Below are 43422 nucleotides of genomic sequence, written 5' to 3'. Positions count from 1 at the left end.
GGGTATGGGGCGGAGCCCCGCCAGGGGTGCAGGGGACGGAGTCCCCGCCGGGGTCTGGGGCGGAGCCCCAGGTGGGGGACTTCTCAGCCGACCGTCACGGGTGGGTGGGTGGGAAACGCCGGGGTCCAGGGGCGCAGCCCCTGGCGGGGTCTGGGGCGAGTCCCAGCTACGGCCAGGGCCCCGGCCCGTCCTACAGGAACGCCAGGTTCACGACCCCGTAGGCCGCGGCGGCGACCAGTGCGGCTGCCGGCATGGTGATGAACCAGCCGAGGACGATGTTCTTGGCGACGCCCCAGCGGACGGCGTTGACGCGCTTGGTGGCGCCCACACCCATGATCGCGGAGGTGATCACATGGGTCGTGGAGATCGGCGCCTTGAAGAGGAACGCGGTGACGAACATGATCGACGCGCCGGTGGTCTCCGCGGCGAAGCCCTGCGGCGGGTCGAGTTCGATGATCTTCCGGCCGAGCGTGCGCATGATGCGCCAGCCGCCGGCGTAGGTGCCGAGGGAGAGCATCACCGCGCAGACGAGCTTCACCCACACCGGAATGGGGTCCGCGAAGGACTGGTGTCCGGCGATGACCAGGGCCAGTACGACGACACCCATGGTCTTCTGGGCGTCCTGGAGGCCGTGGCCGAGGGCCATGCCGGCCGCCGACACCGTCTGCGCTATACGGAAGCCGCGCTTCGCCTTGTGGGGGTTCGAGCGGCGGAACAGCCAGAGGATCACGGTCATCACCAGGTAACCGACGATCAGGCCCACCACCGGGGACAGGAACATCGGCGTGATGATCTTGTCAAGCACGCCGTTCCAGTGGACCGCCGTGCCGCCCGCGAGTGCCGCGCCGACCATGCCGCCGAACAGGGCGTGCGAGGACGACGAGGGCAGGCCGAAGTACCAGGTGACCAGGTTCCAGACGATCGCGCCGACCAGCGCCGCGAAGAGGATGGCCATGCCCGAGGAGCCGGTGGGCGTCTCGATCAGGCCCTCACTGACGGTCTTGGCGACCCCGGAGCCCAGGAAGGCGCCGGCCAGGTTCATCACCGCGGCCATGGCGAGAGCCGCCCGCGGGGTCAGGGCCCGGGTCGACACCGACGTCGCGATGGCGTTCGCCGAGTCGTGGAATCCGTTCGTGTACGTGAAGAGGAGCGCGACCAGGATGGTCACGAGAAGCGCGAAGGTGTCCATGGACGGGTCAGGACTCCTTGACGGCGATGGTCTCCACCGTGTTCGCCACGTGCTCGAACGCGTCCGCCGCCTCCTCCAGCACATCCACGATCTGCTTGAGCTTCAGCACCTCGATCGCGTCGTACTTGCCGTTGAAGAGGTGTGCGAGAAGCTTTCTGTGGATCTGGTCCGCCTGGTTCTCGAGGCGGTTGACCTCGATCCAGTACTCGGTGAGGTTGTCCATGGTGCGCAGGCTCGGCATCGCCTCCGCCGTCAGCTCCGCCGCTCGTGCCAGGACCTCGATCTGCTGCTCGACACCCTTTGGCAGTTCTTCGACGTTGTAGAGGACGACCAGGTCGACGGCCTCCTCCATGAAGTCCATGATGTCGTCGAGGGACGAGGCGAGGGAGTAGATGTCCTCGCGGTCGAACGGCGTGATGAACGAGGAGTTCAACTGGTGGAAGATCGCGTGCGTGGCGTCGTCACCTGCATGTTCCGCGGCCCGCATACGCTCTGCGATCTCGGCCCGGGCGGATGCGTCCGCCCCGAGCAGTTCCATCAGGAGTTTCGAGCCGGTGACGATGTTGTCCGCGGAGGCGGCGAACATGTCGTAGAAGCTCGTCTCCCTGGGGGTCAGACGAAAGCGCACTTGGGGTCCTCGGGGTGCTTCGGTTTCGGTCAGGGTGATGCTAGGCGCATCATCCGGCCACGGCTAATGGGCCGTCCCCCAGTGTCACCCATCGGTCAAACCGATCATCAGGGGGGCGTACCAAGACCCCTCTACCCACGGAAGTTGGTTACCATATACCCACCAGGGGTATGTGTCCGGAGCTCTGCTACGACTGGAGGGGCGCGATGACGACGACCGAGGCCGGTGCCACGGCGCCCTCCGAGACGGGTGGCGGCACCACTCACGGATACCACAAGCAGAAGGACGAGCACCTCAAGCGGCTGCGCCGGATCGAGGGCCAGATCCGCGGCCTGCAGCGCATGGTCGACGAGGACACCTACTGCATCGACATACTCACGCAGGTCTCCGCCTCCACCAAGGCCCTGCAGTCCTTCGCCCTCCAACTGCTGGAGGAGCACCTGCGCCACTGCGTCGCGGACGCGGCCGTCAAGGGCGGCTCGGAGATCGACGCGAAGGTGGAGGAGGCCACGCGGGCGATCGGCCGTCTGCTGCGTACCTGAGGGACGATCCCCGCAGGTCAGCCGTGGGCCGGGGTCCTTTCCTCGGCCACGCGCAGCACTTCGTCGATGCTCTCCAGGCTGAGCCGTTCCTCGGCGGCCGACGCCGCGATGATCAGCTCTCCGCACAGTTCGATCTCGGCGAGGGCCACGTGGTCCTGAACTGCCGTACCGCCGACCGGAGCCACGTGCGTCACCTCTTCTCTGCCGTTACCGGCTTCCTAGAGTAGGCAGGGCCCAACACACCGCGCATGGCACGGACGGGCTAGTTCGCGGCCAGCCGCTCTGACTAGTGCTACCGTCCGCTGTTCCGTTCCTCGGATGGCTGGTTTTCGGCGATCCGCCCCGCGTAGATGTCCTTCGAGGGCGGCAGCCGGACGTCCGCCGGGGTCCCGAAGTCGTACAGCAGTGTGGTCGAGGCCACGGCCACCGTACCCTTCTGCCGGCCGTTGACGAACGAGAAGCTCTGCCGGATCTTGCGGATGCGGCCCTCGTCGTCCAGATAGGCGTCGAACGGGACCTCGGCGGTGGCGAACCCTTTCGCCGCCGCCGCCAGTGCCTCCCGGTTGCCCGCCGAGGCGCTGCGTGCCGCCCGGGCCAGGTCGGCGGTGCCGCGGAAGTGCCGCACCCCGATGCCGTCGAGTTCGCTCCGCCCCACGTACCTCGCCGTCCGTGTGCCGCGCAGCAGCTCCGCGGCGGCGTACGGATCGGTCGCCCCGCCCGTGACCAGGTTGCCGTCGGAGAGGGTCGCGATGTCCACCCGGACCCATTTGTCCGGGGGTACTCCGGCGCCGCGGTTCTTCATGAACAGGGCGCCGGGGGCGAGGAGTTCCGTGATCGGACGGTGCTCGGCCTTCCCCGCGGGGTCCTGCGGGAGTTGCACGGTCAGCCTGCCGAGCTGTCTGCGGTAGTCGTAGACGCCCTTGCCGCGGATGGTGACGCGGGTGCCGCCGGTGGCCATCTCCATCGACGTGACGGCCTGGGAGCTGCCCGCCTCGCGCAGGGTTCCGGCGGCGCGGTGCAGTGCGGTGACCGGGTCGCCCGCGCCGCGCGCGTCCTCGGCGGCGGCCCCGCTGAAGGAACAGCCCGTGGTGCCGAGGCCGAGACCGGCGGTGATCCCCACCGCGAATCCCACCATGCCGGCCGTCCCGCCCGCCCGCCTGTGCTGCCGCCGATCCATAGCCTGCCTACCCCCAGCCGGTACGTCCCTCACACGCCCCCTGTCGACCCGGTTAACGACGAGTAGGGGGCGGCCGTCACGCGTGCGTCCGGCGTGTGGGGGCAGAGCTCGGCAGGCACCTGACGAGTCGTTTACCGCGGCGTGGGTAACGTTGTCGGAGTGGCACAGCAGGACGGCTCCGAGCGGAGCCGACAGGGGCAGGACCATCTCACGACGACGACCGAACAGGGCCGGTTCTGCGTGGCCCGCTGTTCCTGCGGCTGGCGCGGTCCCGCCCGCCGGGCCCGCAGTCAGGCGAGGGCGGACGCGGAGGGGCACACGGGCTGCTGACGGGCGCCCGGGTCACACGGGGGAGTGGCAGACCAACTCGTCGACGAGGTCCCGGTCCCGTGGCTGGGTGAGGCGGTCACGGGCGGCGGCGGGGGTCAGCCAGAGGATGCGGTCCACCTCGTCGTTCGGGGTGAAGCCGCCGGCGACGGCCTCGGCCGCCCAGTAGCGGACCTCCTTGGCCCGGCCGCCCGTCGAGTAGCACACCGTGGACAGCCCGGCGCCGGGCTCGGCGGTGTACCCGGTCTCCTCCGCCACCTCCCGCACGGCGCCCGCCAGTGCCTCCTCGCCGCGCTTGAGCTTGCCCTTGGGGTGGGACCAGTCGTCGTACTTCGGCCGGTGGACGAGGCAGACCTCCAGCCGGCCGTCCACCGGTGAGCGGCGCCACAGTACGCAGCCCGCTGCCTGCACGGGGGTGTCCCTCGGGGTCGTCACCGGTGCTTCACCGCCTCGTCTCGGAACGCGAAGGGGGTCAGGGGGTGGTGGCCGTCCGCTTCTGCCAGCACTGCTGGAACGCGAACCGCGCCGCCTCGACCTCGTGGCGCTGGTCGGCGTGGAGCACACCGAGGGCGTACGCCGTCGCCGGGGCGATGCGCGGGGTGCGGGCCGCCTGCGCCGCCGCCGCGGAGGCCTCCGAGGCGTCCCGGTGCCGGTTGAGGGACTGGCCGGCCGTCAGCAGCCGCATGTCGACGGGGGTGCCCGGGCCGTGCAGCACCTCGCGGGCGTAGCGGTGCAGGCGCAGCAGCAGGCGGACCTGGTGCCACGGGCCGTCCTGGGGGTGGAGGGACGGGTCCGGGGACAGGCCGTGGACGAGGGCCTCCGAGTTGTACGGGTGGCCGGCGATGACCAGGGGGAGTGCGGAGATCGCGTCGGTGAGACGTTCCTCCGCGGCGGCGGCCAGCGGGCGCAGGTCGGTGGTCGCGGCGGCAGCGGTCAGGGGGACCTCACTGGCCAGTAAGGCGACCTTGTCGGCGACGGCGTGGAAGCGGGAGGAGCCGAGCGCCTGGAGGGCGGTGGAGTGGGCGCGGGTCCGGGCGAGGGTGAGCTGGCGGTCGAGCAGCGCGCCCGCCTTCGCCGCACCCACGGTCAGATTGCCGCGTTCCACCGGCAGTCGGTCGGGCGCCATCCCGTCGGTGCGGCCGCCCACCGCCGCGCCGACGGGCTGGGCGGGTACCGCCGTGGCCCCCGACAGCCGGTGCAGCGCCAGCAACAGCCGCTCCAGCCGGGCCTCGTAGGCGTGCTCCAGCCCCAAGGTTCCCGACAGCCAGGCCAGTTCCGGCCGGATCTCCTCCGACCAGGCGGTGTCGAGCAGGGGGCGGAAGGTGTGCAGGCTGCCGCTGATGCGGCGGGCCGAGCGGCGCAGGGCGCGCGCCGCGTCGACGGACCCCTCCGCGCCGCCGGCCTCCCCCGCCTTCGTCCTCGCGCGGGCGGGGTGGCCCCCGTCACCGGTCTCCCGGTGCAGTCGCAGTGCGCGGAGGAACTCCGTGGCCTGGGCGCGCAGGTAGCCCGCGAGGGCGTCCCCGGTCGTCACCCCGGCCGTCGGGTCCGTCGGGTCAAGGTGTTGCTGTGCCACGCCGGCGCCTCCGGGCGTCTATGAGCATCTCCTGGACGTTGCGCAGGGGCTGGCCGTCCCCGTCGACCGCGTGTCGCGTCCACTCGCCGTCCGGGCCCAGGTGCCAGGAGGCCGTGGTGTCGGACATGCCGGTGTCGAGCAGCCGGTTGAGGGCGGCCCGGTGGGCCGGGTCGGTGACCCGGACCAGGGCCTCTATCCGGCGGTCGAGATTGCGGTGCATCATGTCGGCGCTGCCGAACCACACCTCCGGTTCGCCGCCGTTGCCGAAGACGAAGACGCGGGAGTGCTCGAGGAAGCGGCCGAGGATGGAGCGGACGCGGATGTTCTCCGACAGGCCGGGGACGCCGGGGCGCACGGCGCAGATGCCGCGCACCCACACGTCGACCGGCACGCCCGCCTGGGACGCGCGGTAGCAGGCGTCGATGATCGCCTCGTCGACCATCGAGTTGACCTTGATGCGGACGAACGCGGGGCGTCCGGCACGGTGGTGCAGGACCTCCTTGTTGATCCGCGCGACCAGGCCGTCACGCAGGGACTTCGGGGCCACCAGCAGACGGCGGTAGGTCTCCCGGCGCGAGTAGCCGGAGAGGCGGTTGAACAGGTCGGACAGGTCCGCGCCGACCTGCGGGTCGGCGGTGAGCAGGCCCAGGTCCTCGTACAGGCGGGCCGTCTTCGGGTGGTAGTTGCCGGTGCCCACGTGGCTGTAGCGCCGGAGGGTGTCGCCCTCCTGGCGCACCACCAGGGACAGCTTGCAGTGGGTCTTCAGGCCGACGAGGCCGTAGACGACGTGGCAGCCGGCCTCCTCCAGTTTGCGCGCCCACTTGATGTTGGCGTGCTCGTCGAAGCGGGCCTTGATCTCGACCAGGACGAGGACCTGCTTGCCGGACTCGGCGGCGTCGATGAGCGCGTCGACGATCGGGGAGTCGCCGGAGGTGCGGTACAGGGTCTGCTTGATGGCGAGGACGTCCGGGTCGGCCGCCGCCTGCTCCAGGAAGGCCTGCACGGAGGTGGAGAAGCTGTCGTACGGGTGGTGCAGCAGCACGTCACGGCTGCGCAGCGCCGCGAAGATGTCCGGCGGCGAGGCGGACTCCACCTCCGCCAGGTCCCGGTGGGTGCCCGCGACGAACTTACGGTACTTCAGCTCGGGCCGGTCGAGTCCGGCGATGCGGAAGAGGCCGGTGAGGTCCAGGGGGCCGGGCAGCGGGTACACCTCGGCCTCGGTGATCTTCAGCTCGCGCACGAGCAGGTCGAGGACCTCGCGGTCGATGTTCTCCTCGACCTCCAGGCGCACCGGCGGTCCGAAGCGGCGCCGCATGAGCTCCTTCTCCAGAGCCTGGAGCAGGTTCTCGGCGTCGTCCTCCTCGACCTCCAGGTCCTCGTTGCGGGTGACCCGGAAGGTGTGGTGCTCCAGCACCTCCATGCCCGGGAACAGCTCCTCCAGGTGGGCGGCGATGACGTCCTCGAGGGGGACGTACCGGCCCGGGGAGCACTCCAGGAAGCGGGAGAGCAGCGGCGGCACCTTGACGCGCGCGAAGTGGGGGGTGCCGGTGACGGGGTTGCGTACCCGGACGGCCAGGTTCAGGGACAGTCCGGAGATGTACGGGAAGGGGTGCGCCGGGTCGACCGCCAGGGGGGTGAGGACCGGGAAGATCTGGTGCCGGAAGAGCGTGAAGAGGCGTGCCTGCTCCTTCTCGGTCAGCTCGCCCCAGCGCACCAGGTGGATGCCCTCCTCCGCGAGGGCGGGGGCGACGTCCTCGTGGTAGCAGGCGGCGTGCCGGGCCATGAGCTCGCGGGAGCGGGCCCAGATCATCTCCAGGACCTCGCGGGGCTGGAGACCGGAGGCGGAGCGGGTGGCGACGCCCGTCGCGATGCGGCGCTTCAGGCCGGCCACCCGGACCATGAAGAACTCGTCCAGGTTGCTGGCGAAGATCGCCAGGAAGTTCGCCCGCTCGAGCAGGGGCGTGTCGGGGTCCTCGGCGAGCTCCAGGACCCGCTCGTTGAACGCGAGCCAGCTGCGCTCCCGGTCGAGGAAACGACCCTGCGGCAGCTGTACCCCGTCGACCTGCGATTCCTCGTACGCGTCGAGATCGGCATCGATGTCGGGTTCCAGGTCGGAGACCACGGCGGCCACGGTGTGCGGGCGGTGCGCGGCGATGGAGCCCACGGAGGGCTGCGCGTGCTGGACCTGTGCCTGGGTGTCTGGCTGGCTCATGACCCCATTGTTCCGCGTCACGAGCGATACAGGCGCGTCGGAACGTGCGGGTGGGAGCGTCACGGCCCCGTTCCCCGCGGGCACCCCGGGGGGCGGCGAAGGCTCTGGCACGGCGGGCTTCATTGGCCGAGCGTCGCAAGGTCGTCTGAATCGATGGTTACGGAGACATGACGTTAGGGATATCGGGGGGCGGCTCCGGAGGGTCCGTGCCGGCGGGAGGGCGGTGAAGGTGACGGGCCCGTACGTCGTTCCCCCCGTGGAAGGACGTACGGGCCCGCCGGTCCGCGGTGGCCCGGCTCAGGCGGTGCGCCGGCGCAGCACCGTGTGGGCCGCCGTGGTCGCGGCGGCCGCCAGGGCGAGGACGATGCCGGTCTCCACCAGGTGGAGGGGCCAGTAATGGGACTCGGGGTGGTAGACGGCGAAGTAACCGTCGGCGTTGCGGCCCCGGTTCACCTCCCAGACACCACCGGGCGGCGTCAACCGCTGCGGTGACGTGCGGCTCACGGCCGGCCACAGGCCGGTGCGGTAGCGCTCCAGCAGGAACTGGAGCAGCCACATGACGGCGAAGGCGGTGCCGAGGGCGGCCAGGGTGCGGCGCAGCAGCACCGCGGCGAGCGCGCCGACCGCGAGGGCGCACAGGCCGTAGGCCACCATGAGCGGGCCCCGGTCCACGAAGGTCAGGGGGGAGGTCCAGTCGTCGCCGGTCAGGTCCCCGTCGGCATTCCAGCCCCAGCGGTACACGGGCACCAGCACCGCGCCCCCGGCCACCACCGCGAGCGCGGGCAGCGCGAGCTTGCCGGTCAGCCAGCGGGCCGGGGTGACGCCCTGCGTCCAGGCGAGCTCGGCGGTGCCGGACTCCATCTCGCGTCCGACCAGCGAGCCGCCCGCGAAGGCCGCGACGGCCAGGAAGCTGTAGCAGAGGAGCACGCCGATCCAGGCGAACGGTTTGCTGTAGGCGAGGGAGGCCAAGGGGTCGGCGCACACGTCGAGGTGGGCGCAGGCCCGTTCCGCCCGGCGGACGTCGACGGCGGTCACCTCGGTCAGCCAGACCAGCCAGCCGGCCATGCCCACGACGAACGCGGTCCAGGCGAGCAGGGCCCAGCGGTGCAGGCGCAGCACCGTGCGGGGCAGGCCCGTGAGTACGGCGGAACTCATCCGGCGGCCCCCTCGGTGATCGGGCCGGCGGCCGGCCGGGTCCCAGTGGTCCGCAGTGGCCCGGTGAGCCGCAGTGGTCCGGTGAGCCGTCTGAGGACGAGGAACGCGGCCACGGTGAACAGGGCGGCGAAGGCCAGCACCAGGGCCGTGGTGGTCAGCTGCAGGGGCCAGAAGTGCGAGTAGGGGTGGTAGGTGTTGTAGTAGCCGACCCCGCCGAGCTTCTCGTACAGCCGCCGACACCCCTCGGACGTGTGAGCGGAGCAGGCGGGCTCGGGGATGTGCCCGCCGGTGGCGGTGACCAGGCCCGTGTCGACCTCCAGGCCGTTGTAGAGATCGCCGTAACCCTCCTTGAAGCCGGTCACGCGCGTGACGGCGGGCCACAGGTGCGGCATGAGCCGCCAGGCCAGGCCCGTGACGCCCGCGGTGAGGACGAGGGCGCCGACCAGCGCGGGCAGGGTGCGGCGCAGGACCAGACCCGTGAGGGCGCCGACGGCCAGGCCGGTCAGGGCGATGGCGACGGTGGTGGGGCCGTTCGTGAGGAAGGCCGACATCATGTGCCAGGTGTCGATGCTGCCGACGCGGCCGTCGGCCGTCGACCAGGCCCGGTGGTGCAGGAGCACCAGCAGGCTCGTTCCCGCGGTGACCGCGGCGGCGGGCACGGCCAGCTTGGCTGTCAGCCAGCGGGCCGGGGTGATCCCCTGCGTCCAGCTGAGCTGTGCGGTGCCGGACTCCATCTCGCGTCCGACGAGCGCGGCGCCCGCCCAGGCGGCCACCAGGAACGGCAGCGCGGCCAGGGCGAGGGTGAGGTAGGTGTACGTGTCGTTGAAGAGCAGGATCGGCTTCTGGTCGTAGGTGCACCGCGGTGATCGCTCGCAGGAGCTCTTCCACTGCCGCCAGCCCTCCGCCGCCGCGTCGGTGAGCGGCCCGGCGAGCCACAGCAGCAGGACGCTCACGAGGACCACGAGGGCCGCCCAGACGAGCAGCGCGGGGCGGTGCAGGCGCAGCAGCCAGCGGGTCGGGCGGACCGCGGCCGTGCTGGATGCGTTCATGACACTCACAGGGCGGCCTCCTCGTTCGTCGCCGCGGCGGTGGTGAGGGCCGGGGCGTCGGGACTGCGCAGGTGGGCGAGGACCAGCTCCTCCAGGGAGGGGGTGCTGGTGCGCCAGTCGGCGGGCAGCGGGCCGGCCGGCCGGATGAGGGCGTTGACCTGGCGGCCGGTGACCCGGGACTCGACGACGGTGTGCGGGGCGAGGTCGGCGGTGTCGGCGGCGGCGCTGACCCGCGTGTGTGCGGCCAGTACGTCGTCGATCTCCCCGGCCAGCCGGATCCGGCCGCCGCCCACCAGCAGCAGGTGGTCGCAGGACTCCTCCAGCTCGGCCACCACGTGCGAGGACATCACGATCGTGGTGCCGTACCGGGCCGCCTGCGCCATCAGCACGCCCATCAGCTCGTGCCGGGCCAGCGGGTCGAGGTCGGCCATCGGCTCGTCGAGGAGCAACAGCTCGGGCTGTTTGCCGAGGGCCAGGGCGAGTGCGACGCGGGTGCGCTGGCCGCCGGACAGGGAGCGGATCTTCGCCTTCGGATCGAGGTCGCCGGCCGCGGTCGTCCGCTCGGCGACGGCCGCGTCCCACCGCTCCGGGTTGAGTTCGGCGCCCATGCGGAGCGTCTCGGCGACCGTGAGCTGCGGGTGGAGCGGCTTGTTCTGGGCGACGTGGGCGACGCGTGTGCGTGCCCGGGCCGGGTGAGTCCCGAGGACGGTGATCGTGCCCTCGGTGGGGACGAGCAGTCCGGCGGCCAGGGCGAGGAGCGTGGACTTGCCCGCGCCGTTGGGCCCGACGACGGCACACACGCGCCCTGCGGGCAGGGCGAAGGTGCAGTCGTGCAGCGCCCAGCTCCCGCGCCGGCCGAAGCGCTTGCCCAGCGCGTCGGCCCCCAGTGCCGTGTTGGTCATGACGGGTCTCCCTGGAAGTGCTTGTCGAGTACGGCGGTGAAGAGTGCGGCCACGTCGTCACGCTCCAGCCCGGCGGCGCGGGCGCGGGCCGCCCACTCCTCCAGTTCGGTGCGCAGGGGGGAGTCGACGGGGGTGGCGCCGAGGGAGCGCCGTACGAAGGTGCCGAGCCCCCGACGGGCCTCCACCAGTCCCTCGCGTTCCAGCTCGCGGTACGCCTTCAGGACGGTGTTCGGGTTGATCGCCGTGGCCTCGACGACCTCCCGGGCCGTGGGCAGCCTGTCTCCCGGCCGCAGCAGCCCCAGGCGCAGGGCCTGTTTCGTCTGCTGGACGATCTGGACGTAGGTGGCCACGCCGCTGTGCCGGTCGATGCGGTACTCGACCACTGGGTCAACCACCCTTTCACTAATTGAGTAGTGAAAGGGTGGTACAAAGAAGGGGCGACGTCAAGATCGCCGCCCCTTCTGGTGGTCAATGTCCCTTATGGAGCCTCAGGACTCGGTCCGGTACATCAGGTCCGTCTCGTACGTCGTGAACCCCAGCCGCTCGTACACCGCCACCGCCGCCTTGTTGTCCGCGTCGACGTACAGCATCACCGCCGGCAGCCCCTGTGCCGCCAGATGGCGCAGGCCGAGGGTGGTGAGCGCCTTGCCGAGGCCGCCGCCCTGGTTGCCGGGGGCCACACCGAGGACGTACACCTCGCCCAACCTCCCCCAGTCTCGGCTTCGCTCGACCGGGGGGACCCCCATCTCCTCATGGACCTTCGTCCAGTGGAAGCCCACGAGTTCGCCCCCGCGCTCGGCGAGGAAGAAGCCCGCCGGGTCGAACCACGGCTGGGCCTTGCGGTCGTCGAGGTCGCGCTGGGTCAGGGAGCCCTGCTCGGGGTGGTGGGCGAAGGCGGCGGCGTTGACGGCCAGCCAGGCCGCGTCGTCGGCGCCGGGTACGAAGGCGCGTACGGTCACGCCCTCGGGCAGCACAGGGTCGGGCAGGTCCAGGCCGGCCAACGGCCGCCGCATCTGCCGCAGTTCGCGGAAGAGGGTGAGCCCGAGCACCTGGGCCAGATGGCGGGCGGCGGAGTGCCCGCCGTGCGCCCACACCCGCAGCCGTTTGCCCGAGGCGGCCAGCAGGGCCGACCCCAGCGCCCGGCCGTGCCCGTGGCCGCGGTGCGAGGGGTGGACGACCAGTTCGGCGGCCGGTGCCTCCACCGGGTCGGTGTCCTCCAGTTGGGCGTAGCCGACGAGTTCGCCGCCGACGAGCAGCAGCAGGTGGGAGATGCCTTCTCGGGCACCGCCCGCCAGTCGCAGGCGCCCCTGCTCGGACACCGGCTGCTGTCCGTCGGTCCGGGCGGCCTCGGCGAGCAGGCCCAGCACTGCCTCGGCCTGGTCCGGGGAGAGCGCGGAGTAGGTCTCGATGGAACGGGTGCGGGCGGGCCGTGCCGTGTCGTCGCTGGTCATGCGTACGAGGGTACGGGCGCCCGCGCTCCGGCCGGGTGGCGCCGATCGGCGCGTGTTCCGGTGCGGCCGCGCGGGGCCCGACGATCAGCGGCCGCACCGCAGGTGGAGCGCCGCCCGGGCGCCCGGGTGTGCGGCCGTGGTCCCCGCCCGCCGCTCCTTTCCGGACGGCTGTTCGGGATCTCGGGCGGGGGCCGGTGAGGTGCGGAAGCGGTGTCTCAGGAGGCGGTCGGCGTCCAGCCCGCCAGCCAGTCCGCGACCTCCTGGTCCGCGGCCTGGGCGTCGGTCAGTTGGGGGCGGTCGCTGCTCGCGGCGCCGGAGCCCGCGCCGGTGTTCCTGTACTCGGCGAAGCGGTCGTCCTTCCAGGAGAAGCCGCTCATGTCGGTCCACGGGGCGGTCCTGATCGCGGCGCTCAGGGCCGTGTTGCGGACCGTGGTCTGCGGGTCGAGGCTGGCGTCGCCGCCCGCGTGCCAGGGGCGGCCGAGGTAGAAGCTCCGGTCGGACACGTCCCCGCTCACCGTGGAGTTGGCGATCAGGATGCCCTTACGGCCGGCGGCCGTGCTGGGTGCCGTGACGTAGCCGGCCGAGGTGCCGTTGTAGCGCTTCTTCAGTGTGATGACGGACTTGTCGATCACGGCGGTCGCGCGGCCGAAGATGAAGTCGACGTTGCCGATCACGTAGGAGTTGCTCATGTAGACGCGGCCGAGCCTCTCCTTCGCCGCGGTGTCCACCAGCAGGGTGTCCTGGTCGCCGCTGACGATCACATTGTCGAGGAACACCTTGTCGGAGGCGGTGCGCAGGGCGACGGCCTGCTGGGCGATGTTCTGGTGCGCGGCCTCGTCGAAGTCGTTGGAGACGGTCAGGTTGCGGGCCTGGAAGTCGTCGGCCTCGACGGCGACGGTGGCGCTGCCCCCGGTGCCGTACGGCCCCGAACCGTCGGGCTTCTGCGTGCCCGACGCGTTGTTGTAGACGATCACCGTATCCTTCCGGCTGCCACCGGTGCCCTGGATGGTGACGTGCGGCTTGTTGGACGGCACCTTGACCAGCTCGCGGTACGTGCCCGGCTTGACGCTGATCACCACGCGGGAGGGGTTGTTCGCGGGGACGGCGTTCACCGCGGCCTGGACCGTCCGGTACTGGCCGGTGCCGTCCTGGGCGACGGTGAGGGTGGTGGCGGCGGCCCGGACGGGGGCGGCGGGAGTCGCGGCCGAGGCCTGCTGCTGGGTGCCGGTGACTCCGTAGGCGAGTGCGGTGGCGGCGGTCAGCGCGACCGGGATGCCGAGGGCGAGAGTGGTGCGGCGTCTGCGGTGGCGGGGCCTGGAATGGGGGGTGGCCATGGGGGGCGCCTCCTGTTCGGTCGTTCCCTGTACGGGGGTTGACCTGGAGTCGCCGCGAGGTGGGGGAAGGTTGCCCGGTTCGGACGACCGGTGGGCCGATCCGGGCGCGGAAGGCTGCGGTGCGGCCCGGGGCCGGCCGGGCGGGACGAGAGGGTGCTGCGCCCGGTCGGTGACCTGCTCGGCTCTCCGGCCGGAGCGATGGGCCTCGCCCGATCGGGTGATCCCGAGGCATTTCCGCTGGTCAGCCGTAATGCCGTACCTACCGTGATCGCGTTGCTTGTGCCGCGAGCACAGCCAGCCCACACTTGAGGAGGTGACGCCACCATGACCGCTCTTGCGCACGAGAGGCCCGAGACCATGACGGAGATCTGGACCGAGCCCCTGTCCGCGAACGGCCCTGACCTCGACGAGGTCGTGTGGCACGCATGGAAGGCCATGGAACTCCCCGAGGGCTACCACGCTGAGATCATCGAGGGAGCCATCGAGGTGTCGCCCACCGGCCGTCTGTCCCATGCCCGCATCGCCAACCGTCTGCGCAACGCGCTGGTGCGCTATCTGGGGGAAGGCGAGTACGCGGCATACCAGGACACCAACGTCATCTTCCGGCGCCGAGGGTGGATTCCCGATGTCCTTGTCGCACCGGAGGATCTGGAGCCGTACGGGGACGAGGACGGGCTCGGCGTCGATGCCGCAGCAGTTCGCCTGGTCGTCGAGGTGGTCTCGCCCGGCAAGCGCAACCAGGACCGGGACCGCGTCCGGAAACGCCGGGAATACGCCCGCGCCGGCATTCCCGTCTACGTCGTCATCGATGACTACGACAACAACGGCACCGTTACCCTCCTCAGCGAACCTCAGCCCGACAAGGCCGACTGGCTGGGAGTCGTGAGGGTCCCGTACGGCAAGGAGGTCGTCATCCCCAAAGGCCCCGCCAAGGGCTTCGTGATCGGGGAAGCCATCACCGGCCCGAAGCGCGGCTGAGGGACGGACGGGCCGACCGCCTTACGCAGCATCCGGCAGGGGTATCGGCGCTCCCGGCAGTCGTACCGTCGCGACCGTGCCGCCGCCCTCCGCGCGGGTCAGGGAGACCTCGCCGCCCGCCTGTTGCACCGTGCGGGCGACTATGGACAGGCCGAGGCCGGAGCCGGGGAGGGCGCGGGCCGAGGGGGAGCGCCAGAAGCGGTCGAAGACGTAGGGGAGTTCGTCGGCGGGGATGCCGGGGCCGTGGTCGCGGACCGTGAGGACGCCGCCGGTGAGCTGTACGTCGATCGCCCCGCCCTCGGGGCTGAACTTCACGGCGTTGTCCAGGATGTTGACCACCGCCCGCTCCAGCGCGGCCGGTTCCCCCCGGGTGTACCAGGGCTCGAGGGACGCCGTGATGGTCAGCTCCGGGCCGCGCAGACGGGCTCGGCGCAGGGCCGCCTCCACGGTGTCCTCCAGGGAGACCACCTGCACGCGTTCGCCGCGCTGGGCCTCCGAGCGGGACAGTTCCTGCAGGTCGCCGATGAGCGAGGCCAGCTCCGTCATCTGGGCCTTCACCGAGTCGAGGAGCGCCTTGCGGTCCGCCGGGGGGAGCGGGCGGCCCGTCTCCTCGCTGCGGGTGAGGAGTTCGATGTTGGTGCGGAGCGAGGTGAGGGGGGTGCGGAGTTCGTGCCCCGCGTCCGCGATGAGCTGCTGCTGCAGCTCGCGGGAGCTGGCCAGGGACGCCGTCATCGAGTTGAAGGACCGGGAGAGGCGGGCGACCTCGTCCTCGCTGTCCTCCTCGACCGGGATGCGGATGCTCAGGTCCTCGGTGCGGGCGACGTGTTCCACGGCTTCCGTGAGCTTGTCGACCGGGCGCAGTCCGGCGCGGGCGACCGCGAGGCCGGCGGCGCCCGCGCCGACGACTCCGACGCCGGAGACGAGGAGGAGGATGAGGGCCAGGTCGTTGAGGGTGTTCTGGGTGTTCTTCAGAGGTACGGCGGCCATGAGGGCCGCGTTGGAAACCGTCCCGGTGGTCGGGTCGAAAAGCACCTTGGGGATGGTCAGGACCCGGACGTCATTGCCGTCCGCGTCAGTGCTGTTGTGGAAGACCCCTTGGGCGCCGCTGTCGCTCGCCTGCTTGATCACGTCCTTGTCGAGCTGGGTGACCTTGACCCGGCCCACCGAGGACGGGAAGAGGCAGGGCGTACCGTCCGCCTTGACCACCTGGGAGTAGGTGTTCCCGAAACCGCCGCGGCCGCTGTCCTGTGCGGTCTGCGTGCAGTTGGAGAGAGCGTTGCCGATCACCACGTCCTGCTGATGCGGGGGCATGGAAACTGCCTTGGTGAGGTCGTTGTTGACCTGCGCGTACAGCTTCCCCTGCACAATGAACCAGCAGGTCACCGACACCGCCGCCACCGCGAACGCCACCGCCGCCGCCACCAGCAGCGCCAGCCGGGAGCGGATGGGGAGGGAACGGTAGCGGCGCAGCAGCCGTTTCACTCGGCGCCGCCCTGTCGTAGGACGTAGCCCACGCCGCGCACCGTGTGCACGAGGCGCGGCTCACCGCCGGCCTCCGTCTTGCGGCGGAGGTACATCACGTAGACGTCCAGGGAGTTCGACGACGGCTCGAAGTCGAAGCCCCAGACCGCCTTCAGGATCTGCTCACGCGTGAGCACCTGACGCGGGTGGGCCATGAACATCTCCAGGAGCGTGAACTCGGTGCGGGTCAGCTCCACCTGCCGGTCGCCGCGGGTGACCTCGCGGGTCGCGAGGTCCATGCGCAGGTCGGCGAAGGTGAGGGCCTCGTCCTCCTGGGCCTGGGCGGAGACGGCCGCCGCGTAGGAGCTGCGGCGCAGGAGGGCACGGATGCGGGCGAAGAGTTCGTCGAGTTCGAAGGGTTTGACCAGGTAGTCGTCGGCCCCGGCGTCGAGTCCGGTGACGCGGTCGCCGACCGTGTCGCGCGCCGTGAGCATCAGGATCGGGGTGGTGTCGCCCGCGCTCCGGATGCGGCGTGCGGCCGTCATCCCGTCCATCCTCGGCATCTGGATGTCCAGGACCACCAGGTCCGGCTTGTACGCGGTCGCCTTCTCCAGGGCGTCCGCGCCGTCGACCGCTACCTCGGTGTCGTACCCCTCGAAGGCGAGGCTGCGCTGCAGTGCTTCGCGGACGGCGGGCTCGTCGTCGACGATCAGGATGCGCTGGGGGTCACGGTCGCCTTCGGCGGGGCTCATCGCTCGCGGTTCCTCGGGGTGCGGTGGGTCGGGACGCTCTCAGCGTCGCATGAGTGCGGGCTGCGGAGTAGGCAGGGGATCGGGGTCAGCCGGGTATCGCCGTCAGGCGCTTCAGCGGCACCTTGTGGCGGTGCGGGCGGGCGGCGGGGACCCGCAGGCCCATCAGCTGGGGGGCCGCGACCTCGGGAGCGCGCGGTGCCGGTGCGTGGAGGTCGTACGCCACCTCGAGGGCGAGGGTGATGCCGGCCGGGTCGGTGCTGGCGACCGTGTGCGTGACCTGCGTGATCATGACGTGCTCCTGGTGTGCGGGGGTGGGTGGCTCAGCTGTTGGAGCCCGACCGCAGCTTGGCGAGGTCGGACTTGACCGTGTTGATCGGGATGGCGAAGCCGAGGCCGACGCTGCCCGCGTCGGAGGACGAGGACGCCTGGGCGCTCGAGTACATGGCGGAGTTGATGCCGACGATGTTGCCGCCGGCGTCGATCAGGGCGCCGCCGGAGTTGCCGGGGTTCAGCGAGGCGTCGGTCTGGATCGCCTTGTAGGTGGTGGTCGAGGAGCCGGTGTCGCCGTTGAACTGCCGGCCGCCGAACTGGAACGGCCACCGTCCGTCGCCGCCCTGCCCCTGGTTCTGGTTCTCGTCGGTGGGGACGGTGACGTCACGGTTGAGCGCGGAGACGATGCCGCTGGTGACGGTGCCGGTCAGGCCCTCGGGGGAGCCGATCGCCACGACCGTGTCGCCGACCTGGACGCCGTCGGAGTTGCCGAGGGCCGCCGCCCTGAGGCCGGAGGCGCCGTGCAGCTTGATGAGGGCGAGGTCCTTGGAGCTGTCGGTGCCGACGACCTGGGCGGTGTAGGACTTGCCGTCGCTGGTCGTCACCTTGATCGACGAGGCGCCGGAGACGACGTGGTTGTTGGTGACGATCTCGCCGCCCGAGGAGATGATCACGCCGGAGCCGGTGGAGGAGCCGTCGCTGAGGGTCGCCTGGATCTCGACCACGCTCGGGCTGACGGCGGCGGCGATCGCGGCGACGTTCCCCTTCTTGCCGGCGGGCACCACGTTGGTGGTGGTGCTGGTGGCGGCGACGGTGTCCGTGCCGCTCAGCTCCTGGAAGGCGTACGCCGTGCCACCGCCCACGGCCGCGGCGACCATCGCCACGGCGGCCAGCAGGGCGAACGGGCCCCGGGCGCGCTTCCTCTTCGGTGCCGGGTCCGCAGTGGGGAGAGCGGTACCGCCGCCGTCCGCGCCGTCCGCCGCGGTCCGGGGGCCCGGCCCCGCCTCGGTGAACGACTGCGCGGGCCGGTACGCGGGCGGCGCCGGCCAGTCGGGGTTCACGGGGGAGGAGGCGTGCTGCTGCTGGGGGTACGCGCCCTGGTAGGCGTCGCCCTGGGGGTTCTCGTACTCGCCGCTGCGGCGGAAGCTCTCGGTCATGTCATAGAGCTTTGCCCGCGATCATGAGAGCTTCCTGAGTGCCCGCTGAGAAGCCCGGCAGAACCTCGTATGCCCGATATAAAGGCAGTCCTCGCAGGTGGGGGCGGGTTCTCAGGCCGCCTTCATCATGCCTGGTACAGGTGATTCACAGCGCTGGGCGCCGTGTCACCTGCAGCCGCAGGAGCGGCGGACCACCAGCCGGGAGGGGAACGTCCTGAGCCGTTCGCGCCGGGAGCCCGCCACCCGCAGGCCGTCGTCGAGGACGAGGTCCAGGGCGGCCCGGGCCATCGCCGGGCGGTCCGACGCGACCGTGGTCAGCGGCGGGTCGGCCAGCGCCGCCTCCTTGATGTCGTCGAAGCCGGCCACCGCCAGCTCGCCGGGGACGTCGATGCGCAGCTCGCGTGCGGCGCGCAGCAGGCCGATCGCCTGGTCGTCGGTGGAGCAGAAGATCGCCGGCGGGCGGTCCGGGCGGGAGAGCACCTCGAGGGCCACGCGGTAGGCGTCGTAGCGGTTGTACGGCGCCTCGAAGAGCCGGCCCTCGGTGGGCAGCCCGGCCTCGGTCATCGCGCGCCGCCAGCCCTCGACGTGGTCGGAGACCGGGTCGCCGACCGCGGGGGTCTCGGCGGTGCCGCCCATGCAGGCCACGTACTCGTAGCCGTGCTCCAGCAGGTGGCGCACGGCGAGCTGGGCGCCGCCCAGGTCGTCCGTGACCACGGCGACGTCGTCGATGGCCTCGGGCCGCTCGTGCAGCAGCACCACCCGGGCGTCCCAGGCGTCGATCTCGGCGGCGGCCAGGTCGTTCAGCGCGTGCGAGACGAGGATGAGACCGGAGACGCGCATGCCGAGGAAGGCGCGCAGGTAGTGGACCTCGCGTTCGGCGATGTAGTCGGTGTTGCCGACGAGGACCATCTTCCCGCGCTCGGAGGCGGCCTGCTCGACCGCGTGCGCCATCTCCCCGAAGAAGGGCTGGCGGGCGTCCGGGATGATGAGGCCTATCAGGTCGGTGCGGCGCGAGGCCATCGCCTGCGCGACCCGGTCGGGCCGGTACCCCAGCTCCTTGATCGCGGCGAGGACGCGCTCGCGCGTGGCCGGGGCGACCGGCCGGGGTCCGTTGTTGATGACATAGCTGACCACGGCGGTGGAAGTCCCCGCCAGCCGAGCCACGTCGTCCCGAGTCACCTTGGCCACGCGCGGAGTCTACGCGGAGAGACCGGCTCTGGGCAGGGCGTTCGGAGCCCGGCTGTACGGCGGCGACGCCCTGCGTGAGCGACGGCGAGTGCCTGCTACGCCTCCGCGGGGACCCCGGAGGCGTCCAGAGAGGGTGAGATGTTCTCGTTGTCCGGTTTTGGCTGGGAGGTCTTCGTCCGGCTCTCGTCCGAGGTGCGATCCACCTTCTCGGGAGTAACGAATCGATAACCGACGTTCCGGACGGTTCCGATCAGCGACTCGTGCTCGGGGCCGAGCTTGGCGCGCAGCCGTCGTACGTGCACGTCGACCGTGCGGGTGCCGCCGAAGTAGTCGTAGCCCCAGACCTCCTGCAGCAGCTGGGCACGGGTGAAGACGCGGCCAGGGTGCTGGGCGAGGTACTTCAGCAGCTCGAACTCCTTGAAGGTGAGGTCGAGCACCCGGCCCTTGAGCTTGGCGGAGTACGTCGCCTCGTCCACCGACAGATCGCCGTTGCGGATCTCCATGGGGGAGTCGTCGGCGACGATCTGCTGCCGGCCCATGGCCAGCCGCAGGCGTGCCTCGACCTCGGCGGGGCCGGCGGTGTCGAGCAGCACGTCGTCGATGCCCCAGTCGGCGGTGACGGCGGCCAGGCCGCCCTCGGTCACGACCAGGACGAGCGGGCAGCCGGGGCCGGTGGAGCGCAGCAGCTGGCACAGGCTGCGCACCTGTGGCAGGTCGCGGCGCCCGTCGATCAGGATGACGTCGGCGCCGGGGGTGTCGACGAGCGCCGGGCCCTCGGCCGGGGCCACGCGCACGCTGTGCAGCAGCAGGCCCAGGGCGGGCAGCACCTCCGTCGACGGCTGGAGGGCGTTGGTCAGGAGCAGCAGAGAACTCATACGTCTGGTTCCTCCTCGGTCCCTGCGAGGACGTGTGCGGTACGGAACTGCTCTGCGATCCCGAAGGCCCGTACACCTGCGGTTTCCCGCTTCGTATACAACGCTTCCGAAAGCACAAAAGGACCCGGGGGCAACACTGCCCGAGTCCTCTGCCCAGCAGAATAGCCCACATGAGCACCGGTCCGGCAGGTCATGTGGCACGTTCCACCGTTCGTCCGAAGCGTGAGACGAGCAGAGGCACCCCTTTGCGGACGTTTCTGCACACTGCTGACGGGGTTGCGATCGATTCCGTATACGACCCGGGGTCGGCCGTATACGACGCCTCCGCGCCACCCGCTCGTGACCTGGTGTTCGTCGTCGCCCATGGCTTCACCGGCGCGGTGGACCGGCCGCATGTGCGAAGGGTGGCCGGGGTGCTCGCCCGTTACGGGGCCGTCGTCACGTTCTCCTTCCGAGGGCACGGTGAGTCGGGCGGCCGGTCCACGGTCGGCGACCGGGAGGTGCTGGACCTCGCCGCCGCGGTCGAGTGGGCCCGCGGCTGCGGGCACGCGCGCGTGGTCACCGTCGGCTTCTCGATGGGCGGCTCGGTGGTGCTGCGGCACGCGGCGCTGCACGAGGGAACGGACGCCGTCGTCTCGGTGAGCGCGCCGGCCCGCTGGTACTACCGGGGCACCGCCCCCATGCGCCGTCTGCACTGGCTGGTCACCCGCCCCGAGGGCCGGCTGGTCGGCCGCTACGGGCTGCGCACCCGCATCCACCACCGGGACTGGGACCCGGTGCCGCTCTCCCCGGTCGAGGCGGTGCCGAGGATCGCGCCGACCCCGCTGCTGATCGTGCACGGCGACAGCGACGGCTACTTCCCCGTCGACCACCCCCGAATGCTGGCCGACGCGGCCGGTGACCACGGCGAACTCTGGCTGGAGCCCGGCATGGGCCACGCCGAGCACGCCGCGGACGACGCGCTCCTGGCCCGGATCGGGGACTGGGCGGCCGTCCGGGCGGGCTAGCCTGGCCCCATCCGTCTCTTACTTGCCTTCGTCCATTCGAGGAACCAGATGTCCAAGGTCACGGTGCGCTACTGGGCCGCCGCCAAGGCCGCGGCCGGGGTCGCCGAGGAGCCGTACGACGCGGCGACCCTCGGCGAGGCGCTCGCCGCGGTACGGGAGCGACACCCCGGCGAACTCGCGCGCGTACTGCAGCGATGCTCGTTCCTCGTCGACGGTGACCCCGTGGGGAGCCGCGCACATGAGACGGTACGGCTGGCCGAGGGCGGCACGGTCGAGGTGCTTCCGCCGTTCGCAGGAGGGTGAGCGATGACCGACCAGCCGTATGAGGGCCAGAACCCCTACCAGGGGCACGGGTACGACGGGTACCACGGGCAACAGCCGTACGAGGGCCATGAGCCGTACCAGCAGCCGAACCCCTACCAGGAGCAGGCGCCGAACCCCTACCAGCAGCAGGCACCGCAGGCGTGGGCCGGGCCGGCGGGGCACGACCAGGGCGGCTACGGCCGGTCCGGGTACGGGCCGGCCCCCGAGTACGGCCAGTCCGGGTACGGGCCGGCCCCCCGGTACGGCCAGTCCGGCGGGTACGACGAGCAGCCCACCCAGCAGTGGCAGGGCCAGACCTGGGAGACGCAGGTGCACGCGCCCGTGCAGCCGCCGGTGCCGGCCGCCGAGACGGCGTACCTGCCGCAGCAGGGCCACGAGCCCGCCGCGCCCGCCCACCCGCAGCCTCACGTGCCGCAGTCCCCCGCGGCACAGTCCCCCGCGCCGCAGCCCCCCGCGGCACAGTCCCCCGCGGCACAGTCCGGGCCCGGTTACGGCCCGGCCACCCTCTCCGGCAACGCCCGCATCACCGACGCCCAGCGCGCCCGCCTGGAGGGCCGCTCCCCGATCATCGAGCCCGGCATGCAGCCGGCCGCGCTGACGGCGCTGCTCGGCCTGCTGCTCTCCGGTACGGCGGCCGTCGGGACGTACGCCCTGGTGGTGCCGCTGGTACTGCTCCAGGCGGTCACGGCCGCGGGCTGGTTCCGGCTGAACGGCATGTGGCCCGCCCGGCAGGGCATCGCCCTCGCCTTCGCCGGGGCGCTCACCGCGGACGTGGCGGTGCTGGTGGCGGGGCGCGAGGACGCGCCGGCCGCGATCCTCGGCCCGCTCGGGATCTGGGTGCTGCTCACCCTCGTGCTGCAGCTGCGCTCGCACGCCTCTCCCGACGAGCGCATGTACGGCCTGATGGCGACGGTCGTCTCGACGGCCCTCGCGGTGATCGCCACCGGCTATCTGGGCGCCGAGCCCGACGCGGTGACGGTCGGCGCGGCGGCGGTGGCGGTCGCCCTCCTGGCCCGCGCCCTCCCGCTGCCGACCCCCGCCTCCGTGGCCGTCGCCGTGCTCGCCGCGGCGGGCGCGGGCATCGCGCTGGGCGGTGTGACGGACCTGGGCACGAAGGGCGCGGTCCTGGGCGCCGCCGCCGCGGTCTGCGCCCTGGTCGGCCACCGTGTCGCCGCCTACGACTACCCCTCCCGCTTCGTCCACTTCACGGCCGGTGTGGCCCTGCCGCTGTCGGCGGCGGCGCCGGTGGTGTGGGTGCTGGGGCGGGCACTCGGGTAGGCGGAGGGCGTGGACATGAGCCCCCTGTCACAGATGATCGACAATTTCCCTGCGGGCCGAGCCCGCAGGGATACCGTCGGCGTTGCACCACAAGTGTCCGAGCGCCACACCACCGCCTGACCGGGGGAACCACCGATGCGCGCCCTGCGAGTACTTCTGATCGTCGTCGTGATCCTGGGCATCCTGTTCGTGGTCGTCGACCGCGTCGCCGTGCACTTCGCGGAGGGCGAGGCCGCCGACAAGCTGAAGGCGACCCAGAACCTCGCCGACACCCCGGACGTGTCGATCAACGGCTTCCCCTTCCTCACCCAGGTGGCGGGCGGCTCCCTGGACGACGTCGAGGTGGGCATCAAGGACTACGAGGCGGCCACCGGCAACGGCAACGAGCAGATCCGCATCGACGACCTCAAGGCCGACATGAAGGACGTCGAGTTCTCCGGCGACTACAGCTCCGCCACCGCGTCCACCGCCACCGGCACCGCGACCATCGCCTACGACGAGCTGCTGAAGGCCGCGAAGGCCGAGCCGACCCAGGTCGCCCCCGGGGTCACGGCCCACGTGGTCGGCCTCTCCGACGGAGGCAACGGCAAGATCAAGGTCGCGGTGGACCTCAAGGTCCCGGCCCTGAACATCGACAAGACGGTCCCCCTGCTCAGCACGGTCACCGTCGCGGGCGACACGGTGAAGGTGCGCGCCGACAACCTGCCCGCGGTCGGCGGGATCGCCATCGCCGAGAACCGGGTCCGTGAGATCACGGACATCAAGCAGGCCATAGACCGGCTGCCCGGCGGCATCAAGCTCGACTCGGTGCGGGCGGCGCGGAACGGCGTCGAGATCACGGTGAAGGGTTCGAACGTCAAGCTGGCCGGGTAGGACAGCAGCGGTGGACAAGGGCGTCCGAGTGGCGAGACGCCCGCGTCCGTACCGCAGATGCCCCGGCCGCGCCCGGCGTCCGGACGCCTTGCCGTGGGCCGTTGCGCCCCGTCGCGTCCCACATGGCGGACGATCGTGTCTCACGATGCGACACCCCGGTGACACGCCCCGTCGTCCGTCCCTACGATCGAGCCCATGAAGCGACAGGCGGATCTCACGAAGCGGCGGGCAGTGGACCTGTGCCGCGTTGCCGCCATGCTCTGTCGCCCCTTCTGAGCGGAAGCGACTTCCGCGCTCACCCCCCTCGCCCTGCCCTGCTCAGGGCACCCGTGCGCCGACCCGGACCGGGCCGCGCACCCACGCATTCGCACGCCCCGCCGCAACTGCCCCGGAGGAGAAAGAGCATGAGCCGCAGCGACGTCCTGGTCGACGCCGACTGGCTCCAGGAGCACCTGGACGACCCGACCATCGCCATCGTCGAGGTGGACGAGGACACGTCCGCCTACGAGAAGAACCACATCAAGAACGCGATCCGCATCGACTGGACCAAGGACCTGCAGGACCCGGTCCGCCGTGACTTCGTCGACCAGGAGGGCTTCGAGAAGCTCCTGTCGTCGAAGGGCATCGCCAACGACCACACGGTGATCCTCTACGGCGGCAACAACAACTGGTTCGCGTCCTACGCCTACTGGTACTTCAAGCTCTACGGCCACGAGAACGTCAAGCTCCTCGACGGCGGCCGCAAGAAGTGGGAGCTGGACGCCCGCGAGCTGGTCGACGGCACGGACGTTCCCGAGCGCCCGGCCACCGAGTACAAGGCCAAGCCGCAGAACACCGCCATCCGCGCCTTCCGCGACGACGTCGTGGCGGCGATCGGCTCGCACAACCTGGTCGACGTCCGCTCGCCCGACGAGTTCTCCGGCAAGCTGCTGGCGCCCGCCCACCTGCCGCAGGAGCAGTCGCAGCGTCCGGGCCACGTCCCGTCCGCCCGCAACATCCCGTGGTCGAAGAACGCCAACGACGACGGCACCTTCAAGTCGGACGACGAGCTCAAGGAGCTCTACGCCGAGGAGAACGTCGACCTGGCCAAGGACACCATCGCCTACTGCCGCATCGGTGAGCGCTCGGCCCTGACCTGGTTCGTCCTGCACGAGCTGCTGGGCGTGGAGAACGTCAAGAACTACGACGGCTCCTGGACCGAGTACGGCTCCCTCGTCGGCGTGCCGATCGAGCTCGGCGCCAACAAGTAAGACCCCGACCGACCTCTCATCACCCCCTTCAGGAGAACGACATGTGTGGAGCGAAGGCCGGCGGCCCCGACGCCTCGACGATCAAGCCCGGTGAGACCACGATCCAGGGTCAGGTGACCAAGGACGGCGAGCCGGTGACCGGCTACGTCCGTCTGCTGGACTCGACCGGCGAGTTCACCGCGGAGGTCCCCACCTCCGCCACCGGACAGTTCCGCTTCTACGCGGCGGAGGGCACCTGGACCGTGCGCGCCCTCGTCCCCGGAGCCACCGCCGACCGCACGGTCGTCGCCCAGCAGGGCGGCCTCGCGGAGGTCGCGATCGCGGTCTGAGCAGCCCGCTCACCACCGGAAGGGCCGTACCCCACGGGTTGGACGCCTCGGGTGCGGCCCTTCCGGCTGCCCGGCCCGCGGCGCTCCCCGCCGCGGAGGACCCCGCACTGCCGCGCGGGCTTCGCGCCGCCGCACGGCCGAGCGACGCTCGCCCGCCTACTCTGGAGTCATGTACGCACGGCGGCGGCGCTGGTACTTCGTCATGATGGGGATCTGCATCGGTCTCTTCGTCCTGGCCTGGGGAGTCGTACGCATCTGGTCGGTCCCGGCGGCCGTCGGGATGTGCGTGGTGGCCATGGTCATCCCGCCCGTGGCCGCCATGGTGGCCAACCGGCGCGGCCCCGAGGACCGCTGGTGGGACGACCCCTCCGGCGACCCGCAGTCCGACGAGTGGTGGGACGAGCTGGACGGCAGGAAGCCGCCCCGCTCCTAGAGCCTGTCCGCCGAGCACGGCCGCGCCGGTCAGCGTTCCCCGAGGCCGAGTGCGGCGACCTCGCGGACGGCCTCGGCGACGGCCGGGAAGTCCTTCTTCAGGATCGCACCGTGGTTGCCGGCGACCTTCGCGCTGATCCGGATGTTCGCGTTGCGGGTGGTCACCGCGTCGAGGCCGGCGCGTATCCGTTCCTGCTCGTCACCACGGCTCCCGAAGGACGTCCCCGAGGCGACCACGTACCGCACCGGGACGGTGATGCCGTCCAGCACGGGGCCCAGCTCGCGTTCACGGGAGAGCCTGCCCAGCTCGATGTTGCTGTTCGCCTGCTGTTCGGCGGTCATCCGGGGGGTCAGGCCGGTCGGGCGCAGCAGCGGTGTGAACCAGCCCATCCGCCGGAACAGCTTCCGGATCCGCTGCTCCATGGCGTCGTCCAGCCAGTCGTACGGGAAGGCGCCGTCGACCAGGACCGCGCCCAGGGCACGGTCCGGATTCCGGCCCGCCCAGTGTGCCGCGACGACCGCGCCGTAGGACCAGCCCACCACCAGCGCCCGGCCCACGTTCCTCGCCGCGAGGACGGCGTCGACGTCCCGGACGGCGGCCTCGAAGGAATAGTCCGCCGAACGCCCCGATTTCCTGCCGCGAGCCCGCTCGTCGTAGGTGATGTGCCGCCATCCGGTTCCCAGCTCGGCGATCACCCGTCGCCAGTATCCCTGGGTGGCGAACTGGCCGTTGAGGTAGACCACGGGGGTACCTGGGCCGCCGGTGTCGGTGACGGCCAGGGCCGTGTCGTCGACCGGCACCATGCCGGTCCATGTGGAGGCGGTCGATGAAGTGCCGCTATTTGCCATGGCCATGGGAGGGCTCCTTCCTACAGGCTGCGGGCGGTGATGTCGCCGTGGGCGGTGGTCGCCCGGATGGTCAGGCCGGCGGTGCCGTCGTTCTTGAGCGCGTTGTGGATGCGGCCGTGGGTGGTGCCGGCGTCCAGGGAGGCGGAGACTCCGTGGGCGGCGCCTACCGAGATGGCACCCTGCTGGGTGGTCAGGGTGAGCGTGCCGGACACGGCCTCGGTGATCTGGATGTCGCCCCTCTGGGTGCTGATCTCCGCGGAGCCGCCCAGGCGGCCGACCGAGACGTCGCCGTCGACGGCGGTGAGGCGGGCGCTCGCGGCCTCTTCGACCCTGACCGTGCGGTAGCCGCCCGTGAAGGTGACGTCGCCGAGCCGTCCGGCGCTCTCGAACCCGGCGGCGGCCGCCTTCGCGTCGACGCGGGAACCCGCGGGCAGCTGGACGGTGACCTCGACGGACCCGGCGTTGCCGAGGACCCGGTTGTCCGCGGCCGGGGTCTCGATCCGAAGGACCCCGTCGGCGAAGGTGACCCGGGTCCGTTCCGCGGCTTTCACGTCGCGGCTTCTGGAGGCGTCCGCGGGGAGGATCTCGACCGTGGCGTCGGCCCGGTCGGCGGCGATGAGGCGGATGCCGCCGGCGGCGATGTCGATGACGGCGTTCACGGGGCCGGGCGTTTCGAACTTCTGCATCATGCGTTCCTTCTGCTGTGGCTTTCGGCTTCGTTTCGAACGATGGAAACGCTACGTTGCATTCATGGATTGGGCAATGAAATGAACGCAGGGGGAGTGCATCTCTGCAGGTGAACGGGTCAAAATCATTGCAATGGAGCCGAATCTAATGCAACGCGTCTCGCTGCGCGTTGCAACAACCTGTGAGTGAACGCTATGCGTCCGCGACGGTTCGTCGGACGAGACGAAGCAGGCTCGCTGCGTGCGCAGCACCGGCGAGATCGCCGACGTCGGCACCGCGACGCAGGCCTACGAGCCGGGAAAGGGCGAGGCGCTGCGTGGCGGAGGAGGGCGCGGGCACGCCCTGTGGATGAATGGGGCCGTCCGCGGCTTGGCTGTTCCTTCGGCGACCCGCTGCCGTACCGGAACCGGATCAGGGTCGCCGGGCCGTGCGAGCTCGCCGAGCGGCCCCGGCGGAGCGGCGACATGGGCCTGGCCGCGGGGATCTGGCGGCTCGTCGCCCAGTCCCCGGCGACGTAGGCGCGCTCAGCCCGAATCGCGCAGGCCCGCGCCGCACGGGATCACATGGGATCAGTAGACGAGCGCCTGCGTCTCGTCCCCCAGAGCCTCCTGGACGAAGACCTGGGCGCCCGCGATGCGTACGCCCTCGATCACGTCCTTCTCGGTGATTTCCCGGCGGGCGGCGCACTGCGTGCACAGGGTGATCCGCCCGGCCGTCAGGATCGACTCGATCAGATCCGGCAGCGGAGCCGCGTGCGGCAGCTCGAACTCGGCGGCCCGCCCGGGCAGCGCGAACCAGGACGACTCCCCGGTCAGCCACAGCGAGACGTCGACCCCGCTGGCCACGGCCACCGCCGCCACCGTGAACGCCTGCGAGCAGCGCTCGGGGGCATCGGCCCCGGCCGTCACCTTGATCACCAGCTTCTTCGCCATGCCGGAAGCGTAGTCGCGAAGACGATCGCCACGAGCAGCGCGGCCACGCAGAGCGCGGTGAGTACGCCGCTCAGGACGGCCCCGTCGACCGGCCGCCGCCGGCGCCGGCGCCTTTGCCGGGAGCGCGGGTCGAACGGCGGGAGCGCGAAGGCCGGGTCCAGCGGAGCCCGGTCGCGCGGCGCGGCGTGCTGCCGCCGCCTGCACTCCTCGTACGGCAGGCCGCCCCTCATGCCCGGTGCTCCCGCCGCCGGTGCTGCCGCAGCAGGACGTTGGCGTCGGTCTCCGCGCTGCGGTCGCACTCGGCGCGAGCGGCATCCCTGAGTCCGGCCAGCTCCGCGCAGGCCGGGCAGCCCGGGAGCGGCAGGGGCGGACGGCTCAGGTCGTCGGCGAGGCGCTCCCGGTCGGTGGCGGGCCGGAGGGAGGCCGGGTCGGCCTCCCACTCCCTTCCGCCGCCCACGGGACGCAGCAGGGCGTACGGGCCTGCCCTGTGCTGGTACTCGCCGATCTTGGCGGTCGCCGGGTCGTAGAGAAGGGATCCGGGTTCGAGGGGCTCCGACTTCGTTGTCATCGAGCTCCGCTCCTTTCGGTGAATGCCTGAGCGCAGTGCGACGGGCGAACTACGCTGCGTGTTGGGACGCCTTGAGCATGGCGCACAAAAAGAGCGTTTGCGCTGTTCAGAGGCCCAATTTCAACGCTGACCCGGCCAAATTCAACAAATTCAACAGGAGCGCGATGCCGCAACGGTTGGTGATCACAGGGCGCAGCCAGGAGCCGAGGGGGCGATTCGCCGAGGAGCTGCGGCGCCTGAGGACCGAGCGGGGTCTGAGCCTTCGGGACCTGGCGAAGGAGGTCGGCTGGGACGCGTCCCAGTTCAGCAAGATGGAGAGCGGGCGGACGCTGGGCGGCCCCGAGGTCGTACAGGCGCTGGACCAGTTCTACGGGACGCCGGGGTTGCTGGTGACGCTGTGGGAACTGGCGGTGGCAGATCCGACGCAGTTCAAGGAGCGGTACCGGCGGTACATGATCCTGGAGTCGGAGGCGGTGAGCCTGTGGCAGTACTCGGTAAGCACCGTTCCCGGGCTGCTGCAAACCGGCGGCTACGCACGTGAGGTCCTCGCGCTGGGCGGTTACAAGGGCAAGGACCTGGACCAGCAGGTTGAGGCGCGCGCCGGTCGACGGCAGGTACTGGAGGGGGAGGATGCTGCACCGTTCCGTGCCGTTCTCGCAGAGGCCGTACTGCGTACGCCGCTGCGCGACGCGCGGGCATGGCGGGAGCAGCTCGACTACCTGGTTGAGGTGTCGGAGCGTCCGAACATCACGGTTCAAGTACTGCCACAGAGTTCCGGGCTGCATGGCCTGGTGAGCACCGACGTGATGTTTCTGCGGCTGTTGGACGGCCGGACAGTGGCCTACACGGAGAACGCGCACCGTGGTGAACTGATCGGAGAAAACGGCTCAGTTGAGCCGCTGCAGCGTGCGTACGATGCGATGCGCGACCTGGCCCTGAATCCGGCCGAGTCCCGGAAGTTCGTCCTGCGGATGTTGGAGGAAGTGCCGTGCGAGCCATCGACCTGAACGGCGTGACCTGGCGCAAGAGCAGCTACAGCAATCCCGACGGAGGCAACTGCGTCGAAGTCTCCGACGACCTTCTCCACACCGCCGACTGGCGCAAGAGCAGCTACAGCAACCCGGACGGTGGCGAGTGCGTCGAAGTCTCCGACAACGTCCCCTCCCTCGTCCCCGTCCGAGACAGCAAGGACACCACCCGCACCCCCCTCCTCTTCACGGCCCCGGCCTGGACGGCCTTCGTCGACGGAGTCAAGCGGCGGCGCTGAGGGGCCGACCTCGCCAAGAGGCCCGGAGCCCGGCCGCGTAAGCTGGGGCCCGGCTCAGTACGCCCACCCCCGCTCAAGGAGCAACCGTGGAGATCTTCTTCGAAACCCTGCTGGTCCTGGTCTGCGTCGGCGTTCTCGCCTTCGCCGGGCTGACCGTGAAGAAGCTGTACCAGGGCCAGCGCTGATCCCCACCTAGGAACCGCCGATCATGATCGAGATCCCGTCCGACCTCCACAAGGACCTCGTCCCCCTCGCCTTCCTGCTCGGCAACTGGGCCGGCGCGGGCGTGCACGACTTCCCCGGCTCCCAGAAGTGCAACTTCGGGCAGGAGGTCACCTTCACCCACGACGGCAGGGACTTCCTGGAGTACCACTCCCGCACCTGGGTGCTGGACAACGACGGGAACAAGGTCCGCCCGCTGGAGTCGGAGTCCGGCTTCTGGCGGATCGACGCCGCCCGCAAGGTCGAGGTCACGATGACCCGCGACGACGGCGTCATCGAGATCTGGTACGGCGAGATGGCCGACAAGAAGCCCCAGATCGACCTGGTCACGGACGCCGTGGCCCGCACGCCCGCCTCCCCGCCCTACAGCGGCGGCAAGCGCCTGTACGGCTACGTCAAGAGCGACCTGATGTGGGTCGGCGAGAAGCAGACCCCGGACGTCGAGCTGCGCCCGTACATGTCGGCCCACCTGAAGAAGGTCGTCACCCCGGAGGAGGTCGAGCGCTGGGCCAAGGCCCTCCCGGACGACATGCCGGACGACGGCATCGCCTTCTTCAAGTAGTCCGCCAAATAGGTCGAGGGCGCGTGTCCGGTGAATCGCTGACTTGAAGGCGCGCCCGCCCCGACCGCGGACGGGCACGGGTGGGCTCCTCCTGGCAGGAGGAGCCCACGTCGGGACGTGCGAGGGGTTATTCCGTGCGCAGGCCTTCCGGGCGCATCATCCGTAGCAGCGGCGGCAGGCTGAGCAGCGTGACCACGCCGACCACGCCCGCGCCCACGCCGGTCATGGTCAGGACGCTCGCCCAGTCGACGGCCACCGGTGTACGGGCCATCTTCAGCAGCACCGAGCCGAGGGCGATACCCACCGTTGTGGCCAGTGCGAGGCCGAGTCCGACCGGGAGGGCCGTCTGCCACAGCACCGACAGGCTCAGCGTGCGGCGCCGGGTGCCGAGGGCGACCAGCGCGGAGAGCAGCTTCCTGCGCTCGCGCAACTGCTCCAGCTGGGAGACCAGCAGACTCGCGCCGATCAGTGCCAGCACGAAGGCGGAGCCGACGAACAGGCCGGTGCGGATGGAGGCGTACTTGGTGTCCTCCTGGGTCGCCGACCATGCATAGGTCTGTGCCAGGGGGTCGATCCGGGCGACGACGTTGCGTACGTACTCCCGTGAGTCCGGCACCGACGGGTCCAGCCGCAGGTAGACCCCGTCCGAGAACACTGCGGGCGCGGCCTTGGCGGGCAGGGCGGCGGGGGTGACCAGCAGACCGTCGCGGTCCGTCAGTGAGTCCTTGCGCGCGTCCACCACTCGCACGTCCGCCGGAACGGTCCAGGGCACCTCGATGCCGTGTTCGGCGGCGTCACCGTACGACGGGTCGATGTAGAGCTGCCGGCCGGGCTTCACCACGGCGATCTCGTCGGCGTTGCTGGGGGAGGTGTAATGGCTCCTCGTCCGCGTGACGAACACGTCGCCGTCCTTGCAGGAGGGCAGCGTGGCGAGTTCGCGCAGGGCGGTGCAGTTACCGACGGTCAGGCCGTTGCTGTTCTTCGGGTCGCGACGCGCGTCTCCGTACTGCGAGATGGCCAGGGCCACTGCGGCCCGTACCCCCTTGGTGCCGGTGAATCCGCGCTCGACACCGGACAGCGGCTTGCGGTCGCTGAAGTCGACCTGCATCTGGACCCGGCCGGGGTCCTGGCCGGTGGCCTTGGTGTACTGGCTCTGCGTTCCCGTGAACAGCATCTGCAGGGCGATGGCCCCGGCCACGGCGACGGCGATGCCGTTGACCATGCGCGCGGCGGTTCCGCTGCTCAGCTGCAGCCGCCGTACCGCGAGCTGCCAGGACAGCGCCCCCTTGCCGAGGCGGACGACAACCGCCTCCACGACCCAGGGGAGCAGCGCGGTGATGCCGATCAGCAGCAGCAGCACGCCGCCGATGACGAGGTACTGGTTGAAGTCGCCGTTCTTGCGGCCCTTGCCGATCATCGGGTAGAGCATCGCGAGGCCGGCCAGCGGCGGCAGCAGCCGCCACCACAGCCGGCGGCGGCGCTGCCTGGCCGCGCGCACGACGCCGAGCGGTTCCACCACCACGCCGCGCATCGCGAGCAGTGTGACGAGTACGGCGGCGACCGGGACCGCCACCGCGACCAGCGCGGCGAGCGCGGGCGTGGGATCGAGGTAGCCGGGCCACACGCTCACGCCCAGCAGCTCGACGGAGCCGAGCGTCTGACGGCCCAGGAGGAAGAAGCCGGTGCCGACGACCAGGCCGAGCAGGGCGCCGCCGAGCGCTTCGCCCGCCGCGATCCGCCGGGTCATGTGGCTGTCCGAGCCGACCAGGCGCAGCGCGGCCAGCCGTCGGTCGCGGCGCTCCCCGCCGAAGCGGACGGCGGCGGCGATGAACACTGCGACCGGGGTCAGCAGCACCACGAACACGACCAGGATCATGAGCAGCAGCACCGGGTCGGTCTTTCCGGGTGCCGCATCCGGCTTGCCGTACTCGGTCAGCCGGTGCACCCGGGAGAATTTCGTGAGTTTCAGGCCCGAGGCGCCCGCGTAGTAGGCCAGTTCGCGGGACCCGATGAGTCCGCTCTCGCCGATCGTGCCGGTGATCCTGTACGGCAGCCGCTTCCGCAGCAGCTCGGCGCCGTCCGAGGAGAGCAGGTCCTTGAGCGCGGGGGAGACCACCATCTCGCCCTTGCCCGGGAAGCTGTCGACCCCCGGCGGCAGCGGCGCCCGCTTGCCCTCGGGCTCGAGGAGCCGGCCGCGGATGTCGTCGTCGTGCCAGGTGGTGTCGGTGTCGGCGATCAGGAAGGTGTTGTCGGCCTTCGGCGGGGTCTTGACGGAAAACGTGTAGTCGAAGCGCGCGTCCTCCACCTGTCGGCGGGAGGCGAACACGTTGGGCAGGGCGCTGCACAGCAGGAGCAGTGCCACGCCGAGGCCGACGCCGACGGCGGTGAGCGTCATCCGGACCCAGCCCTCGCGTCCGCCGGTGACGGCGAAGCGGGCCCCCATGGCCAGATCCCTGGACCACTGACGAGGACTCATACGGCGCGCTCCATGTCGCTGGACTTGCCGTCGCGGACGACTATCTCGCGGTCGGAGTAGGCGGCCACGCTTGTCTCGTGGGTGACGAGGACGACGGCCGCTTCGGTCGAGCGGGCCGCTTCGGTCAGCAGTTCCATCACGCGTTCGCCGTTGAAGGAGTCGAGCGCGCCGGTCGGTTCGTCGGCGAACAGCAGGCGCGGTCCGGTGACCAGCGCGCGGGCCACGGCAACGCGCTGCCCCTGACCGCCGGAGACCTCGCCGGGCCGCTTGCCCCTGAGGTCGTCGACCTCCAGCCGCTCCATCCAGCCGAGCGCGGTGCGCTCGGCGTCCTTGCGGGGCGTGCCGTTCAGCCGCAGCGGCAGCGCCACGTTCTCCACGCAGGTCAGCTCCGGCACCAGCTGCCCGAACTGGAACACGAACCCGAACTCGCTGCGCCTGAGCGCACTGCGCTGGGCGTCGCTCATGGTCGCGAGCTCCCGCCCGTCGTAGAGAATCGAGCCGGAGTCGGGCGGCACGATCCCCGCGAGGCAGTGCAGCAGCGTGGACTTGCCGGACCCGGAGGGGCCCATGATGGCGACGACCTCGCCCGGGTGGATGGAGAACCCGGCGCCGTCCAGTGCGAGGGTCGGGCCGTACGCCTTGCGCAGGTCGTGCGCCAGGAGCAGGGAACCGGGGAGAGAAGTCGTCATCGGGTCACAGCCTCACGGAGTTTGTCGAGTCGGGCGGCGGTCAGTTCCAGCCAGCGCAGGTCGGCTTCCAGGTGGAACAGGGCGTGGTCGCAGATCAGCTGGTCCGCCAGGTCCCCCTTGCGCTTGCGGTCGGTCAGGATCCGCATGCCGCGCAGGTGCTCGGAACGCTGGGTGTCGCGGATCTCGGCGGCGTCGCGCCGGGTCAGCAGCGCGAGGACGACCTTGGTGTAGAGGGTCGACTGGAGATACGGCTCCGGCTTCTCCGGGGTCGCCAGCCACCGCTGTACGTCGGTGATGCCGGCGTCGGTGATCGCGTACCGCTTGCGCTCGGGACCGCCGCCCGCCTCGATCCCGTCGACCTCGACGAGGCCGTTCTTCAGCAGCCGGGACATCGTCGAGTAGACCTGGCCGTAGTGCAGCGGCCGGTCGTGACCGAACTTCTCGTCGAAGGCCCGCTTCAGGTCGTAGCCGTGACGCGGACCGGACTCCAGGAGCCCCAGAAGGGTGTGACCGATGGACATGACCCGCACTCTACACAGTGTGTATACATGGCATGTATACACACTGTGTATAGGTCCTGGGTGGGGTGTACTGCCGTGCAGGTGAGGGAGCCGGGACTGGCGATCGTCACAGTTGGGAAACAGGCAGTTGCCGGCTGCCCCTCCCCGGGAGGGGCATCAGAGCATTGAGATGTGTCCGGTGCGCGGAGTGCACGCGGCCCTAGACTTGGTGTGTGGTGAGCACCGACTGGAAGAGCGACCTCAGGCAGCGCGGCTACCGGCTGACGCCGCAGCGGCAACTCGTGCTCGAAGCCGTGGACACCCTGGAGCACGCGACCCCCGACGACATCCTCGGCGAGGTGAGGAAGACGGCGTCGGGGGTCAACATTTCCACCGTGTACCGGACCCTGGAGCTCCTGGAGGAGCTCGGCCTGGTCAGCCACGCCCATCTGGGGCACGGCGCTCCCACCTACCACCTGGCCGACCGGCACCACCACATCCACCTGGTCTGCCGGGACTGCCAGAACGTGATCGAGGCGGACGTCGCGGTGGCGTCCGAGTTCACGGCCAAGCTGCGTGAGACGTTCGGCTTCGACACGGACATGAAGCACTTCGCGATCTTCGGGCGCTGCAAGGACTGCACCCTGAAGAGTTCAACTACCGAGTCGTAGGCTTTGCGTATGAAGAGCCCCCTGCTGTCCCTGCCCGGTGCCGTCCCCGCCGAGGGTGCGGACGAAGGCGTCGCCGCGCACTACGGCGACCTGTTCCGCGAGCAGCGAGCCCTCGCCGACGGTGCCGGTTTCGTCGACCTCTCCCACCGTGGTGTCGTCACCGTCACCGGTGAGGACCGGCTGAGCTGGCTGCACCTGCTGCTCACCCAGCATGTCAGCGAACTCCCCGCGGGCCGGGCCACCGAGGCGCTGATCCTGTCGGCGCACGGGCACATCGAGCACGCGCTGTACCTGGTGGACGACGGTGAGACGGTCTGGGCCCACGTGGAGCCCGGCACCCAGGAGGCGCTGCTGGCGTACCTGGAGTCGATGAAGTTCTTCTACCGGGTGGAGGTCGCCGACCGCACGGCCGACACCGCGGTGGTGCACCTGCCGGCCGGTTCGATCGCCGACGTGCCCGAGGGCGCCGTCGTACGCGAGACGGCGTACGGACGGGATCTGTTCCTGCCGCGTGCCGACCTGGAGTCGTACGCGGAGACCGTCGGACCGCCGGCCGGGATCCTCGCCCACGAGGCGCTGCGCGTCGAGCAGCACCGGCCCCGCCTCGGCTTCGAGACCGACCACCGCACCATCCCGCACGAGCTGGGCTGGATCGGTACCGCGGTCCACCTGCAGAAGGGCTGCTACCGCGGCCAGGAGACCGTCGCCCGGGTGCAGAACCTGGGCAAGCCCCCGCGTCGCCTGGTCTTCCTGCACCTCGACGGCAGCGAGGTCCACCTGCCGCCGCACGGCACGGACATCCGCGTCGCGGACGAGGGGCCGGACGGCCGCCGGATCGGCTTCGTCACCACGTCCGTGCGCCACCATGAACTCGGCCCGGTCGCCCTGGCCCTGGTGAAGCGGAACGTGCCGGTGGACGCGCGACTGGTGGCCGGGGAGACGGCGGCGGCGCAGGAGGTCGTCGTCGAGCCCTGAGCCGACGCCCGGGCTCGGGGCTCCAGCCGGACGCCCAGACCTCCAGCCGGGCGCTCAGATCTCCAGCAGGACGGTGAACGGGCCGTCGTTCGTCAGCGAGACGCGCATCTGCGCGCCGAACCGGCCCGTCGCCACCGTCGCGCCCAGCGCGCGCAGCCGGGCGACCACCTCGTCGACGAGCGGCTCGGCCACATCGCCGGGCGCGGCCGCGTTCCAGGTGGGGCGGCGGCCCTTGCGGGCGTCGCCGTAGAGGGTGAACTGGCTGATCACGAGGAGCGGGGCGTCGATGTCGCTGCACGACTTCTCGTCGTGCAGCATCCGCACGGACCACAGCTTGCGGGCGAGCTGGGCCGCCTTCTCCTTGGTGTCCTCGTGCGTGACCCCGACCAGGACGCACAGCCCCTCGCCGTTGATCTCGCCCACGGTCCGCCCGTCCACGACGACGCTCGCGCCGTCCACCCTCTGCACCACTGCTCGCATGCGGACCATGATGCCGGGTGCCCCCGACGGGTTCGGAGGGGGGCGTGAGGAGGTCGCGAGGCGGTCCAATTTTGCTCCTTAACGGCCTATCTGGGGCTGTTCGGGGGCTCTCGGTCGTATAGCGGTCACTTGGGGTGGCACGATGCTTCCGTACGCGGTCGAGGGGACGGTAGAGGCACATGAGCACACCGAGTACTGGGCAGCTCCAGTTGCAGCAGCTGCTGCAGGAGATGCAGCGGCCGCCCACACAGCGTGTGGACAGCCCGGAGCTGCCGGCGGAGCCGCCCGAGCACGACCTGACCCGGCTGAGCCTGCCCGAACTGCGTGCGCTGCGCCGGGACGCCCAGCGCGACGAGGCGGACCTCAGCTACGTACGGCGGCTGCTGCAGGGCCGGATCGACATCCTGCGCGCGGAGCTGGCCCGCCGGGGCCCGAAACCGGCGGTCGCCGCCGGGGACGGCCCGCGGGACGCGACCGTGATGGCCTCCGTGGTGTCCCGGCTCCCGGAGATCCTCACCGACGCCCCGGCCCGCCACCGCTCCTCGGCCCGTCATGTGACGCTGGGCACCCCGCACAACGAGGAGTACCGCCGGCTGGCCGCCGAGATGCTCGCCGAGGTCGAGCTCTCCGACCTGCAGGCGCGCACCGACGCCGAGCTGGGCACCGCGATGGGCCGTCTGGTCCGCTACGAGCAGGAGGTCTCCGGCCGGCGCCAGCATCTGCAGCGCACGACGGACGACTGCAGCGCGGAGATCGCACGCCGGTACCGCGAGGGGGAGGCGCAGGTGGACGACCTGCTGACGTGAGGCGACCGGGCGTGCGGTCGGGGGCGGGCGGCGGTGTGCGGTGAGGGCGTGCGGTGGTGTGCGGGGGCGGAAAACCCCGCGACACGCCTGCGCCGTACACCTACCGTGGCCCCCATGACCGATGTACGTCCCGTCCGGGAAGCCGAGTTCGCCGACTGGCACCGCGCCCTGAACACGGGCTTCCTCCGCGAACCGACCCCCACCGCGGAGCAGCACGAGGCCCGCCGCCTCCAGTTCGTCCCGGGCCGCCTCCTCGGTGCCTTCGACGGCGACCGGTGTGTGGCGACCTTCCGTTCCTTCGCCCAGGAACTCACCGTGGTGGGCGGCGCCGCCGTGCCCGCCGACGCCATCTCCAACGTCACGGTCACCCCCACCCACCGTCGCCGCGGCCTGCTGACCCGCATGATGAGCCAGGACCTCGCCGCGGCGAAGGAGCGCGGGGACGTGGTCGCCACGCTGATAGCCGCCGAGTACCCGATCTACGGCCGCTACGGCTTCGGGCCCGCCACCTGGATGACCGAGTGGACCGTCGACGTCCTGCGCAGCGGCCTCGATCGCCGCGGCCCGGTCCCGGCGGACGGCGGACGTATCGACCTGGTCGACGCCGGGGACGTCCGCAAGCTCGGCCCGGAACTGCACGAGCGCGTCCGCCGCACCCAGCCCGGGGCGGTCAGCCGGGACGAGGTGTGGTGGCGGCTGGACACGGGCGACCTGGACTTCGTCGGGAAGCGGCCCGAACCCTTCTACGCCGTCCACCGCGCGCCGTCCGGCGAGGTCGACGGCATGGTGTCGTACCGGTGCGACGAGAAGTGGCACGGCGACCAGCCGCACTGCACCGCCGAGGTCAAGTGGCTGCTCGCCGCCGCCCCGGCCGCCGAGCGCGCCCTGTGGCACTACGTCTGCTCGATCGACTGGGTCACCCAGGTCAAGAGCGGCTGGCGTTCCCCCGACGACCTGCTGCCCCACTTCCTCCCCGACCCCCGCGCGGCCAGGATCACCACGCAGGCGGACTGGCTGTGGGTGCGGATCCTGGACGTCGTACGGGCCATGGAGGCGCGGACGTACGAGGGGGAGGGCTCGCTGGTGCTGGAGATCGCCGACCGGCAGGGGCTCGCCGGCGGCCGGTTCCGGCTCGAGGCGTCCCCCGAGGGCGCGTCCTGCACGCCCGCGGCCACGCGGAGCGCCGAACTCACCCTCGACGTCGGCGATCTGGCCGGTGTCTGGCTGGGCGGCGAGTCCGTGGCCCGGCTCGTGGCGCTGGACCGGGCCCGGGAAGACCGAGCGGGCGCCGCCCGAGTGGCCGACGCCCTGCTGCGTACGTCCAGGCGACCGTGGTGCCCGGACCTCTTCTGAGGACTCCCTCCTGCCGGGAACGGTGCCGGCCGATCAGTGCTGACTGAACCCGTACTGACCGGCCTGTGCTGACTCATCCGTAGCGTGCTTGTTCAGTTGTGGCTGTGCGCATCCGTGTTGAGTTGTCGCTGTTCGGTTGTGACTGTGCTCGGGCCGGGGTCCCAGCTCCCCTCCGGAAGGGAACCCGGTGGGCCAACCAACCGGGGGACTGACCATGTTCTCCAAGTTGGCCGCCAACTCCACCATAGTTATTGCCGTTTGGACGCGTCTCATAACCACCTTTCACTGAACTGCCACAAGATGGCGGGAAGTTGTACTGTTTGACTGTGGACCCGGAACCCGCCTCCGCCAATGGGCCGAAGAGACCACCACGGCCACAGAAGTCACATCGCGAGGTGGCCGACGAACTGCGCGCCCGGATCAGGTCCGGGGCGCTCAGGCCGGGGCAGCGCATGCCCACGCAGGCCAGGCTCGCGGACGAGTTCGGAGTCGAGCGCGGGGCCGTGCGCCAGGCCCTGCGGATCCTGCAGTCGGAGCACCTGCTCACCAACGTGACCAAGGGCAGCCCGGCCACCGTGGCCCCGGGCCTCGGCCACGGCCGCGCGCCCGCCGGGCCGCCCGCCCCGCCCGAGCCCACCATGGTGGGCCTGGCCCCGCGGATAGCCGCCGCCTTCACGGCCCCGCACGTCGAGATCGACGCCCTGTGCCTGACCTCCGTCTCGCTCACCCTTGCGATCGGTGAGCCGCTGCGCCAGATCCACGCCGGGCACATGAAACCGGCCAAGGTCGACGTCCGCGTACTGCTGCCCAGCCGCGACATCGACCTGGCCTTCCCGGCCCCGGTGGACGCCTCGGCCGCGGATCTGCTGCACGGGCGCTGGCTGACCCAGCGCAACGCCCAGGGCCAGGTCCTCCAGCACAACCTGCTGGCGCTGCGGGCCACGCACGGCATCGACGTGCGGGTGTCCTTCCGGGCCCTGCCGTTCACCCCGCCGGTCAAGCTGTACCTGCTCAACGGCACGGAGGCGCTGTTCGCGTACTACACGCTGACGCGGCACGAGCGGGAGATCGGCCACGAGCAGCTGGAGCTGTACGACGCAGAGGGCACGCAGTCGATGCTGTTCGCCTTCGAGCAGGGCGCCGGACTGCGTGACGCGACCTTCGTGGAGCAGTCGCACCTGTGGTTCAACGCCCTGTGGGAGACGATCAGTTCGGAGCTGGTGCTCACGGCGTGAGCGGTTCAGAGGGCCGGTCCCGCGAGCAGGACGGCGAGCAGGACGGCGCCGGCCGAGCTGACGGCCGGGCTCTTGGCCTTGAGGCCGATGCTGAGCATCAGCAGGCCGACGATGCCGGTGGCGCCGTACTTCCACTGCACGATCTGTTCGAAGCCGACGACGAAGACTGCGGAGATGAGGGCGAGGGCAGGCACGGTGGTTCCCCCTTCAGGTTGCCAGGAAGCAAAACTTCCGCCAACTGGACTAAGTTGGCAACCAACTTTGATTAAGTTGTCCCCACTTGGCACCCATCCATAAACAACCTAAGGACAACCCCTTTTGGGTAGGTGCCAGTTGTAGCGTTTGGTCGTGACACAGGAGAACGTGGCAGTGAACGGCAGCAGAAGGCTCACGCCCCAGGAGATCGCCGACACCCTCCGGGAACGGATCAGGGTCGGGGACCTGAGGGCGGGAGACCGCCTGCCCACCCAGGCCGAACTCGCCGAGGAGTTCGGCGTCGAGCGCGGCACCGTACGCCAGGCCCTGCGCGCGCTCCAGGACGACGGACTGCTCAGCAGCGTCAGCCGGGGCAGCCCGCCGCGCATCGCCGAACCCGCTCCGGCCCGGGACGAACCGCAGCCGACGATGGTGGGCCTCGCCCCCCGCCTGGCCGAGGCCTTCTCCGCACCGCGCGTGCGCATCGACGCGGTCTGCCTGACCGCCGAGACCCTCATGATGGCGCTGAGCGAACCGCTCCGCATGATCTACGAGGGCCGCGCCCGCCCCGAACGCATCGACGTGCGCATACTGCTGCCGTCCCGGCACATCGACCTCGCCTTCCCGGTCCCCGTCGACGGGCGCGACGGCGACGACCCGGTCCACCAGCGCTGGCTCGCCATGCGCAACGCCCAGGGCCAGGTCCTGCGGTACAACCTGCAGGCCCTGCGCGGCACCCACGACATCGACGTACACGTCACCTTCCGCGCGCTGCCCTTCACCCCTCCGGTCAAGCTCTACCTCCTCAACGGAACCGAGGCGCTGATCGGCTACTACATGGTCACCCGCCGCGAGGAGTCCACGGACAGCGGAACGCTGGAGATGTACGACACCCTCGGCTCGCAGTCCCTGCTCTTCTCCTTCGAGACGCGGCGGGGCCAGCGGGACGAGGCGTTCGTGCAGGAGTCGCAGAAGTGGTTCGACGCCCTCTGGGAAACCATCACGTCGGACCTGACACTCTCCTAGTGACTCCTGATACGAAACGGAATGAGCCGGTGGCCGCCGGGACCGAGGGCGCGACGGACGCGACGCGAGCCCTCCGGGACGTGATCGCCCGGGCCCGGGTGGTGCTGTGGGACTTCGACGGCCCGATCTGCCGCCTGTTCGCCGGGCACACCGCGGAAGGGGTGGCCGGTGAGCTGGTGGAGTGGCTGGAGAGCCGCGGGCTGCACGGGCTGCTGACGCCGGGGGAGCGCCGGTCGCCGGACCCGCAGATCCTGCTGCGCGCCGTGGAGGACCGGCACCCCGGCTCCGACCTGGTGGCGGAACTGGAGGAACGTCTCACCCAGGAGGAGCTGCGGGCCACCGCGTCCGCGATGCCCACCGCCTACGCCGATCCCCTGATACGCACCTGGTCCGCGGTCGGCTCCCCGATGGCCATCACGACGAACAACTCCGCGCGGGCGGCCCGCGCCTATCTGACGGGCCGCGGCCTGATCGGCTGCTTCGCCCCGCACATCTACGGCCGCACCCAGGACCTGCGCCTGCTCAAGCCCGACCCGTACTGCCTCCAGCGAGCCCTGAGCGCGACGGGTACGGCGCCCTCGGCCGCCGTGATGATCGGCGACACCCCCACGGACTGGGAGGCCGCGTCCCGGGCCGGGATCCCGTTCGTCGGCTACGCGCGGGGCGAGCCGGGCGAGAAGCGGCTGCGCGCGGCCGGCGCCGAGCACGTCGTCCGGACCCTGGAGACGCTGCTGCGCATTGTCCGTCGATAAGGCGCGAGTGCCGGTCCGGTCCCCCTCGACCGCGACCGGGTTCCGTGAATAGAACGCGTCCGGCATGCCACGGGCCCGTCGGCGGAGTACCGTGCTTCCACTTCTGTATCCTCCGGAAGGGGCCTACGAAAGAAACGGGCAATGTCACCCCAATCGGATTCCCAGGCCCGGCTGAACGCGGTCGGTGCGAGTGGTGGCGACGAGAGCGTGGTCGAGGGCCCGCTCCACGGATATCACCACGAGACCTATGTCTTTCCGCTGCCCGGCGAAAAGGGATCCGGCCCGCAGGCACGGTGGAAGTGCCGGGAGCCGCGCCCCGGGCTGCTCTGGTTCGACCGGCGGTGCTTCGCCTCGGAGGAGCAGCTGCTCAAGGACCTGAACGGCCGGATCCACGGCATTCCGGACATCATCGAGGCCGACGGCCTGAAGCTGCAGAGATTCATCGAGGGGCGGACGCTCGGATCCCTCTGCGCGTCCGGGCTCGAGGTTCCCGACGACTTTCTCCGGCAGATCGTCGGCCTGTTCCCCCAACTGGTCCGGGTCACCTCAAAAACCCTTTCCGTCGACCGGCGCTGTGCGGACGAGGACCGGCCGGAGGACGGTGACAGCGACGGTTTCCTGGAACGACTCGTCTGTTTCACCGAGGAGCACGTGTACCAGGGCAATCTGACGGTGTTCGAAAAACTCTTCGAAGACCTCGGTGTGCACGCCGAGTCGTTCAAGCACCTGCGCAAACATGTCTCGGGGCTGCGTGAACGCCCTTTCTGCCTGCTCCACGCCGACCTGCACCGTGAGAACTTCGTCGTCGACGACGACCGCCGCCTGTGGACGATCGACTGGGAGCTGGCGATGGTCGGCGACCCGCTCTACGACCTCGCCACCCATCTGCACCTGATGCGGTATCCGGTCCGGCAGGGGCGAGCCGTCGCGCGGCAGTGGGCCGACGCGGTCGAAGGCGCCCGCCCCGGCAGCGCGGCCGGCTGGCGGCACGACCTGCCTCTGCTCCTCGGCTACAAGAGGGCCCAGTCCCTCTTCACCGACGTCATCCGGGTGGCCCTGTCCCTGGACCCCGGGCCGGACACGCACTGGCGGCAGCTCGTCCGGGCGGCGCTGAAGCTGCGTCAGGTACTGGCCGACGCCGCCCCGCCGCTCGGGCTCGAGTCGGTTCCGGGGCCGAGGCGGATCGTCACCGCGCTCGTGCGCTGGCGGCGCGAGCACGGGGAGCCGTCCGCGTAGGCACGGCGTGACCCGACGCACGCGGCGCCGGGTCACGCTCGTACCCGCGACCGCCGTCACGGGCACGGAGTACGACCACGCCATCGCCGCCGAACCGTCCGCGAGGCCGAGGCCGAGGCCCGCGGGCTGTTCCAGTGCTGCGACCGGAAAGGTTTGCCGGGAAGCTCGCGGCGTCCGGTGCGGTGCCTCGCAAGGCGGAGCATCACCCGCGTACTGGATGTACTCGGG

General features: G+C 71.0%; 50 protein-coding genes and 1 pseudogene. 22 read left to right on the top strand and 29 right to left on the bottom strand.

Annotated elements, in window-relative coordinates; translation table 11 throughout:
- Positions 1–190: 190 nt before the first annotated feature.
- Together ACWC21_RS38555 and ACWC21_RS38550 are read right to left on the bottom strand one after the other, a co-directional pair.
- Positions 191–1189, bottom strand: a complete 999-nt coding sequence (locus ACWC21_RS38555; protein ID WP_450889060.1) for an anion permease — start codon at positions 1187–1189, stop codon at positions 191–193.
- 7 nt (positions 1190–1196) lie between these two features.
- Positions 1197–1817, bottom strand: a complete 621-nt coding sequence (locus ACWC21_RS38550) for a DUF47 domain-containing protein (RefSeq protein WP_132852521.1) — start codon at positions 1815–1817, stop codon at positions 1197–1199.
- A gap of 206 nt (positions 1818–2023) precedes the next feature.
- Here ACWC21_RS38550 and ACWC21_RS38545 point away from each other — a divergent pair, with 206 nt between their 5' ends.
- Entirely contained in the window at positions 2024–2359 is a 336-nt protein-coding gene (locus ACWC21_RS38545; RefSeq protein WP_450889058.1) for a metal-sensitive transcriptional regulator, read from the top strand.
- A gap of 17 nt (positions 2360–2376) precedes the next feature.
- Here the strand turns inward: ACWC21_RS38545 and ACWC21_RS38540 are convergent, their stop codons facing one another.
- Both ACWC21_RS38540 and ACWC21_RS38535 read right to left on the bottom strand, forming a co-directional pair.
- Complete coding sequence (locus ACWC21_RS38540) at positions 2377–2544, bottom strand: hypothetical protein (protein ID WP_450889066.1); 168 nt, start codon at positions 2542–2544, stop codon at positions 2377–2379.
- Positions 2545–2651: 107 nt separating this feature from the next.
- Positions 2652–3536 carry a hypothetical protein gene (locus ACWC21_RS38535; protein WP_450889056.1) on the bottom strand — a complete coding sequence of 295 codons (885 nt, stop codon included), beginning with the start codon at positions 3534–3536 and terminating at the stop codon, positions 2652–2654.
- Positions 3537–3695: 159 nt separating this feature from the next.
- Between ACWC21_RS38535 and ACWC21_RS38530 the strand changes: the two genes are divergently transcribed.
- Positions 3696–3866 (top strand): hypothetical protein, encoded by a 171-nt coding sequence (locus tag ACWC21_RS38530; RefSeq protein ID WP_450889054.1) that lies wholly within the window; start codon positions 3696–3698, stop codon positions 3864–3866.
- Positions 3867–3878: 12 nt separating this feature from the next.
- Here ACWC21_RS38530 and ACWC21_RS38525 read toward each other — a convergent pair whose 3' ends face one another.
- From ACWC21_RS38525 to ACWC21_RS38485, 9 genes and pseudogenes are all read right to left on the bottom strand, one after another.
- Entirely contained in the window at positions 3879–4298 is a 420-nt protein-coding gene (locus ACWC21_RS38525; RefSeq protein ID WP_450889053.1) for an NUDIX hydrolase, read from the bottom strand.
- A 37-nt stretch (positions 4299–4335) separates the two neighbouring features.
- Positions 4336–5436: a CHAD domain-containing protein gene (locus ACWC21_RS38520; protein WP_450889051.1), complete on the bottom strand. Its 1101-nt coding sequence runs from the start codon at positions 5434–5436 to the stop codon at positions 4336–4338.
- Positions 5417–7771: an RNA degradosome polyphosphate kinase gene (locus ACWC21_RS38515; RefSeq protein ID WP_450889049.1), complete on the bottom strand. Its 2355-nt coding sequence runs from the start codon at positions 7769–7771 to the stop codon at positions 5417–5419. The genes ACWC21_RS38520 and ACWC21_RS38515 overlap by 20 nt, the downstream gene beginning before the upstream one ends.
- A gap of 174 nt (positions 7772–7945) precedes the next feature.
- Entirely contained in the window at positions 7946–8803 is an 858-nt protein-coding gene (locus ACWC21_RS38510) for a hypothetical protein (RefSeq protein ID WP_450889047.1), read from the bottom strand.
- Complete coding sequence (locus ACWC21_RS38505) at positions 8800–9852, bottom strand: ABC transporter permease (RefSeq protein ID WP_450889065.1); 1053 nt, start codon at positions 9850–9852, stop codon at positions 8800–8802. Before ACWC21_RS38505 ends, ACWC21_RS38510 begins: the two co-directional genes overlap by 4 nt.
- A 5-nt stretch (positions 9853–9857) precedes the next feature.
- A complete protein-coding gene (locus ACWC21_RS38500; protein WP_450889046.1) occupies positions 9858–10754 on the bottom strand; it encodes an ABC transporter ATP-binding protein in 897 nt (298 codons plus the stop codon).
- A complete protein-coding gene (locus ACWC21_RS38495; protein WP_450889063.1) occupies positions 10751–11137 on the bottom strand; it encodes a GntR family transcriptional regulator in 387 nt (128 codons plus the stop codon). The genes ACWC21_RS38500 and ACWC21_RS38495 overlap by 4 nt, the downstream gene beginning before the upstream one ends.
- 105 nt (positions 11138–11242) lie before the next feature.
- Positions 11243–12205: a mycothiol synthase gene (mshD, locus tag ACWC21_RS38490; protein ID WP_450889044.1), complete on the bottom strand. Its 963-nt coding sequence runs from the start codon at positions 12203–12205 to the stop codon at positions 11243–11245.
- Between the two features lie 215 nt (positions 12206–12420).
- Positions 12421–13389 (bottom strand): annotated as a pseudogene (locus tag ACWC21_RS38485) (pectinesterase family protein); the annotation flags it as partial.
- Positions 13390–13863: 474 nt separating this feature from the next.
- Here ACWC21_RS38485 and ACWC21_RS38480 point away from each other — a divergent pair.
- Positions 13864–14517, top strand: a complete 654-nt coding sequence (locus ACWC21_RS38480) for a Uma2 family endonuclease (RefSeq protein WP_450889042.1) — start codon at positions 13864–13866, stop codon at positions 14515–14517.
- A 21-nt stretch (positions 14518–14538) separates the two neighbouring features.
- Here the strand turns inward: ACWC21_RS38480 and ACWC21_RS38475 are convergent, their stop codons facing one another.
- The 6 genes from ACWC21_RS38475 to ACWC21_RS38450 all read right to left on the bottom strand — a co-directional run bounded on the left by ACWC21_RS38475 (position 14539) and on the right by ACWC21_RS38450 (position 20220).
- Positions 14539–15999, bottom strand: coding sequence for a HAMP domain-containing sensor histidine kinase (locus ACWC21_RS38475; RefSeq protein ID WP_450889040.1), 1461 nt, complete (start codon positions 15997–15999; stop codon positions 14539–14541).
- Entirely contained in the window at positions 15996–16730 is a 735-nt protein-coding gene (locus tag ACWC21_RS38470; RefSeq protein ID WP_450889038.1) for a response regulator transcription factor, read from the bottom strand. The genes ACWC21_RS38475 and ACWC21_RS38470 overlap by 4 nt, the downstream gene beginning before the upstream one ends.
- An 85-nt stretch (positions 16731–16815) precedes the next feature.
- Positions 16816–17019 carry a hypothetical protein gene (locus ACWC21_RS38465; protein WP_450889037.1) on the bottom strand — a complete coding sequence of 68 codons (204 nt, stop codon included), beginning with the start codon at positions 17017–17019 and terminating at the stop codon, positions 16816–16818.
- A gap of 31 nt (positions 17020–17050) precedes the next feature.
- A complete protein-coding gene (locus ACWC21_RS38460) occupies positions 17051–18157 on the bottom strand; it encodes a S1C family serine protease (RefSeq protein WP_450889035.1) in 1107 nt (368 codons plus the stop codon).
- Between the two features lie 165 nt (positions 18158–18322).
- On the bottom strand, positions 18323–19345 hold the full coding sequence (locus ACWC21_RS38455; protein ID WP_450889034.1) for a LacI family DNA-binding transcriptional regulator: 1023 nt from the start codon (positions 19343–19345) through the stop codon (positions 18323–18325).
- Between the two features lie 95 nt (positions 19346–19440).
- On the bottom strand, positions 19441–20220 hold the full coding sequence (locus ACWC21_RS38450) for a response regulator transcription factor (protein WP_450889032.1): 780 nt from the start codon (positions 20218–20220) through the stop codon (positions 19441–19443).
- 170 nt (positions 20221–20390) lie between these two features.
- Between ACWC21_RS38450 and ACWC21_RS38445 the strand changes: the two genes are divergently transcribed.
- The 8 genes from ACWC21_RS38445 (at position 20391) to ACWC21_RS38410 (ending at position 25714) form a co-directional block, all read left to right on the top strand.
- Entirely contained in the window at positions 20391–21227 is an 837-nt protein-coding gene (locus ACWC21_RS38445) for an alpha/beta hydrolase (RefSeq protein ID WP_450889030.1), read from the top strand.
- 48 nt (positions 21228–21275) lie between these two features.
- Complete coding sequence (locus ACWC21_RS38440; RefSeq protein WP_450889028.1) at positions 21276–21530, top strand: MoaD/ThiS family protein; 255 nt, start codon at positions 21276–21278, stop codon at positions 21528–21530.
- 3 nt (positions 21531–21533) lie between these two features.
- A complete protein-coding gene (locus ACWC21_RS38435) occupies positions 21534–22829 on the top strand; it encodes a hypothetical protein (RefSeq protein ID WP_450889026.1) in 1296 nt (431 codons plus the stop codon).
- 135 nt (positions 22830–22964) lie between these two features.
- A complete protein-coding gene (locus ACWC21_RS38430; RefSeq protein WP_450889024.1) occupies positions 22965–23702 on the top strand; it encodes an LmeA family phospholipid-binding protein in 738 nt (245 codons plus the stop codon).
- 195 nt (positions 23703–23897) lie between these two features.
- Positions 23898–23978: an Ms5788A family Cys-rich leader peptide gene (locus tag ACWC21_RS38425; RefSeq protein ID WP_350751515.1), complete on the top strand. Its 81-nt coding sequence runs from the start codon at positions 23898–23900 to the stop codon at positions 23976–23978.
- 128 nt (positions 23979–24106) lie between these two features.
- The gene (locus ACWC21_RS38420) at positions 24107–24952 is read left to right on the top strand and encodes a sulfurtransferase (RefSeq protein ID WP_450889022.1); all 846 of its coding nucleotides are present in this window, start codon (positions 24107–24109) and stop codon (positions 24950–24952) included.
- A gap of 41 nt (positions 24953–24993) precedes the next feature.
- Positions 24994–25281: a DUF1416 domain-containing protein gene (locus ACWC21_RS38415; protein WP_054243838.1), complete on the top strand. Its 288-nt coding sequence runs from the start codon at positions 24994–24996 to the stop codon at positions 25279–25281.
- Positions 25282–25450: 169 nt separating this feature from the next.
- Positions 25451–25714, top strand: a complete 264-nt coding sequence (locus ACWC21_RS38410) for a DUF3099 domain-containing protein (protein ID WP_450889021.1) — start codon at positions 25451–25453, stop codon at positions 25712–25714.
- Positions 25715–25743: 29 nt separating this feature from the next.
- Here ACWC21_RS38410 and ACWC21_RS38405 read toward each other — a convergent pair whose 3' ends face one another.
- From ACWC21_RS38405 to ACWC21_RS38385, 5 genes are all read right to left on the bottom strand, one after another.
- Positions 25744–26568 (bottom strand): alpha/beta fold hydrolase, encoded by an 825-nt coding sequence (locus tag ACWC21_RS38405; protein ID WP_450889019.1) that lies wholly within the window; start codon positions 26566–26568, stop codon positions 25744–25746.
- Between the two features lie 14 nt (positions 26569–26582).
- Positions 26583–27248 carry a DUF4097 family beta strand repeat-containing protein gene (locus tag ACWC21_RS38400; protein WP_450889017.1) on the bottom strand — a complete coding sequence of 222 codons (666 nt, stop codon included), beginning with the start codon at positions 27246–27248 and terminating at the stop codon, positions 26583–26585.
- Positions 27249–27818: 570 nt separating this feature from the next.
- Positions 27819–28181 (bottom strand): DsrE family protein, encoded by a 363-nt coding sequence (locus ACWC21_RS38395; protein ID WP_450889016.1) that lies wholly within the window; start codon positions 28179–28181, stop codon positions 27819–27821.
- Complete coding sequence (locus ACWC21_RS38390; RefSeq protein ID WP_450889015.1) at positions 28163–28411, bottom strand: hypothetical protein; 249 nt, start codon at positions 28409–28411, stop codon at positions 28163–28165. The genes ACWC21_RS38395 and ACWC21_RS38390 overlap by 19 nt, the downstream gene beginning before the upstream one ends.
- Positions 28408–28749, bottom strand: coding sequence for a hypothetical protein (locus ACWC21_RS38385; protein WP_450889013.1), 342 nt, complete (start codon positions 28747–28749; stop codon positions 28408–28410). Before ACWC21_RS38385 ends, ACWC21_RS38390 begins: the two co-directional genes overlap by 4 nt.
- A 164-nt stretch (positions 28750–28913) precedes the next feature.
- Here ACWC21_RS38385 and ACWC21_RS38380 point away from each other — a divergent pair, with 164 nt between their 5' ends.
- The 3 genes from ACWC21_RS38380 to ACWC21_RS38370 all read left to right on the top strand — a co-directional run bounded on the left by ACWC21_RS38380 (position 28914) and on the right by ACWC21_RS38370 (position 30800).
- The gene (locus ACWC21_RS38380; RefSeq protein ID WP_450889062.1) at positions 28914–29756 is read left to right on the top strand and encodes a helix-turn-helix domain-containing protein; all 843 of its coding nucleotides are present in this window, start codon (positions 28914–28916) and stop codon (positions 29754–29756) included.
- On the top strand, positions 29738–30016 hold the full coding sequence (locus tag ACWC21_RS38375) for a DUF397 domain-containing protein (RefSeq protein ID WP_450889011.1): 279 nt from the start codon (positions 29738–29740) through the stop codon (positions 30014–30016). The genes ACWC21_RS38380 and ACWC21_RS38375 overlap by 19 nt, the downstream gene beginning before the upstream one ends.
- Before the next feature lie 208 nt (positions 30017–30224).
- Positions 30225–30800: an FABP family protein gene (locus ACWC21_RS38370; RefSeq protein ID WP_450889010.1), complete on the top strand. Its 576-nt coding sequence runs from the start codon at positions 30225–30227 to the stop codon at positions 30798–30800.
- 127 nt (positions 30801–30927) lie between these two features.
- On the opposite strand, the gene ACWC21_RS38365 is transcribed toward ACWC21_RS38370, so the two are convergent.
- Genes ACWC21_RS38365 through ACWC21_RS38355 form a run of 3 tightly spaced genes read right to left on the bottom strand, consistent with a single transcriptional unit; the run spans position 30928 to position 34486 of the window.
- Positions 30928–33276: an ABC transporter permease gene (locus tag ACWC21_RS38365; RefSeq protein ID WP_450889008.1), complete on the bottom strand. Its 2349-nt coding sequence runs from the start codon at positions 33274–33276 to the stop codon at positions 30928–30930.
- Complete coding sequence (locus ACWC21_RS38360; protein WP_450889007.1) at positions 33273–33965, bottom strand: ABC transporter ATP-binding protein; 693 nt, start codon at positions 33963–33965, stop codon at positions 33273–33275. Before ACWC21_RS38360 ends, ACWC21_RS38365 begins: the two co-directional genes overlap by 4 nt.
- The gene (locus tag ACWC21_RS38355; protein ID WP_450889005.1) at positions 33962–34486 is read right to left on the bottom strand and encodes a PadR family transcriptional regulator; all 525 of its coding nucleotides are present in this window, start codon (positions 34484–34486) and stop codon (positions 33962–33964) included. Before ACWC21_RS38355 ends, ACWC21_RS38360 begins: the two co-directional genes overlap by 4 nt.
- A gap of 212 nt (positions 34487–34698) precedes the next feature.
- Between ACWC21_RS38355 and ACWC21_RS38350 the strand changes: the two genes are divergently transcribed.
- Both ACWC21_RS38350 and ygfZ read left to right on the top strand, forming a co-directional pair.
- On the top strand, positions 34699–35136 hold the full coding sequence (locus tag ACWC21_RS38350; protein WP_450889003.1) for a Fur family transcriptional regulator: 438 nt from the start codon (positions 34699–34701) through the stop codon (positions 35134–35136).
- Between the two features lie 9 nt (positions 35137–35145).
- A complete protein-coding gene (ygfZ, locus tag ACWC21_RS38345; RefSeq protein WP_450889002.1) occupies positions 35146–36111 on the top strand; it encodes a CAF17-like 4Fe-4S cluster assembly/insertion protein YgfZ in 966 nt (321 codons plus the stop codon).
- A gap of 54 nt (positions 36112–36165) precedes the next feature.
- Here the strand turns inward: ygfZ and dtd are convergent, their stop codons facing one another.
- A complete protein-coding gene (gene dtd / locus ACWC21_RS38340; RefSeq protein WP_450888998.1) occupies positions 36166–36591 on the bottom strand; it encodes a D-aminoacyl-tRNA deacylase in 426 nt (141 codons plus the stop codon).
- A 179-nt stretch (positions 36592–36770) separates the two neighbouring features.
- Here dtd and ACWC21_RS38335 point away from each other — a divergent pair, with 179 nt between their 5' ends.
- The 3 genes from ACWC21_RS38335 (at position 36771) to ACWC21_RS38325 (ending at position 39985) form a co-directional block, all read left to right on the top strand.
- The gene (locus ACWC21_RS38335; protein ID WP_450888996.1) at positions 36771–37397 is read left to right on the top strand and encodes an RsiG family protein; all 627 of its coding nucleotides are present in this window, start codon (positions 36771–36773) and stop codon (positions 37395–37397) included.
- A gap of 114 nt (positions 37398–37511) precedes the next feature.
- Entirely contained in the window at positions 37512–38750 is a 1239-nt protein-coding gene (locus ACWC21_RS38330; protein WP_450888994.1) for a GNAT family N-acetyltransferase, read from the top strand.
- 320 nt (positions 38751–39070) lie between these two features.
- Entirely contained in the window at positions 39071–39985 is a 915-nt protein-coding gene (locus ACWC21_RS38325) for a winged helix-turn-helix domain-containing protein (protein WP_450888993.1), read from the top strand.
- A 5-nt stretch (positions 39986–39990) separates the two neighbouring features.
- Here ACWC21_RS38325 and ACWC21_RS38320 read toward each other — a convergent pair whose 3' ends face one another.
- The gene (locus tag ACWC21_RS38320; RefSeq protein WP_132852555.1) at positions 39991–40179 is read right to left on the bottom strand and encodes a hypothetical protein; all 189 of its coding nucleotides are present in this window, start codon (positions 40177–40179) and stop codon (positions 39991–39993) included.
- Positions 40180–40327: 148 nt separating this feature from the next.
- On the opposite strand from ACWC21_RS38320, the gene ACWC21_RS38315 reads away from it, so the two are divergent.
- The 3 genes from ACWC21_RS38315 to ACWC21_RS38305 all read left to right on the top strand — a co-directional run bounded on the left by ACWC21_RS38315 (position 40328) and on the right by ACWC21_RS38305 (position 43194).
- Positions 40328–41206, top strand: coding sequence for a GntR family transcriptional regulator (locus tag ACWC21_RS38315; RefSeq protein WP_450888992.1), 879 nt, complete (start codon positions 40328–40330; stop codon positions 41204–41206).
- Between the two features lie 29 nt (positions 41207–41235).
- Positions 41236–41958 carry an HAD family hydrolase gene (locus ACWC21_RS38310; RefSeq protein ID WP_450888991.1) on the top strand — a complete coding sequence of 241 codons (723 nt, stop codon included), beginning with the start codon at positions 41236–41238 and terminating at the stop codon, positions 41956–41958.
- Positions 41959–42099: 141 nt separating this feature from the next.
- On the top strand, positions 42100–43194 hold the full coding sequence (locus ACWC21_RS38305) for a phosphotransferase (protein ID WP_450888989.1): 1095 nt from the start codon (positions 42100–42102) through the stop codon (positions 43192–43194).
- The last annotated feature ends 228 nt before the right edge of the window (positions 43195–43422 follow it).

The sequence above is a fragment of the Streptomyces sp. NPDC001348 genome, from assembly GCF_053597535.1.
This window is presented reverse-complemented; position numbering and strand designations above follow the sequence as displayed.

Excerpts from the sequence above, each read along its gene's own strand:
- ACWC21_RS38555 (WP_450889060.1), bottom strand. The coding sequence starts at position 1,189 with ATGGACACCTTCGCGCTTCTCGTGACCATCCTGGTCGCGCTCCTCTTC.
- ACWC21_RS38545 (WP_450889058.1), top strand. The coding sequence starts at position 2,024 with ATGACGACGACCGAGGCCGGTGCCACGGCGCCCTCCGAGACGGGTGGC.
- ACWC21_RS38535 (WP_450889056.1), bottom strand. The coding sequence starts at position 3,536 with ATGGATCGGCGGCAGCACAGGCGGGCGGGCGGGACGGCCGGCATGGTG.
- ACWC21_RS38515 (WP_450889049.1), bottom strand. The coding sequence starts at position 7,771 with ATGAAGCCCGCCGTGCCAGAGCCTTCGCCGCCCCCCGGGGTGCCCGCG.
- ACWC21_RS38510 (WP_450889047.1), bottom strand. The coding sequence starts at position 8,803 with ATGAGTTCCGCCGTACTCACGGGCCTGCCCCGCACGGTGCTGCGCCTG.
- ACWC21_RS38505 (WP_450889065.1), bottom strand. The coding sequence starts at position 9,852 with ATGAACGCATCCAGCACGGCCGCGGTCCGCCCGACCCGCTGGCTGCTG.
- ACWC21_RS38500 (WP_450889046.1), bottom strand. The coding sequence starts at position 10,754 with ATGACCAACACGGCACTGGGGGCCGACGCGCTGGGCAAGCGCTTCGGC.
- mshD (WP_450889044.1), bottom strand. The coding sequence starts at position 12,205 with ATGACCAGCGACGACACGGCACGGCCCGCCCGCACCCGTTCCATCGAG.
- ACWC21_RS38480 (WP_450889042.1), top strand. The coding sequence starts at position 13,864 with ATGACCGCTCTTGCGCACGAGAGGCCCGAGACCATGACGGAGATCTGG.
- ACWC21_RS38470 (WP_450889038.1), bottom strand. The coding sequence starts at position 16,730 with ATGAGCCCCGCCGAAGGCGACCGTGACCCCCAGCGCATCCTGATCGTC.
- ACWC21_RS38465 (WP_450889037.1), bottom strand. The coding sequence starts at position 17,019 with ATGATCACGCAGGTCACGCACACGGTCGCCAGCACCGACCCGGCCGGC.
- ACWC21_RS38460 (WP_450889035.1), bottom strand. The coding sequence starts at position 18,157 with ATGACCGAGAGCTTCCGCCGCAGCGGCGAGTACGAGAACCCCCAGGGC.
- ACWC21_RS38450 (WP_450889032.1), bottom strand. The coding sequence starts at position 20,220 with ATGAGTTCTCTGCTGCTCCTGACCAACGCCCTCCAGCCGTCGACGGAG.
- ACWC21_RS38445 (WP_450889030.1), top strand. The coding sequence starts at position 20,391 with ATGAGCACCGGTCCGGCAGGTCATGTGGCACGTTCCACCGTTCGTCCG.
- ACWC21_RS38440 (WP_450889028.1), top strand. The coding sequence starts at position 21,276 with ATGTCCAAGGTCACGGTGCGCTACTGGGCCGCCGCCAAGGCCGCGGCC.
- ACWC21_RS38435 (WP_450889026.1), top strand. The coding sequence starts at position 21,534 with ATGACCGACCAGCCGTATGAGGGCCAGAACCCCTACCAGGGGCACGGG.
- ACWC21_RS38430 (WP_450889024.1), top strand. The coding sequence starts at position 22,965 with ATGCGCGCCCTGCGAGTACTTCTGATCGTCGTCGTGATCCTGGGCATC.
- ACWC21_RS38425 (WP_350751515.1), top strand. The coding sequence starts at position 23,898 with ATGAAGCGACAGGCGGATCTCACGAAGCGGCGGGCAGTGGACCTGTGC.
- ACWC21_RS38420 (WP_450889022.1), top strand. The coding sequence starts at position 24,107 with ATGAGCCGCAGCGACGTCCTGGTCGACGCCGACTGGCTCCAGGAGCAC.
- ACWC21_RS38415 (WP_054243838.1), top strand. The coding sequence starts at position 24,994 with ATGTGTGGAGCGAAGGCCGGCGGCCCCGACGCCTCGACGATCAAGCCC.
- ACWC21_RS38410 (WP_450889021.1), top strand. The coding sequence starts at position 25,451 with ATGTACGCACGGCGGCGGCGCTGGTACTTCGTCATGATGGGGATCTGC.
- ACWC21_RS38405 (WP_450889019.1), bottom strand. The coding sequence starts at position 26,568 with ATGGCCATGGCAAATAGCGGCACTTCATCGACCGCCTCCACATGGACC.
- ACWC21_RS38400 (WP_450889017.1), bottom strand. The coding sequence starts at position 27,248 with ATGCAGAAGTTCGAAACGCCCGGCCCCGTGAACGCCGTCATCGACATC.
- ACWC21_RS38395 (WP_450889016.1), bottom strand. The coding sequence starts at position 28,181 with ATGGCGAAGAAGCTGGTGATCAAGGTGACGGCCGGGGCCGATGCCCCC.
- ACWC21_RS38390 (WP_450889015.1), bottom strand. The coding sequence starts at position 28,411 with ATGAGGGGCGGCCTGCCGTACGAGGAGTGCAGGCGGCGGCAGCACGCC.
- ACWC21_RS38385 (WP_450889013.1), bottom strand. The coding sequence starts at position 28,749 with ATGACAACGAAGTCGGAGCCCCTCGAACCCGGATCCCTTCTCTACGAC.
- ACWC21_RS38380 (WP_450889062.1), top strand. The coding sequence starts at position 28,914 with ATGCCGCAACGGTTGGTGATCACAGGGCGCAGCCAGGAGCCGAGGGGG.
- ACWC21_RS38370 (WP_450889010.1), top strand. The coding sequence starts at position 30,225 with ATGATCGAGATCCCGTCCGACCTCCACAAGGACCTCGTCCCCCTCGCC.
- ACWC21_RS38365 (WP_450889008.1), bottom strand. The coding sequence starts at position 33,276 with ATGAGTCCTCGTCAGTGGTCCAGGGATCTGGCCATGGGGGCCCGCTTC.
- ACWC21_RS38360 (WP_450889007.1), bottom strand. The coding sequence starts at position 33,965 with ATGACGACTTCTCTCCCCGGTTCCCTGCTCCTGGCGCACGACCTGCGC.
- ACWC21_RS38355 (WP_450889005.1), bottom strand. The coding sequence starts at position 34,486 with ATGTCCATCGGTCACACCCTTCTGGGGCTCCTGGAGTCCGGTCCGCGT.
- ygfZ (WP_450889002.1), top strand. The coding sequence starts at position 35,146 with ATGAAGAGCCCCCTGCTGTCCCTGCCCGGTGCCGTCCCCGCCGAGGGT.
- dtd (WP_450888998.1), bottom strand. The coding sequence starts at position 36,591 with ATGCGAGCAGTGGTGCAGAGGGTGGACGGCGCGAGCGTCGTCGTGGAC.
- ACWC21_RS38335 (WP_450888996.1), top strand. The coding sequence starts at position 36,771 with ATGAGCACACCGAGTACTGGGCAGCTCCAGTTGCAGCAGCTGCTGCAG.
- ACWC21_RS38330 (WP_450888994.1), top strand. The coding sequence starts at position 37,512 with ATGACCGATGTACGTCCCGTCCGGGAAGCCGAGTTCGCCGACTGGCAC.
- ACWC21_RS38305 (WP_450888989.1), top strand. The coding sequence starts at position 42,100 with ATGTCACCCCAATCGGATTCCCAGGCCCGGCTGAACGCGGTCGGTGCG.